The following is a 56,039-nucleotide window of genomic DNA, read 5'->3' as shown; positions in this document are numbered from 1 at the left end:
GCGCGCTGCGTGCAGCACGAGACCGACCACCTCGACGGGGTGCTGTTCCTGGACCGGCTGGACCCGGAGGGGCGCAAGGACGCCATGAAGGCGATCCGCCAGGCCGAGTGGTACGACGCGGCGGCCCCGCCCACGGTCAAGCTCAGCCCGCACGTCGGCAACCCCTTCGGTCTGGGGCGCTGACCCGGATGCGCGTGATCTTCGCCGGCACGCCGGCCGTCGCCGTTCCCGCCCTGGCCGCCGTCGCCGCCTCCCGACACGAGCTGGTGGCCGTTGTCACCCGGCCCGACGCGCCCGCCGGGCGTGGCCGGGGCCTGTCCCGCTCACCGGTGGGCGCGTGGGCCGACGAGCACGGGGTCGAGGTGCTCACCCCGGCCCGTCCCCGTGACCCGGAGTTCCTCGACCGCCTTCGCGAGCTGGAGCCAGCCTGCGTTCCGGTGGTCGCCTACGGCGCGCTGGTGCCCCCGGCGGCCCTGGAGATCCCCCGGCACGGCTGGATCAACCTGCACTTCTCCCTGTTGCCCGCCTGGCGTGGCGCCGCGCCCGTGCAGCACGCCGTGCTGCACGGTGACGAGCTGACCGGGGCCAGCGTCTTCCAGCTGGAGGAGGGCCTGGACACCGGCCCGGTCTACGGCACGCTGACCGACGAGATCCGCGCCACCGACACCTCCGGTGACCTGCTGGGACGGCTCGCCGACTCCGGCGCCGGGCTGCTGGTGGCGGTGCTCGACGCGATCGACGACGGCACCGCCCGCGCCGAGCCGCAGCCGGCCGACGGGGTGTCGCTGGCGCCGAAGCTGACAGTGGACGACGCGCGGGTGCGCTGGGGCGACCCGGCCTTCGCCGTGGACCGGCGAATCCGGGCCTGCACACCCGCGCCGGGCGGCTGGACCACGTTCCGCGACGAGCGGGTGAAGCTCGGCCCGGTCGTCCCGGTGCCCGACGGCCCCGAGCTCAGGCCGGGGGAGTTGCTGGTGGAGAAGTCCCGGGTGCTGGCCGGCACGGCGACGGTGCCGGTACGTCTCGGTGAGGTCCGTGCCGCGGGAAAGCGGGCGATGAACGCGACCGACTGGGCGCGCGGCGTCCGGGTCGGCACTGGAGAGGACTTCGCGTGACGGCACCGGAGGGAACCCGACCGACGCGCTCCGGCCCGCCGACCGGCCGTGGCGGCGACCGCCGCCCGGTCCGGCCACCGATGGACCGACCGCGCCGCGCCGCGTACGAGGCGGTGGCGGCGGTGCACCGGGACGACGCGTTCGCCAACCTGGTGCTGCCCATCATCCTGCGGGAGGAGGGGCTGTTCGGTCGGGACGCGGCCTTCGCCACCGAGCTGACCTACGGCACCCTGCGCCACCTGGGCACGTTGGACGCGATCCTCACCGACGCGGCCGGCCGGGACGTGGCCCGGATCGACCCGCCGGTACGCGACGCGCTGCGGCTCGGGGCGTACCAGCTCCTGCACACCCGGGTGCCGCCGCACGCCGCGGTCTCGTCGACGGTGGACCTGGTCCGTTCGGTCGCGCCGGGCGCCACCGGTTTCGCCAACGCGGTGCTGCGCGAGGTGTCCAGTCGTGACGCGGACGCCTGGGTGGCGAAGCTCGCACCGTCGATGGAGACCGACCCGGTCGGGCACCTCGCGTTGGCGTACAGCCACCCGCAGTGGATCGTGCGGGCCTTCTCCGAGGCGCTCGGTGGCGATCTGGGTGAGACGGAGCGCCTCCTGATCGAGGACAATGAGCGCCCGCCGGTGCACCTGGCTGCCCGGCCCGGACTGATCGACCCGATCGAGCTGGCCGACCAGGTCGACGGTGCGCCCGGTGCGTTCTCGCCGTACGCCGTCTACCTTCCCGGTGGCTCGCCGGGCGACATTCCGGCGGTGGTCGACGGCCGGGCCCACGTCCAGGACGAGGGCTCCCAGTTGGTGGCCGCCGCGCTCGCCGCCGCACCGCTCGACGGCCCGGACGGACGGTGGCTGGACCTGTGCGCCGGCCCGGGTGGCAAGGCCGGGTTGCTCGGCGCGCTGGCCGCGCAGCGGGGTGCCCGGGTGACGGCTGTGGAGGTGGCCGAGCACCGCGCTCGGCTGGTCTCCCTGGCGACCCGGGACCTGCCGGTGGCCGTGCTGACCATGGACGGCCGTGACGTCGGCGGCGACCCGAAACTGCCGGAGCAGCACTTCGACCGGGTGCTGGTCGACGCACCGTGCACCGGGCTGGGGTCGCTGCGTCGTCGGCCGGAGTCGCGCTGGCGTCGGCAACCGTCCGACCTGCCGCCGCTGACCCGGCTGCAACGGGAACTGCTCGGCGCGGCGCTGCGGGCGGTCCGCCCGGGTGGCCTGGTCGCCTATGTGACCTGCTCGCCGCACACGGTCGAGACGCACGTGACGGTGACCGAGGCGGCCCGCCGTAGCGGGGTTCCGGTGGACTTCGTGGACGCCCGCCCGTTGCTGCCGGCCGGCATGCCCGGTCTCGGTGACGGGCCGACAGTGCAGCTCTGGCCACACCGCCACGGCACCGACGCGATGTTCCTCGCCGTCCTGCGCCGGGGCTGATCCGTTCCTCGCGTCCGGCCGGTCAACCGACCGGCCGGACGCGGGCGCTCACGCCCGGCGCGACCGGCGTTACGAAACGGGCCTCAGGTGACCGGGAGGCCCTTGGTGCCGGCGTTCTTCATCGAGCGGGTCAGGTTCCGGTCGGAGATCCAGAGGAAGCACTGCACGCCCCGGTTGCCGTTGCGCCACTCCTCCTCGTACGGCTGGTAGTAGATCGTGCCGGCGCGGAAGTCGAGCTGGGAGTTGTCCGGGACCTTGGCGTACTTGGCGATCATCGTCTGACAGGCCCGGTGGGTCCGCTTGGTGCCGCGGGTGAACTCGGCGTAGCTGGTGTCCGGCGCCTGCCACACCCCGACGAACTCGGCGTGGTGCTTGGCCGTGCAGGAGACCGGCACCATCTCGTCGATGTCGTCCTTGACCAGTTTCGGGTTGAAGCAGCGGTAGGCCAGCGGGGCCGCTCCGGACAGCGCGCCCCGGAGGCTGCCGGTGCGCAGGTCGACGGCGGTGTCGTCGATGCTGGCGATCTCGGTGACGTCGCAGCGGTACCAGCGGGCCCCGCCCGACCAGGCCTGCGGGGACGGCAGGACGACGGTCAGGCCGAGCCGCCCGGAACGCCAGTCGGCCCCCACCGCCTTGTTGACCGCCGTGTCGCACCCGGTCTGCGCGGCCCGCATGCCGGCCGAGCCGGGCTGCGGGGGCGTGCCGGCCTCGGCGCCCGGACCGGTGAGGGTGCCCACGTGCATGGTCTCCACCCGGTGCGCCTCGGTGCACGCCGTCGGGTTGTAGCCGGTCAGGAAGCCGACCTGCTGGGAGCTCTGGTGGCAGACGTCGGCGGCGGGGACGAACTGCTGCGCCGCGACGGGCGCGGGCCAGTCGTCGGTGAGGTCACGGTCGACTCCGGCGGGTGCGCCGCACCCGGCCAGCGCCAGGGCCAGCGCCCCACCGGCGAACGCCGCCAACCACCGTCGCATCCCGACCTCCCGCCGCTGCTGGCCCCCGACCGGACCCAGCCGGTCGATTGCGCCACGGCGCAGCAGCATACGGCACCGATGCTCAGATGGCGGGCAGTCCCTCCGGGCCGACGCCGCGCATCGAGCGGGTGAGTTTGCGGTCGTCGCTCCACAGGAAACAGCGCACCCCACGGTCGCCCTCCTCCCACTCCCGCTGAGACGGCGGGTAGTAGATGGACCCGGCCCGGTACGGCAGCTCGCTGTTGTTCGGTACCGCCGCGTACTCGGCGATCAGCGCCATGCAGCGCCGGTGCGCCTGCTCGGCGGACTTCGCGAACTCTGCCCAGCTGATGTCCCGCTCCTCGTAGACGCCCACGAACTCGGCGCGGTGCGGCTCGGTGCAGAGCACCGGCGCCATGTAGTTGAGGTTGTCGCCGATCAGTTTGGGGTCGAAGCAGCGGTGCGTCAGGGGCGTGTCGCCGATCAACGCGCCGCGCAGGCTGCCGGTGCGGTTGACCGCGCGGGTGTTGTCGATGCTGCCGGTCTCGCTGAGGTCGCAGCGGAACCAGCGGGCGCCGCCGGCCCAGGCGGGCGCGGACGGCAACGCGAGGGACAGCGCGAGTCGGGCCGTGTGCCAGTCGCCGCCGAGCACCTCCCGGGCCCGCTGGTCACACTCGGCGCGAGCCGTGCGCAGCGCCGACGATCCGGGTTCGGGTCGGGCCTCGGTCAGCGCGTCGGGCCCGACGAAGGTGCCGACGTGGATGGTCTCGGCCAGGTGGTTGCGCGCGCAGTCCACAGTCTCGTACGTGCTGGCCTGCACCACTGTGGCGATCCGCGGCAGGCAGGTGTCGGTGGCGGGGGTGAAGGGCTTCGGAACCCGCAGCGTCGGCCAGTCGTCGGTGAGATCACCGTCCGCGCCTCGCGCCGGCGCGCAGCCGGCCAGCAGCATCGTCGTGACGCTGGCCAGCGCCAGCGCTGGAAGCCACCGTCGCATCGTCCGCCCTCCCGTGAGCTGGCGGCCGGTCGCCGCGCCCCGCGGCGAGACCCCGGCGGGCGTGCAGCTTACGGCACCGTCCCGGTTGGAGTGTCGTCGCGTTTCCGTCGATCGGCCAGTGGCTGATGTCTGTTCGTCCGAATTCGGGGGTCCAGCGCGGCCAATTCTGCACCAATGGTCACTGCTGGGTCACAGGGCGTCCCCAAAGGTGCCGCGATGCGGGTGGCGGGTGGCCACGTTCGTACACTGGCCCCGTGACCGTACCGCCGCCGATCGTCGCGCCGAGCATCCTGGCCGCCGATTTCGCCCGTCTCGCCGAAGAGGTCCGTGCCGTCGAGGACGCCGCGGACTGGTTGCACGTCGACGTGATGGACAACCATTTCGTGCCGAACCTGACCATTGGCCTGCCCGTGGTACAGAGCCTGCGGGCTGTCACGGCGATGCCCTTCGACGTGCACCTGATGATCGAGGACCCGCGCCGGTGGGCCCCCGGGTACGCCGATGCCGGGGCGTATAACGTCACCTTCCACGCGGAGGCGTCCGACGACCCGGTGGCGCTCGCCAAGGACCTGCGCTCGGCGGGCGCGAAGGCGGGCCTGGCCATCGACCGGGACACCCCGATCGAGCCCTACCTGGACCTGCTGCCCAGCTTCGACACCCTGCTGATCATGACGATCAAGGCGGGCTTCGGTGGGCAGCGGTTCATTCCGCAACTGCTGGAGAAGGTGCGGACGGCCCGGCGGCACGCGTCGGCCGGGCACCTGGAGCTGCGCATCGAGGTGGACGGCGGCATCGCGGCCGACACCATCGAGCAGGCGGCGGCGGCCGGCGCCGACGCGTTCGTGGCCGGCACCGCCGTGTACGGGGCCGCCGACCCGGCGGAGGCGGTACGGCACCTGCGGGCACTGGCGGAACGCGCGGCGCCCGGGGCCTGAGGTGGAGCCCGACGCCGACCGCAAGGACATCATTCTCGTCGTGGACGACGACGAGGACATCGCTCGGTTCGTCGAGTTCAACCTGCGGCTGCACGGCTTCGAGGTGATCCACGCCAGCGACGGCCAGGAGGCCCTGGAGGTCATCGAGCGCCAACGGCCGGACCTGGCGGTGGTCGACCTCATGATGCCCCGGATCGACGGGTTGGAGCTGACCCGCCGGTTGCGCGCCGACCCGATGACGTCCGCCCTTCCGGTGATCATGCTGACCGCCAAGGGGATGACCGTCGACAAGGTGCACGGGCTCAGCGCCGGCGCTGACGACTACCTGGTCAAGCCGTTCGACACCGCCGAGTTGGTGGCCCGGGTCTCGTCCACGCTGCGTCGCAACAAGGAGTTCCGGGAGGTTTCCCCGCTGACCGGGCTGCCCGGCAACAGCCGGATCCGTCGGGAGATCAGCGATCGGGTCCGCAACGGGGTCGACTACGCCGTCGGTTACGTCGACATCGACCGGTTCAAGAGCGTGAACGACAGGTACGGCTTCGTGCGCGGCGACGACTTCATCTCCGCGCTGGCCCGCAGCCTGCACCGGGCGGTGGTGGGCGTCGGCCTGCCACCGGCCTTCCTCGGTCACGTCGGCGGCGACGACTTCGTGATCGTCTGCGCGCCGGACCAGGTGCGCCCACTGACGTCCCGGGCGGTTGTCGACTTCGAGAACGCCGCCGACACGCTCTACGACCAGACCGACCGGGAGCGCGGCTTCGTCGAGTTGAAGGATCGACGCGGCAACATCCGGCGGGCGGCCCTGGTCACGCTCTCCATCGGGGTCTCGCTCTCCGACGCCGGCAAGCGGTTCACCGACCCGCTCGAGGCGATCGCGGTGGCCTCGGAGATGAAGACGGTGGCCAAGAGTCAACCGGGCTCGTACGTGGCGGTGGACCGGCGTCGCGGCGTCACCTGAGCGTGATACCGCTGTGAAGTAGCTCGCCTAGGAGGCGACGGAAGCGGATCGGCGTGTAAGACTTTCCGGGTACCCACCACGCGCTGGCGGGACTCGGTGAAATTCCGAACCGGCGGTGATCCACGGTCCAACCGTGGTCAGCCCGCGACCCGGACGGCTCTGCCGTCCGGTGGACCTGGTGAAAATCCGGGGCCGACGGTTGGGGGCGGTTCGTCCGCGCCCAGAAAGTCCGGATGGGAGACAGCGCGCGGGACGGACGGGTCCGAGCCGGCCGCTGGCTTCAGCGTGCCGTGCCGACCCCCCGGGGGCGGCTGTGCCGTTCCCGGAATCCGCCACCGCCTGCCCGTGGCCCCATGGCCACCGCCTCCCTGACCGCCAGCGCGCGGACGGCGAGTGAGAGGGCAGGGGCAGCGCGATGGCCAGCGTCTCCGTTGATGAGGCGATGCGGCGTGCGATCGAGTTGGCAGCGCGCGGGCTCGGCACCACCAGCCCCAACCCGGTGGTCGGGTGCGTACTTCTCGACGAGGCCGGCGAGGTCGTGGGCGAGGGCTTCCACGCGTACGCCGGGGGGCCGCACGCCGAGATCGTCGCCCTGGCGCAGGCCGGGCGGCGGGCCAAGGGCGGCACCGCGATCGTCACACTGGAGCCCTGCGACCACACCGGCCGCACCGGCCCCTGTAGTTCCGCGCTCGTCCAGGCCGGCGTGAGCCGGGTGGTCATCGCCGTGCCCGACCCGAACCCGGTCGCTTCCGGGGGCGCCGCCACGTTGCGCGCCGCCGGGGTCCGGGTCGATCTGGGGGTACGCGGCGAGGAGGCCGAGGCCGGCAACGTCGCGTGGTTGACCTCGATGCGTCGAGGCTGGCCGTACGTCATCTGGAAGTACGCCGCCACGCTCGACGGTCGCTCCGCCGCGGCGGACGGCACCAGCATGTGGATCACCTCGGAGGCGGCCCGGATCGACGTGCACGCGCTGCGCGGCACCGTCGACGCGGTCATCGCCGGGGTGGGCACCGTGCTCGCCGACGACCCCCGGTTGACCGCCCGCAACCTGCGCGACGGCAGCCTGGCCATCCGGCAGCCGCTGCGGGTGGTCGTGGACAGCTCGGGGCGTACCCCGGCTGACGCCAAGGTCCGCGACGGCGCCGCCCGCACCTGGATCGCGACCGCCGACGAGGTCGGCGCCGACCCGGACGGCCGGGTCGACCTGTCGGCGCTGCTGGCGGCGCTGCACCAGCGCGGGGTCCGCGCGGTGCTCCTGGAGGGCGGCCCCCGGCTGGCTGGCGCGTTCCTGGAGGCCGGCCTGGTCGACAAGATCGTCGGGTACGTCGCGCCGCGGTTGCTCGGCGCCGGCCCGACGGCTCTGGTCGACGCGGGAGTGACCACCATCGCTGAGGCCATCGATCTGGAGTTCGTCGACGTTACGCAGATCGGTCCGGATCTCCGGATCACTGCTTTGCCCCGGAAAAGGGAGGGCTGAGATGTTCACCGGCATTATTGAGGAATTGGGCGAGATCGTCCGGGTGGCGCCGACGGCAGGCGATTCGGCGCTGCTGGGCGTACGCGGCCCACTGGTCACGTCCGACGCCCGCCACGGCGACTCGATCGCCGTCAACGGTGTCTGCCTGACCGTCGTGGACGTGGCCGGCGGTGTCTTCACCGCCGACGTCATGGGGGAGACGCTGCGTCGCTCCGCCCTGGGCGCGCTGCGCCCCGGCGACCCGGTCAACCTGGAGCGGGCCGCCGCCCTCGGTAGCCGGCTCGGCGGGCACCTCGTGCAGGGCCACGTCGACGGCGTCGGTGAACTGATCTCCCGGGAACCGGCCGAGCAGTGGGAGACGCTCCGGTTCCGGCTGCCCGCCGCCCTGTCCCGGTACGTGGTGGAGAAGGGCTCGATCACCATCGACGGTGTCTCGTTGACGGTCGCCGCCGTCGGCGCGGACGAGTTCGCCGTCGGGCTGATCCCGACCACGCTCAAGCTGACCACGCTCGGCGCGAAGGGCGTCGGCGACCCGGTCAACCTGGAGGTCGACGTGGTGGCCAAGTACGTCGAGCGGCTGCTCGGCGACCGGCTCACCCACGCCGACGCTCGCGGGCTGGCCTCGTACCCGGGCGGGGTGGCCTGATGGGCCCGCTCAGCTGGCTGCTGGACGCCCAGGTGCACGTCGCCGGGTCGCCGGTGCTGGCCAGGGAGATCGTCGGCAACGCGTTCGGGCTGGTCTCGGCGTTGCTCGGGTTGCGCCGGCTGGTCTGGGCGTGGCCGGTCGGCATGGTCGGCAACGCGCTCCTGCTCACCGTCTTCCTCGGCGGGGTGTTCGCCACCCCGCAGGAGCACGACCTGTACGGGCAGGCCGGCCGGCAGGTGTTCTTCTTCGCGGTCAGCGTCTACGGCTGGTGGCGCTGGCAGCGCAACCGCCGCGCCGACTCCGGGCAGGCCGCCGTCGTTCCGCGCTGGGCCACCGGACGGGAGCGACTGATGCTGCTGGTGGCCGCCGTGGTCGGCACCGCCGCGGCGTACCCGCTGCTCAAGGCCCTCGGCTCGTGGGGCCCGCTGCCCGACGCCTGGATCCTCACCGGCAGCCTGCTGGCCACGTACGGCATGGCCCGCGGCTGGGTCGAGTTCTGGCTGCTCTGGATCGCCGTGGACGCGGTCGGGGTGCCGCTGCTGCTGCGCGGCGGATTCTACCCCTCGGCCGTCATGTACCTGATCTACGGCGCTCTCTGCGTCTGGGGCTTCGCCGCCTGGTGGCGCACCTCCCGCGCCACCCGACCGGCCGCCGCCCGCACGCCCGTCTACACGGAGGCCGTCGCATGAGCGAGCGCGGCGAGCGAATCGGCAGGTTCAGGGCGAAGGTGCCTCGTGGCGTCATGGAGCGAAGCGGAGTGGCGGCATGAGCGAGCGCGGCGAGCGAATCAGCAGGTTCAGCACCGTGGTGGGTCATGACGCCATGGAACGAAGTGGAGTGGCGGCATGACCAGCTTTGGGGATATTGGGCAGGCTATCGCGGACATCGCGGCCGGCCGGCCGGTCGTCGTGGTCGACGACGCCGACCGGGAGAACGAGGGCGACCTGATCTTCGCGGCCGAGTTGGCCACGCCGGAGCTGATGGCGTTCATGGTGCGCTACACCTCCGGCTACGTCTGCGTCGCGCTGACCGAGAGCGAAGCCGACCGGCTCGACCTGCCGCCGATGCACCACACCAACCAGGATCGGCGCGGCACCGCGTACACGGTGACGGTGGACGCCCGCGAGGGCGTCAGCACCGGTATCTCGGCGGCCGATCGCGCCCACACCACCCGGCTGCTGGCCGACGCGGCGACCGACCCGACCGACCTGGCCCGCCCCGGACACGTGGTGCCGCTGCGCGCTCGCGAGGGCGGGGTGCTGCGCCGGCCGGGGCACACCGAGGCGGGGATCGACCTGACCCGGCTGGCCGGGCTGCGTCCGGCCGGCGTGCTCTGCGAGCTGGTCAACGACGACGGCACCATGATGCGCCTGCCGGACCTGGAGAAGTTCTCCGCCGAGCACGGCCTCACGCTCGTCACCATCGCCGACCTGGTCGCCTACCGTCGGCGTACCGAGAAGCAGGTCGAGCTGGTCGCCGACGCCCGGATGCCGACGAAGCACGGGGTGTTCCGGGCGCTGGGCTACCGCGCCGAGCACGACCCGGCCGAACATGTCGCGATGGTGCTGGGTGACCTCGGTGACGGCCAGGACGTGCTGGTCCGGGTCCACTCCGAGTGCCTGACCGGGGACGTGTTCGGCTCGCTGCGCTGCGACTGTGGGCCGCAGCTGGACGCCGCGCTGGCTCGGGTCGGGCGGGAGGGCCGGGGCGTGGTGCTCTACGTCCGTGGGCACGAGGGGCGCGGCATCGGGTTGCTGCACAAGCTGCAGGCGTACCAGTTGCAGGACCAGGGCCGCGACACCGTCGACGCCAACCTCGACCTGGGCCTGCCGGCCGACGCCCGCGACTACGGCACCGGCGCGCAGATCCTCTACGACCTGGGCGTGCGGTCGATGCGGCTGCTGACCAACAACCCGGCCAAGCGGGCCGGCCTGGAGGGGTACGGGTTGACCATCACCGGCCGCGAGGGACTGCCGGCCGGCGCGCACCCGGAGAACATGCGCTACCTGCGCACCAAGCGGGACCGGATGGGTCACCTGCTGGACGAGTTGGACGAGGTCTCCGAGGCGCCGCTGGGGCGTCCGGTCGCCGACGACGAGATCGGAGCATGACGATGGCGGGTTTCGGTGAGCCGGGAGTCGAGGCGGTCGACGCCGCGGGGCTGACCGTCGGGGTCGTTGCCGCCCGTTGGCACGGCGAGCTGACCGACCACATGTTGGAGCGTGCGGTGGCCGCCGCCGAGGCGTGCGGCGCGCGTTCCGTGGTCGCCCGGGTCGCCGGCTCGGTCGAGTTGCCGGTGGTCGCGCAGGCCCTCGCGCGCCGCTGTGACGTGGTGGTCGCCCTCGGCGTGGTGGTCCGTGGGGCAACCGCCCACTTCGACTACGTCTGCCGTTCGGTCACCGACGGGCTGACCCGGGTGGCGCTGGACGAGGGCAAGCCGGTGGCGCACGGCGTGCTGACGGTGGAGACCATCGAGCAGGCCCGCGACCGTGCCGGTCTGCCCGGCTCGGCCGAGGACAAGGGCTGGGCCGCCACGGTGGCGGCGCTCGACGCGGCGCTGGCCGTGCGGACGGTGGCGGCGGGCAACGCCCAACGGGTCGGCTTCGGCGGCTGACGCCCCGGGCCGTCTCCGAAGGCCCGCCGTCAGAGACGGCCGGCCTCGATGATCCGGCGCAGGAACTGCCGGGTACGCGGCTGCGTCGGCTCGCCGAGCACCTGCTCGGGCGGGCCGCTCTCGACCACCCGGCCGGCGTCGAGGAAGCACACCTCGTCGGCGACCTCCCGGGCGAAGCCCATCTCGTGGGTGGCCAGCACCATCGTCATGCCGTCGGCCTTCAGGTCGCGGATCATGGTCAGCACCTCACCGACCAGTTCCGGGTCGAGCGCGGAGGTGACCTCGTCGAGCAGCATCAGTCGAGGTGCGTTGGCCAGCGCCCGGACGATCGCCACCCGCTGTTGCTGCCCGCCGGAGAGCCGGTCCGGGTAGGCGTCCGCCTTGGCGGCGAGCCCCACCCGGTCGAGCAGCTCCCGGGCCTGCGCCTCGGCCTCCGCCCGGCTCCGCCCGTGTACGCGACGCGGCGCGAGGGTGATGTTGTCCAACACGCTCAGGTGCGGAAAGAGGTTGTACGCCTGGAACACCATGCCGATCCGCCGCCGGACCCGGTCCGGGTCCACCCGGGGATCGGAGATGTCCTCCCCGTCCAACTCGATGGTGCCGTCGTCGAGTTCGTCGAGCAGGTTGACGCAGCGCAGCAGGGTCGACTTGCCGGACCCGGACGCGCCGATCAGGGCCACCACCTGATGCTCGGCGACGGTCAGGTCGAGGTGGTCGAGCACGGCGTGCCCGCCGAACTCCTTGCGCAGGCCCCGACAGCGCAGCAACGCCATGGATCAGCCTCCCGACTGTCGGCGGGCCGCGCGCAGCGTCACCCAGTCGGTGACGGCGATCAGTGGGATCGCCAGCAGCACGAAGAGCACCCCCGCCACGATGTACGGCGTGTAGTTGAAGGTCTGGGCGGTGGCGATCTGCGCGGCGCGGACCGCGTCGATCGGCCCGGCCAGCGAGACCAGCCCGACGTCCTTCTGCAACGCCACCACGTCGTTGAGCAGTGGTGGCGCCACCCGGCGGACGGCCTGCGGCAGGACCACGTGCCGCATCGTCTGCCGGTGAGTCAGGCCCAACGAGCGGGCCGCGGCGAGTTGGCTGGAGTGCACCGACTCGATGCCGGCCCGGAACACCTCGGCGAGGTATCCGCCGTAGGTGAGGACCAACGCGATCCCGCCCAGCACCAACACCGGCGGCATTCCCTGCAACCGCAGCCCCGGCACGCCGAGGGTGAGCAGGTACAGCACGATGATCAGCGGTAGGCCGCGGAAGGTGTAGGTGTAGCCGGCGGCCAGCGCGCGGACCGGGAAGAAGACCGGCCCGCGCAGCGTCCGCAGCACGGCGAGCACCAGCCCGAGCAGCAGCGCGCCGACCGCACAGCAGACCAGCAGCCGTACGTTGAGCCAGAGCCCGCTCAGCACCGTCGGCAGCGCGTCGCGGGCGATCTCCGGATCCAGGAACGAGCGCCGGACCCGGTCCCAGCCCGGCGCCCCGGTCACCGCGAGCACCAGCAGCGTGCCGAGCGCCGCCGTCGAGGACGCCGCGACGAGCACGCTGTAGACGGTCTGTCGACGCCGGTACGCCGACCGCCGCAGCTGCGCCTCCGAGGGCACCCGATCCAGGAGGGTCACCGCAGCTCGGCCGCCCCCGCCACCTGGGCGAGCCACTTCTGTTCCAGCTCCTTCAACGTGCCCGCGGTGGTGAGTTGACCGACCGCCCCGCTCACGCAGGAGGTCAGCGGGGAGTTCTTGTCCAGCAGCAACCCGAACGCCTCGGGCGTACCGACCTGCGGCACCTGTCCGACGATCACGGCGTCGGTGATCTCCGCGCCGGTGATGTAGAAGGCGGTCGGAAGATCGACCACGAGACCGTCCAGCTGCCCGTTCTGAAGGGCCTTCTTGGCGTCGTCGTTGCTGTTGAAGACCTGCGGCTTGGCGGCCGGCTTGATCACGTCGGTGATCGCCTGGTAGCTGGTGGTGCCGACCTGCGCGCCGAGCCGAGCGTCCCGCAGTTCGGCCAGCGACGTCCGGCCGGCGATCTTCGAGGACTTCAACGCGATGACGGTCTGCCGCACCAGGTAGTACGGCGCGGAGAAGTCGACAGCCTGCTTGCGTTCGTCGGTGATGGAGAACTGGTTGATGTCGAAGTCGAAGTCCTTCGGCCCCGGCGCGATGGCGGTGTCGAACTTGACCCGGGTCCAGGTGACGTCGGCGCGGGCGTAGCCGAGCTTCTCGGCCACCGCGTACGCGACGGCGGATTCGAAGCCCTCGCCGCTGTCCGGCTTGTCCTTGGCGAACCACGGCTCGTACGCGGGCTGGTCGGTGGCGATGGTCAGCTTGCCCGGCGTACGCGTGGGCAGGCTGTCCTTCGCGCAGGACGGCGCTGCGGTGACAGTGGGGGTGGGTTCTTCGTCCTGTGGCGCGCATCCGGCGGTGGCTACGACGACGGCACCGGCGAGGGTGAGCGCGATAAGACGTGAGCGGCTGGCCATGGCGGACAGCGTAGAGCTCCATGGGCATCGATCGACAATTGTCCCACCATGTTGGTAGGGAATTGTCCGCTGGCTGGATTCCGGCAGACCCGGACGCGGGGTGCCGCCGGGGTGGCTGGAAGAATCGTCTCCCGTGAAGACGTTCGAGGAGTTGTTCGCCGAGCTGCAGGCCAAGGCCGCCGCCGGCACCCCGGGCTCGGGCACCGTCGCCGCGCTGGACAAGGGCGTGCACTTCATCGGCAAGAAGGTCGTCGAGGAGGCGGCCGAGTCGTGGATGGCCGCCGAGCACGAGGGGCCGGAGCGTACCGCCGAGGAGATCTCCCAGCTGCTCTACCAGGTCCAGGTGCTGATGCTTGCCAGTGGTCTCGAGCTCAAGGACGTCTACCGACATCTGTGAGTGCCCCCACCCCTGTTGATCGCCAACCGGATCGAAGGAGCACTCCGTCATGCTGCGTGTCGCCATTCCCAACAAGGGCACCCTGGCCGAACCGGCCGCCCAGATGCTGCGCGAGGCGGGCTACCGCCAGCGCACCGACCCCAAGGACCTCGTCTGCCGGGACGAGGCCAACGACGTCGAATTCTTCTACCTGCGCCCGAAGGACATCGCCACCTACGTCGGCTCCGGTGACCTCGACCTCGGGATCACCGGGCGCGACCTGCTGATCGACTCGGCCGCGCCGGCCGAGGAGGTCGTCGATCTCGCCTTCGGCCGGGCCACCTTCCGCTTCGCCGCCCGCCCCGACGACATCGCCTCCGTGCAGGAGCTGGGCGGTCACCGCATCGCCACCGCGTACCCGGGGCTGGTCGAGCGGCACCTCGGCGAGGTGGGCGTCAAGGCCGACGTGATCCGCCTCGACGGCGCGGTGGAGAACGCCGTACGCCTCGGCGTCGCCGACGTGATCGCGGACGTGGTGGAGACCGGCGCGACCCTGCGTCAGGCGGGCCTGGTGGTCTTCGGCGAGCCGCTGCTGCGCTCGTCGGCGGTGCTGGTCCGGCGTGCCGGCGCGCCCGCGCAACCGCAGGCCGAGCAGTTGCTGCGCCGCCTGCACGGTGTGCTGGTGGCCCGCCGCTACGTGATGCTCGCCTACGACGTGCCGGCCGGTCTGCTGGACCGGGCCAGCGGGCTCACCCCGGGCATCGAGTCGCCCACCGTGTCGCCGCTGCACCGCGAGGGCTGGGTGGCGGTGCAGGCGATGGTGCTCCGCGACGACGTGCACCGCATCATGGACGAGCTGTACGAGTTGGGCGCCCGCGCCATCCTCGTCACCAACATCCACGCCTGCCGCCTCTAACCTCCAACCCCACCCCACCCACCCCACCCCCGCCCCGCCACTTCAGGCCCCCGCCCGCGTCGATCATGGAGTTGTGGTGGCCGATTCAGCCGCATTTGCTCCTTTCGTCCACCACGACAACTCCATGATCGACGGGGCGGCGGGTGGCCTGGTGGCTGCTGGGAGCGGAAGATCGTGCTCGATCATTGACGTAGTGGCCTCGATCTCGACTCAGGCCACTGGATCCTGGATCCAGCACGATCTTGAGCGTGCTGGTCACCCTCGGGTCGGGGTGGTGGCTCGGCGGGTGGTGCGTTCGATGACCGAGCGCGGATGGCAGACTGGTGGGGTGAGTGAAACCGAACTGGTCCGCCTGAAGCCCCGCCGCATCCGCGTGGTCTGCTGGTCTGCGGCGGTCGCCCTGGTGGTGGTGTTCGGTCTGGTCGCTACCTCGCTGAGTGGCCCGACCGGCGATGGTTACGGCAGCTTCCAGCGCGGTGACCAGATCGCCATGATCGGCCTGGGCGTCTTCGGGGCGCTCGGCTTCCTGCTGTTCACCCGTCCCCGGGTGGAGGCCGATGCCCGCAGCATCCGGGTCCGTAACGTCGTCAGCTCCTACGAGCTGCCCTGGGAGGTTGTCCGGGGCGTCCGCTTCGATCGGGGCGCGCCGTGGGCCAGCCTGGAGCTGCACGACGATGACCTGCTGCCGATGGTCGCGTTGCAGGCCGCCGACAAGGAGCTGGCCGTCGACGGGGTCCGTGCGCTGCGCCGGCTGCACGAGGCCCACCAGGTCCGTCTCGCCGAACGCGCCGTCGGCCGCTGACCCGGCGGCGGCACCGCCTACGCCGACCCGGCGGCGGCACCGCCCACGCCGGTTCGCGGCGGCACCGCCTACGTCGGTTCGCGGCCGAACCGCCTACCGTCGGTTCGCGGCCGGATCCGTGCAGCGGCCGGGCCCGCCGTGCGCCCGGAACCCGCCCACCGTCGGCTCGCGGCCAGAACCGCCCAGCGGCCGGGCCCGCCGTGCGCCCCTCGCCAAGATCTAAACAAATTCCCTGAAACTGCTCCCTCCCGGCGGCCCTGAGGCAGCAGTTTCAGGGAGAGTGCGCGGATCTTGAAGCGGAGTGCCAGGGCGCACCCAAGCGGCGCGGCGCGGAACGTACGGGCCGGTCCCCGGTTGTGCCTGGCCGCAGGTCGTGCCCGGTTTGGGGGTCGTCGGGGCGCCGGTGTAGTGTTGTCGAGTCGACCAGGCTGTCTCCGCGTGCGAGCAGACAGCCTTTTGAAGCGGAGCGCCTGCTCCCACCCGAGTCGCCGCTACGGTGGCCGGGTCCGGTCACCGGTTCCGGGCATGTCCTGGTGCTGGATGCGCGATCCTTGTGGTCGTGCTGACCGGTCGAGCGGGCCCTGGCATATGCCGGGGCCTTCTGCTTTTCGGGTCGGTTCCCTCCCGGGAGCCGCAGGGGTCGGCGACAGAGCAGAAACGACTCGAGGAGGCCCCATCAGCGTCGAACCACGCGTGAACGAGCAGATCCGGGCACGTGAGGTCCGACTGGTCGGCCCAGAGGGTGAGCAGGTGGGCATCGTCCCGCTGGAGCGCGCTCTTCAGCTGGCCGCGGACGTCGATCTGGACCTGGTCGAGGTTGCGCCGATGGCGCGCCCGCCGGTGTGCAAGCTCATGGACTTCGGCAAGTTCAAGTACGAGAGCGCACTCAAGGCGCGCGAAGCGCGGCGTAATCAGCAGCAGACCGTCATCAAGGAAATGAAGCTTCGGCCGAAGATCGACCCGCACGACTACGAGACCAAGAAGGGTCACGTGGTGCGGTTCCTCAAGGCGGGCGACAAGGTCAAGGTGACGATCATGTTCCGCGGTCGCGAGCAGAGCCGCCCGGAGCTGGGTTACCGGCTCCTGCGCCGGCTCGAATCCGAGATCACGGAACTGGGATACGTCGAGGCCGCTCCGAAGCAGGACGGCCGAAACATGATCATGGTTCTCGCTCCGCACCGGGCCGTCAAGGCTTCCGCGGTCGCCGCCACGGCGTCTCGCGGTGGCCCTCGGGACCGGGCCGCGGACGAGTCCGCCGCTCCGGCAGCCGATGACACCGCGGCGGTCGGCGAGACCGCAGCAGCCGGTGACACCGGCACCGCCGCCACCAGCGGCGAGTAACAGGGGAGAAGACGTTCCACATGCCGAAGATGAAGAGCCACACGGGTATGGGTAAGCGGGTCAGGGTGACCGGCAAGGGCAAGATCGTTGCCCAGCAGGCCGGCCTTCGCCACAACCTGGAGAAGAAGCCCTCCACCCAGACCCGCCGGCTGACCGGCACGGTCGTGCTGGCCAAGGCCGACGTCAAGCGCATCAAGAAGCTGCTCGGCCGCTGACGCGCGCCACCTAACGTAATTAGGAGTTGAGATGGCACGCGTCAAGCGGGCTGTAAACGCCCAGAAGAAGCGTCGTACCCTGCTGGAGACCGCGAGTGGTTACCGCGGTCAGCGCTCCCGCCTGTACCGCAAGGCCAAGGAGCAGGTGCTGCACTCGATGCAGTACGCCTACCGGGACCGTCGCGACCGCAAGGGCGACTTCCGGCAGCTGTGGATTCAGCGGATCAACGCGGGCGCCCGGGCCAACGGGATGACCTACAACCGTCTGATCCAGGGCCTGCGTCTGGCCGGCATCGAGGTCGACCGCAAGATCCTGGCCGACATGGCTGTCAACGACGCCGCCTCCTTCGCGGCGATCGTCGAGCTGGCCCGGGCCGCGGTCACGGCCGAGGGCACCGGCGGCGCGGCGGCTCAGGCCGCCTGATCCCCACGCACCAGAGCGAGGCGTCTCCCGTTTCGGCACCGCCGTTCGGGGGGCGCCTCAATCGTGCCCGAGGAGCGCACACCATGGCTTTCACCCCGCGTACCCCGAGGGTTGTCGCCGCCCGCCGCCTGCAACGCCGCCGGGACCGCGACGCCACCGGCCGTTTCCTGGCCGAGGGCCCGCAGGCGGTCCGCGAGGCCCTCGCGCGGCCGGAGGTGGTCACCGAACTGTTCGGTACGACCACCGCGCTCGACCGGTACCCGGAGTTGGCCGCCACGGCGGCCCGCGCCGACGTGCCGGTCTCCGAGGTGACCGACGACGCCCTCGCGGCGCTCACCGAGACCGTCGCCCCGCAGGGGCTGGTGGCCGTCTGCCGGCACCTGGACGTCTCACTGGAACAGGCCCTCGCGGGTGCGCCCCGGCTGGTGGCGGTGCTGGCCGATGTCCGTGACCCGGGCAACGCCGGCACGGTGCTGCGCACCGCCGACGCCGCCGGTGCGGGTGTGGTGGTCTTCGCCGGGGACGCCGTCGACCCGTACAACGGCAAGTGTGTGCGGGCCTCGGCCGGCAGCCTCTTCCACGTCGACGTGGTGCGCGCCCCCGACCCGGTCGCGGTGGTCGACGCGCTGCGTGCCGCCGGGCTGTCGATCTTCGCCACCACCGGGTACGGCGACAACGACCTGGATGATCTGACCGATTACGGTCGGCTCGTCGGGCCCACCGCCTGGCTGTTCGGTTCCGAGGCGCACGGGCTGCCCGAGGAGTTGACCACCGCTGCCGACACCACGGTGCGGGTGCCGCTGTACGGGCGCGCGGAGAGCCTCAACCTGGCTGCGGCCGCCGCGGTGTGCCTGTACGCTTCAGCGAGAGCACAGCGCTGAGGGTGAACGCCTCGGCGTGACTGACAGCAGGGGAGAGCGTCCGTCCATGAACGCGCCACGGCGTTCGTTTAGCCAGCCCGCCGGTGTCGGCGGGCGGCGGGCCTGACCTGCTCCCTGCGCAACTCCTACCGGCGGGCTGCGGCACAGCCGCGCGTCCGTAGACTCGCCTAGCCGCCCCGGTGAGGGCTGGCGCCGCCGTGAGGGAGTGCCCGTACGCCATGAGCTACCGCAACGATCCGTACGACCCGAAGCAGGTCGCCCTGCTCGACCCCGCCGCCCTGGACGAGGCCGTGGCGGACGCCACGAAGGCGTTCACGGCGGCGACCGACCCGGACGCGCTGACCGCGCTGCGCTCGGCGCACCTGGGTGACCGGTCACCGGTCTCCCTGGCCCGCCGGGAGATCGGCGCGTTGCCGCCGGCCGCGAAGTCCGACGCCGGCAAGCGGGTCAACGAGGCCCGCCGGGCGATCGAGACCGCCTACGCCGACCGTGCCGAGGTGGTGGAGCGCGAGCAGGCCGAGCGGGTGCTGGTCGAGGAGCGGGTGGACGTCACCCTGCCCTACGACCGGCGTCCGCGGGGTGCCCGGCACCCGTTGAGCACCCTGATGGAGTCGATCAGCGATCTCTTCGTCGGGATGGGCTACGAGGTGGCCGAGGGGCCCGAGGTCGACCTGGAGTGGGTCAACTTCGACGCGTTGAACATCCCCGCCGACCATCCGGCGCGCGGGTTGATGGACACCTTCCACATCGCACCGGAGGGCTCCGGCCTGGTGCTGCGTACGCACACCTCGACGGTGCAGACCCGCACGATGCTCAGTCGCAAGCCGCCGATCTACGTGATCGTGCCGGGTCGCGTCTACCGCACGGACGAGATCGACGCCACCCACAGCCCGGTGTTCCACCAGGCCGAGGGTCTGGTGGTCGACAAGGGCATCACGATGGCCCACCTGCGGGGCACGCTGGACCACTTCGCCCGGGCGATGTTCGGCCCGGAGGCGAAGACCCGGTGGCGGCCGCACTACTTCCCGTTCACGGAGCCGTCGGCGGAGTTCGACGTGTGGTTCCCGGAGCACCGTGACGGCCCGCAGTGGGTCGAGTGGGGTGGCTGCGGCATGGTCAACCCGCGGGTGCTGCGTGCCTGCGGCGTCGACCCGGAGGTCTACTCCGGATTCGCCTTCGGCATGGGCATCGACCGGACCCTGATGGTCCGGCACGGGGTCAGCGACATCCGCCATCTCTTCGAGGGCGACGTGCGGTTCAGCCGCGCGCTCGGGACCGGGGCGTAGGCGATGCGGGTACGAGACACGGGAACGGTGGTCTGAAGTCATGCGAGTTTCTGTCAGTTGGCTACGGGAGTATGTCGATCTCCCCGCCGACCTGCCCACCGGTGATCTGGAGCAGGCCCTTGTCGACCTCGGTATCGAGGTCGAGTCCGTGGTGGACCTGCGCGAGAGCGTCACCGGGCAGCTCGTCGTCGGCGAGGTGCGCGAGATCGAGGAGCTGACCGGCTTCAAGAAGCCGATCCGGTTCTGCCGGGTGGACGTGGGTGCCGCCAACGGCACCGGCGAGCCGCAGGAGATCGTCTGCGGGGCGCGGAACTTCGCCGTCGGTGACCGGGTGGTGGTGATCCTGCCCGGTGGTGTGCTGCCCGGCGGGTTCGCGATCGGCGCCCGTAAGACGTACGGGCACAACTCGGCCGGCATGATCTGCTCGGCGAAGGAGCTGGGCCTGGGCGACGACCACTCGGGCATCATCGTGCTGCCGCCGGACGGCGCGGCCAAGCCGGGTGACGACGCGCGGCCCGTCGTCGGCCTCGACGACGTCGTGTTCGAGCTGGAGATCACCCCGGACCGGGGGTACGCGCTGAGCCTGCGCGGCCTGGCCCGGGAGCTGTCGCACGCGTTCGACGTGCCGCTGCGCGATCCCGCCCTGGTGCCCGCCCCGACCGGCACCGAGGCGCCGGCGTATCCGGTGGAGGTCCGCGACACGGTCGGCTGCGACCGGTTCACGGCCCGCCTGGTGCGGGGCGTCGACCCGGGCGCGCCCACGCCGTCGTGGATGGCCCAGCGGCTCGTGACGGCCGGCATCCGCAGCATCTCGCTGCCGGTCGACATCACCAACTACGTGATGTTGGAGCTGGGCCAGCCGATGCACGCCTTCGACGCCGACCGGATCGCCGGGCCGCTGGTGGTCCGTCGCGCCGAGGCGGGGGAGAAGCTGACCACCCTGGACGGCGTCAACCGGGTGCTCACCGCCGACGACATGGTCATCTGTGACGACACCGGCCCGATCTCGCTCGCCGCGGTGATGGGCGGCGAGAGCAGTGAGGTCGACACCGGAACGACCACCAATGTGCTCTTCGAGGCCGCCCACTGGGATCCGGCGATGGTCGGGCGCACCGCCCGTCGGCACAAGCTGTTCAGCGAGGCCGCGAAGCGCTGGGAGCGGGGCGTCGACCCGGCCGTGCCGCTGGTCGCGATGGAGCGTGCCGTGCGGCTGCTCACCGAGCACGGCGGTGGCACCCCGAGCGCGGAGATCCTCGACATCAACCACGTCCGGCCGCGTAGCCCGATCAGTCTGCCGGCGGACCTGCCGACCCGGCGGGTCGGTGTCGAGTACCCGCCGGCGCGGGTGGTGGCCCTGCTCGAGCAGGTGGGCTGCACCGTCGCGCAGGGCGCGGACCGGTTGTCCGAGGACCCGGGCGCGGTCGGCGTGGCCAGCGGCGTCGGGACGGTGCTGAGCGTCACCCCGCCGACCTGGCGGCCCGACCTGACCGACCCGGCCGACCTGGTCGAGGAGGTGGTCCGCCTCGACGGGTACGACCGGGTGCCGTCGGTGCTGCCGACCGCGCCCCCGGGGCGCGGATTGACCCCGCGGCAGCGTCGCCGCCGGGCGGTCGCCGGGTCGCTGGCCGAGCGGGGGTACGTGGAGGTGCTCGCGCACCCGTTCGTGTCGCCGGAGCTGGCCGACCAGCTCGGCCTGCCGGCCGACGACAGTCGTCGGCCCGCGGTGCGGTTGGCCAACCCGCTGTCCGAGGAGGAGCCGCTGCTGCGTACCACGCTGCTCGGCCCGCTGCTCGGCATCCTCAAGCGCAACCTCGGCCGGGGTAACCGCGACCTGGCCCTCTACGAGATCGGTGCGGTCTTCCACCCGCGCGTCGGCGCCGGCAGCCCGCCGGCGATGGGCGTGGACCGTCGCCCCACCGACGAGGAGTTCGCCGCCGCCGACGCGGTGGTGCCGGCGCAACCGGTGCACGTCGCGGTGGTGCTCTCCGGTGACCTGGACCCGGCCGGCTGGTGGGGGGCGGGTCGACCGGCCGGCTGGGCGGACGCGATCGAGGCGGCCCGGGACGTGCTGGCCGCCGCCGGGATCCCCGACGAGCGGGTCGAGGTGCGTGCCGCCGAGTACGCGCCGTGGCACCCGGGTCGCTGCGCCGAGCTGCGGGTCGACGGCTCGGTGGTCGGACACGCCGGTGAGTTGCACCCGGTGGTGGTGGCGACGCTGGAGCTGCCCCGCCGCACCAGCGCGATGGAGCTGAACCTCGACACGCTGCCGCCGACGCCGGTGACGCCGGCGCCGACGGTTTCCGGGTTCCCGCCGGCGTTGATCGACGTGGCTCTGGTGGTGGACGAGTCGGTGCCGGCGGAGCAGGTGCGCCGGGCGCTGGAGGCGGGTGCCGGTGAGCTGCTGGAGGACGTGCGGCTGTTCGACGTGTACTCGGGCGCGCAGCTCGGCGAGGGTCGCCGGTCGCTGGCGTACAAGCTGACGTTCCGGGCACCGGACCGGACGCTCACCGTCGAGGAGGCGGTCGCGGCACGGGACGCGGCGGTCGCCGTCGCGGCGGAGCGGCTCGGCGCCACCCTGCGCGGCGCCTGACGCGACCACGACGGCCCCGGTACCCCGCAGCGGGTACCGGGGCCGTCGTCGTGTCGCCGTCGGCTCCGGCGTGTCGGGCTTCCGACAGGCAACGCCGACCTTCGTCGCCCGCGGCGGCGTCCCCCGGCAGGTCGCGATGGCCGGGCACCAGGCATCCGTCCTCGCTGGCATGCGTCGGCGTCGATCCGAGGTGGCGTTCGGGTGGCCGGGCGAGGCCTGGGCGTCGACGTCGCCGACCGTCTCACGAGCCTTTCCGAGATCGACACGAATCGGTAGCCTTGCCTGGCGAAGGGGTGAGCGCCGACGCCTGTCGCAGGCCTTCAGGTCAAGGAGCAGCGCATGATCGAGGCAATCGTCGCCGGAGCGCTCGTCAAGATCGCCGAGGGGTCCGGGGCTGCTCTCGTCGACATGATCCGGCGGCGGTTCGTCGGCAGGGACGAGCCGGCGGGAATGCTCGAATCCCTGGACCGGGTCGCGCGGGGCGACGCCTCGGCGGACGACGTGGCTCAACTCCGTGCGCTTCTGGCCCGTCTCGCGGCGGAGGATCCCGAGTTCCTGCGGGAGCTCCGGCATCCGGCGACGCCGGCTGGCAGCACGAACGTGGTTGCCTCCAGCAACGTGGGCAAGCTGGTGCAGGCCCAGCGCGTCGGCGACATCACGATGTAGCCGGAAGGTGACCGACATGGAGCCCGCCTCCGGAAGCTCGTCGCGCAACGTCGCCGAGGGCCTGGTGGCGCACCAGGTCGTCCAGGTGGGCACCTCCGGCGCGATCTACGTCGAACAGCCGCGCACGGCCCCGCGCGCGCCCGAGCCACCGCACATGCTCCCGGGCGGCATCGGGAGGATCGTCGGCAGGCACCACCTGCTGCACGAGATGGACGAGGCGATGACCGCGCCGGGCTCGCGCTGCTGCATGCTCTGGGGGTTGGCCGGCTCGGGGAAGACCACCCTCGCGGTGGCCTGGGCCAGCTCGCGCATCGCCGAGTATCCCGACGGGCAGTTCTTCGTCGACATGCGCGCGTACTCCGGCACACCGCGCATTGAGGCCCGGGACGCCCTGCGGAGCTTCCTGGCCACGCTGGGGATCAACCGGTCCGACCTGCCGGACGACGAGGCGGAGTGGGGCGGCGTCTTCCGGGCCGTCACCGCCGGCCGGCGGTGCCTCGTCGTCGTGGACAACGTGGGTTCCTACGAGCAGGTTCGGGACCTGGTGCCGGGCTTCGGGTCGGTGTTGGTCGTGACCAGCCGCCGGGCGATCCCCGAGATGAGCGTTCGGCACGACGCCCGGGTCATCAAACTTCCGTTGCTGACCCTTGACGAGGGGGTGGAGCTCATCGCCGAACGTGTCGGGTTTGTCCGCGTCGAACGGGAGCAGGCCGCCGCCCGGCGCATCGTGCGGCTTCTGGAGGGGCATCCGTTGGCGCTGGCCATCGTCTCGGCGAAGCTCGCCATCCAGACCACCTGGACGATCGACGACGCCGCGAGGGGGATCGAGGAGGAGCAGAGCCCACTTCGGTTCCTCGATGACGCTGGTCTGGGCATCGAGGTCGGACGCGTCATCTCCTGGTCGCTGGACGATCTCGACGCGGCGACGACGAAGGTTCTGTACGTCGCGTCCATGCTGCCCAGCAACGAATGCTCGGTCGCGGTGCTGTGCCTCGTCCTCGACCAGCCCCGGCGGGTGTGCGACCGCAGTCTCCAAGCCCTGTGCCTGGCCTCCCTCATCGACGAGATCAGCCCTGGCCGATACCGCTTCCACGACCTGATGAAGGCATATCTCGCGGAGACCCTCGGGCAGGCGCTGGACCCCGCCGAGCAGGAGCTGACCGCGCGCCGCATCCGCACCGTGTACCTGGCGTTGAGCTACGTCGCCGATCGCGCCATCGACCCACACCGGGATTCCCTGCCGGTGGACCGCGAGCTGCTGGCGGTCGTCGGGTCGGTCAGCTTCACCGTGGCGCAGGCCCTCTCCTGGTTCGAGTCGATCACCGCGTCCATGACCTACCTCATCAAGGCGGCGCGCGCCGATGAGGACCTCGCCTTCATCACCCGGTTCGCGCGGGCGGTCAACACGTTCCTCTACTGGCGACAGGACGTCACCAGAACGGTGTCCGTCCAGCGGGAGGCGGTCGCCGCGGCGGCCGCCGGTGACCCGGCGATGGAGGCGTTGTCCCGACGCGCCCTGGGACGGGCCCTCGCGGACATCGGCGAGCTTGAGCCGGCGAAGGAGCAGTTGCGCGCCTCCATGGCGCTGGACGCGGCGTCCGGCGACGATTCGGGTCGGGCGTCGTCACACCACGCCATGGCCGAGCTCTGCCTCCGATCGGGTGACCACCGGGAGGCGCTGCGCTGGGGGTTGCGGGCGGCCCGGGAATCCAGGAGCGGCAACAACGTCGTCCGTGAGGCCCGGGGTCTGTACGACGCGGCCCGAGCCCTGAACGAGACGGGTCACCATTCGTGGGCCCGGGGGCTCGGCCTGCGCAGTCTCGCCATGTGCGAGGAGCGCGGCAACGACTACGGCCGGGCTCTGGCCCTGCGTCTGCTCGGCGCGACCGGCCTGCGGTCGGGCGAGGTCGAGGAGGGCTGCACCTGGTTGGAGCGGGCCTGGCGGGTGGAGGAGTCCCTCGGCAACTTCCGTTCCGTGCGGACGATCCTGGGCCAGCTCGAGCAGGCGTACGGTCAGTGCGGGAACGTGAGCGCCGTGGAAGAGGTCCGACGGGCACTGGCCCGTCTGGAGCACTACCCGGATCTCACCCAGTCGACGTTGGTGGTCGGGAGTCCGGCGACATGAGCCCTCGGTACGCGCCGCTCGTCCCGGCTGATGAGCTGGCCAGCCCTGCGTCCTATCGGCAACTGCGGCGGGAGCGGGAGGTCGCGAGGTTCCGCCGCGAGATCGAAGCGATGGTCGACGGTGCCTGCCGGGCGGAGGCGGACGGCCCGCTCCTGCGGAACACCTTCACGTCGCTGAGCGGGAACCTCGCGGACGAGGGTGCTCTCAGCTTCGCCGGGCTCGTCCCACCGGAGCGTTTCGACAGCGCGCGGCGGGCGTACGACTCGGCGATCGACACCAGGGGCAGTCGTGGCTCGCTGCACAGCTACCTGAACGTCGCCGACGCGGGCTCCCTGGTCGCGCACCCCGACTTCCGGGAGGCGTTCTCTCATCCCCTGCTGGTCGCGCTCGTCGCGCACGCCCTCGGCGGGCCCGTCAAGATCATCGACTTGCGGGCCAAGGACACGCAGCCACTGGACGTCGTGGCGCGGGACAACACCCTGCACGTCGACAACAGCCCCTTCATGGACGAGTTCAAGGTGATCGTCACCTGGACGACGGGCACCGGTCGAGGGCCCTCGGGGCAGGGGCTCACCTACCTGCCCCGCACCAATCGGCTCCTGCGGCAGTGCTTCGTGGACGACGACGGCACCGTGTGGAGCGACGAGGACAGCTGCATCTTTCCCTCTCAGGCCCGGGTGGACGAGGCGCTCGCCGCCCAGGCCCGTTTCTTCGACGACGGCCTTCCGCGGGTCGTCCATCTTCAGGACATCGCGGCACCGTGTCACACGATCTTCGCCGCGAGTCGGCTGGTCCACCACCGGTACCGTACGTCCGCCGGCGGGCCGCGCAGCGCGATCATGGCGGCGTTCCACCGGACCGACGAGGGCACCGGCTTCCTCGGCGCCGAAGACCTTGCGGGGTCGGCTCTCGACCGGTTCCTGTTGGCGACCGGGGACGGGCGCCCCTTTCTGGAGCTTCTCGCCGACGAGATGCCGCGGATCGTCGCGGCGCTCGCGGCCGCCGCGTCCCGGCCCGGTTTCGTCGTCGAACCGGACCGGCATCTCCTGCGCGACGAGGGCTTCCGCGCCTGGTACGAGCGGCAGAGCGCCGGTGTCTCCCTCGACCGGCTGCGCCGCGCCACGCTCGCCTCGGCCGCCGCCGCCGACACGCCCATCGTGCAGCGCCTCGTTCTGCGCATGCAGTACGACCTGCAGGGCGCCCTCAACATGCCGCTCTACACCGACCTGCGGGAGGAGGTGCGGAAGCGGGCGCGGATCGTGATCCGGGAGATGACGCCGGAGCACATCCGCGACATCGTCATGCGGCACGACCTCGGTGCGGTCCTGCGCACGGAGTCCGTGGCGCCGCCCCGGCCGGTCAGCGAACTCGCCGAGGAGCTGCGCGGCGCGCTGGTCGCTCTGCGTCGGCTCCTGCCGACGGACCTCGCGTCCCGGCCCGCCGGCCCGGTCTGGGGTTCGACCGACGGGAGCGCGGCCGCGCTGTCCCTGCGGCGCTTCATCGTCGACCTGTGCGTCGCGGCCGCCGACATCGCCGACGACGCGTCGCTGGCCACCGGGTGTGTGTTCGGTGCCCTCGGCTCCGTGCTGGCCGACGACCTCTTCGACCTGGGCGCTGCGGGCCGCGAGGTCACCGCCGAGTTGTTCGGGATCTACCTTCGGTTGGCGGCCCCCTCACTGGGCGAACGGTGCCCGGCGCACCCGGAGAAGGACAAGCTGGACACCTATCTCAAATCCGTGAACGAGGAGAGGCAGACCGCCAAGCTGGCGTCCGAGGTCTGGTTTCAGGCCGCCTCCGCCGAGGTGACCGCGCGTAACGACGACTTCGTTCGCACGCTGCTGCGGCGTGTGCTGCCGCCGGGGCGACCGTCGCCGGAGTCCGGCGATCTCGGCGCGCTGCTGGCGGATCCCGCCGCGCTGGGCGCGTACTACTGGGAGCGGGTCCTAACCGGGAAGTCGGTGGCCGTGCGCTTCGGTGCTGCCGATCTCGACACCCTCGACGGCTACTTCGGGCCGACGGCCGGCCGGAGCCTGCCGGAGACTGTCGCTCGGCTACGCGAGGAGACCACCCCGGGCTCGCCGGCCGCGCACCTGCTCCGCGGCATCGAGCGGCTCGCGTCACGACGGGGCCAGTCGCATGCCGAGGCGTGCCGGGACGTCATGGGCCGATTGTCGGCGCACTGGCCGGACCTCGCCCGACGGTGTCGGGGCGGCCCGGATGCCGCACCGCTGCCGGCCGATCGCATCCTCGCGGCGCTTGACGGTGCGATCGGCGTCGCCGGCAACGAGGGCCGGCGCCCGCGCCACTCGTCGCCGGGCGTCGGCGGGCCCGGGGCGGGTTCGGCCGAGGTGTTGTTGACGACCGCCGAGGCGCGGGAGTTGGCCCGCGTCTACATGCTCGCCCGGCTCTGCTTCAGCGCTGAGGAGTTCCGGGTCGCACAGCTGCTGGCCGGTGATCCACGAGTCCGGTACGCCGTCCTCGCCACCCATCTGTACCTGGTCTCCGAGGTGTCACGGTCGGCGGCGGAACTCGTCCACGGCTGGGGCACCGCGAAGATCCTGCTGCCCTTCACCGAGGCCTTCGTCAACGTCTCCGGCTACTCGTCGTCCGTCGTCGATCTCGCGCCGAACCCGAAACTGATCACCGTCATCAGCAACAACCTGTTACCGGCCGTGGCCGGCGAGTTGCTGCGGCGGGACGCCACCGTCGACGAGGTGGATGCGGACATTCTGGCCGCAGGTGTCCAGGCAGCCGTACAACGAGGCGTCTTCGACGTCACCATCGGCCTGTTCCACCAGGCCGACCAGGGGGACGTGGTGTCCCTGTCCGGCCTGAGTCGGCGGGTCTGTCCGGCGGTCCGGCCGTTCGGCGCGTTCTGCCGGCGTTGGTTGCCGTACTTCTTCGACCGTCATCCCAGCGCTTCGAAGCGAGCCGGTACGCCGGGGGCGAACTGCTGGGCCTGATGGCCGTGCACCCGGAGTGTGACTTGTCGCCGCGACCGGACAGCCAGGCCGGGCATCGGACCGGGCGCTCACCGCCGAGGAGACGGTCGCGGTACGGAAACGCGTCGTTCGCTGTCGCGGCTGATCGCCTCGGCGTCACCGGGTGCGACGCCTGACGGATCTCGACGGGTCTCCTCATACGGGACGCCGGAGGAGACCCTCAACCGTCGCTGGATTCCAGGTTGCCGAGCTTGCGCAGGTTCGACAGATCGCGGACGGTGATCCGTCGGTAGTCGGTGTCGACCAACCCGTCGTTTCGCAGCTCGCGAAGTGCCTTCTGGATCGCCGTCTCGGACGCGCCACAGATGGTGGCGAGGTCGGGCTGGGTGAGTCGTACGTCGATGACGATGCCGTCCAGCCCCTGCCGGCCGTGGGTGCGGCACAGCTCGGCGATCACCCGGGCGACACGCAGCTTCACCGGGTAGGAGGTGAAGTCGATCCGGCGTCGGTTGGACCAGCGCAGCCGGTCGGACACCATCGCGGCGAGTTCGAGAGCGGCGTCGGGATGTTCGGTGAGGAACCGCTTGAACCGGTCCGGCTGGATCACGCTGTACCGTGCTGGCCCACATGTCGTGACGGTCGCGGAGCGCGGTGCGTCGTTGAGCGCGGACATCTCACCAACGAGATCACCCCCGACCCGGAGCGACAGCAGGGCCGGCCGACCGTCCGGCAACGTCGCGGTGACCTTGGTAAGGCCCTCTTCGAGGAGCACCAGGTGTGATTCGCGGGTGCCCTCGTGGATCACGATCTGCCCGGCGGGCACCTGACGGCGGACGCCCAACCCCAGGAGCGCCGTCCGCACCTGCGGTGTGAGCCGTTGCAGAAACGTGCCGTAGGGCCACTCGCCGCCGGATATCGCGCGTGGTCGTCGCATGTGTGGCATCAACCCCCTCGTCCACCGACAGGTGCCGTAGCGTAGCCGTTCCTGCGCGCAGCGCGATGCCCCCGTTTCGGTGGCGATGTCGACCAGGAGGCGGACGGCAATCAGCGCAAGCACGGCCAGCGGTGACCATTGGAGGGTAAGCAGCAGCTCGACAACATCTGTCCTCATGCGACAAGGACACCGCCGCGGTGCACAGCCGACACCCGCACAGGATGGGATGACCGTTTTTCGACAGTCCCAGGCGATGCCGTACTTCTACGGGATCCCGACCGGTCCCCGACGGTTCGATGGCTCCTGCGGTGCTCGCCGCTGGGCGAGCCGGGTGACGAAGGGCGGGACGTTCGATGCGACATCCTGAGCGACGACTGTTGATTTCCGTCGATATGGAGCGCTACAGCCGACGCAGCAACCTGCAGCAGTACGAGGCGCAGCGGCACTTTCGGGAACTGCTGCACGAGGCGGCTGACGCGGTCGGCCTGGACCGCGTGGCCTGGGTCACGCAGCAGGCGGGCGACGGCGAGTTGGCGGTCGTGCCACGCGAGGTGTCCGAGTCCCGGGTCATCGGCCGGTTCGTGCCGGAGCTGAACCGGCGGCTGCGTAACCACAACAGCAGCCGCGTCCCGGCCGCCCGCATCCGGTTGCGGGTGGCTGTGCACCAGGGGCTCGTGCACCTCGACGGCGCGAACGGCTTCCCCGGCAACGCCGTCGTCTTCGTGTGTCGGCTGTGCGAGGCCGACCCCGTCAAGAAGGCCCTGGCGGCCTTTCCCGGGGCCGGGGTGGCGCTTGTCGTCTCGACCGAGATCTTCCGGGACGTGGTCAGCGAGTATCCGGAGGAGATGCGACCCGAGCGTTTCGTGCGGATCGAGGTGGACCATCCGGACAAGGAGTTCCGTGAGTACGCCTGGCTCTGTGTGGTGGACGAGGATCTCACCGCCGCAGCGGTCCCCGGCGTTGCGGCCGCCGCGGGGGAGCGTGCCGAGCCGGCCACGGAACGGCAGGTGGAGCCCGCCGAGGAGAAGACCGGCGACGGCGCGACGGAGCGCGGGCCCCGGTCAGCCGGCCCGGCCGACGCATCTGGACAGAGCATTCGTACCGGGGACGTCCACGTGCGGGGGCAGAACGCGATAGGCCAGGGTGCGACGGCGATCGGCTCGATTGGCCGCGACGTGAACTCCGCCCCGAGGCGGGGCGGGTCCCGATGATCGGGCGACACCCCTCCACGGCCCCCGGCACCGATCGGGACCTGGACGACCTCTGGCACGACGGGCCGGAGGAGCCGCCCGGCGGCGACCCGCTCGGTGACGCCGTGGCCGACGGGACGCCGGACGGATCGACAGTCCCGGCATCGTCTGATGGTGTGGAGGAGCCGGGCTCGGCCGAGACGCAGCCGGAGGAGCCACCAGAGGGGGAGGAGGCGGACGAGCCCGAGGACATTCCTGACCCCAGGGACGTGCTGCGTCGGCTCGCCGGTCTGCTGGGCGCACCAAGCATCGATGTCGGCGACGTCCGAGTCCAGGGGCAGAACGCCACAGGCCAGGGCGCCGTCGCCATCGGCACGGTGAACGTCACCACCGCGCGGTCCGACGGCGCCGGGCGCGTCTGGTTCGAACCGATCGCCGGCGCCACCGTGCGCGAGATCGCCAACGGGTACGCCCACGCAGCGAGTGACCAGCGACTCGACCACCACCTCCAGCGCCACCACCTGGTCTGCCTGTCCGGCACGGTCGGGAGTGGACTGTCCACCTCGGCGACCCTGGCCGTTGCCCGCAAGCACGGATCCGACCGGGTGTGCGCCCTCGGTGTCGAGCAGTTGTCCGACCTCCTCGGGGCGGGGGAGTCGTTGCCCGGCGGGCACGGCTACGTGCTCCGCCTGAGCGAGGTGGTTCTCCGCGAGGTCGACGGTTTCACACTCGTCGCACTCGCCGCCAAGGCCGCGACGGCGGGCATGACGGTGGTCCTGGTCGGGGACTTCTCCCAGCGGAGGCACGACTTCGTGGGCCACGTCGTGGAGCACCGGCCGGCCTCGTCCGTCGAGGTGTTCCGGGCGCAACTCCGCCACCAACTCCGCGGGCGGTGTGTCGGGTGGTGCGAGGCCGCCTGCGACGGGAGTTGTCTGGAGCGGTACGTGGATGTGGACTGCGTCGGACATCCACTGCTGTCGGCGTACCTGGCCGGTGAGCCTCGACCCGGCGAGGTCCTGAAGATCGTCGAGATGATCGCTCGCACCGTTCCCAGGGCTGTCACCCTGACCGAGCGGTTGGAGCAGTTGTTGCCACTCCAGCTTCGCGAGCGGGCCGTCGAGATCCTCGACGTGCAGTCCAACGGCGAGGAGGTCGACGGCTTCACGCACGAGGAGGTGCGCGCGTTCCGCCTCTCGTGTGCCGTACTCGCCGGACAGCCCGTGGCAGAGATGCACCAGGCTGCCCAACGTCTGGCCCGCCTGGGCTTCGACGACGTGACGTCCACTGATGCACCACTTCGTGGGTCGGCGATCGACGCCCTTCTGGGGTCGACACTGAGCCAGGCCGTCACCCGGCTGCACGAGGTACGCGTGCCGGGTGGGTGCCGGATCGAGTTCCCGGCGGGCACCGAGCCCCTCAGGTCCGCGTTGCTGGAGGTCGCCTGGACCGATTGGTGGACTCCCGAACAACTCCTCGACTGGCTGGCGGATCTGATCCGCGGTGACGTTCCGGCGGTCCGACAGGCCGCCGCCGGGGCGATCGGGTGGTCGGCGACCCGCGACGTGCAGGCAGCCCTCGACACGGTGGGAGTGCTGGCCCGGGAACGGCGGGCCGGGGTCCGGCAGGCCGCCGCGATCGTGCTCGTGGCCATGGCGATGCAGCCGACGCTGCACCATCGGGTCCGCACCGAGGTCGACCGGTGGGCCGCCGGTCCGGCAGCTCACCTACGCGACACCGTGGCACGCGCGTACAGCCTCGGGCTGGCCCAGCTCTGGCCGGACGCGGCGCTGGTGCAGTTGCGCCAGGTGGCGCACGCGCGGATGCAGCGATGGAACAACTCGGTCGTCCGCGGGCTCGTCGAGGTGTACCGCAACGGGCACGCGGCGAGCGTCGTACCGGCGCTCGTGGACTGGACCGCGTCCGCCGACCCCGAGGTGCGGCTGCACGCCGCGCGGACCCTACGGGTGCTCGCGGACCGCTGGACGGAGCCGCCGAGAGAGCACTGGCCCGAACTGCTGCACCTGGTCGACCAGGGCACGATCCGGCTGGCCGACCTGGCCGTGCTCTGGGCGACCGCCCTGAGCCTGCCGTGGACCGCGTACCGCTCGTGGCGGACCCTCGGATTCTGGCTGGACCGGGCGGACCGGCAGCCGGCCGTCGCCGTGCACTGCCTCGAACTGGTGCGTCACGTGATCGCTGGGCAGCCCGCCTTGCGTCATCGCCTGGACCATCAGCTCCGCCACGTGTGGCGTCCCGTGCTGCCCCACAACGACCTGCTCGACGAGGTACGACGACTTATCGATGAGGAGATCCGATGACGATGAATCCGCCTGGCGGCCCGGGCACGAGGCCACCCATTCCGACGCAGGTGCAGGGTCGCCGGTGGTGGCACGCGTTCTTTCCGCCAGCCGAGCTTCCGGTGCCGCCGCCTCCGCTGCCGCCGGTCGTGCCCACCACCGCGACGTTTCGGCAGGACGTCCCGGGGCCGATCCTGGTACCGGCGAAGGGGGACGCGTTCGACTTCCGGCTGCACGTGGTCTACACCTGGACCGCGCAGAACATGGCGTCCGAGGAGCTTCGGCTCCGCGCCGAGCGTTACCTGGGTTGGGCCGCCGGGATCGTCCGGGAACAGGCGGTCGATCTGGCGCGTGCACACGAGCCGCACCGTTCGCATGATCTGGAACGCGCCCTGAACGGCCATTTCGCCGGTCAGCGCTGGCCGCGTGAGGGTGTGACGCCGCACTTCGGCGTGCTCGTCCGCGTCAGCCCGGACGAGCGGGTCCGGGAACGCCTTCGGCCGTACTGGGAGGATCGGATCAGGCTCGAGTGTGATCATGAGTTGCAGAAGATCAGGGCGACCCAGGCGGACGAGCTGACTCGTCGCTGGTGTGCGGTGTTGCAAAATCTCGAGGGCGATCCGGTGACCTCGCATGCGGCGCGGTTGACCGGGGAGCAGTTCGCCGAGGTGTTCCGCCGATATGTGGAGGAACGTCGAGAGACTGTTCCCGACCTCGTCAAACTGCTCCGTGAGGCGGTGCGTGGACATGGTGATCTCGGCATGGGACCGAGCGAGTACACGGAAGCATGGGATGCGGCCCTGAGGACGTACGAGCGTCAGCACGGGCTGTCCGAGCGGGTGAACTGACACGCGGTGTCCTCTGCCAGGATCGTCTGGCAGAGGACGCCCAGGGCGTTGATCGGCGTGATTCATCTGTTCATTACCATGCACTGCACTGCATGAACTTGCACTCGTGAGTCGTCCTTGTTAATCTTCGCTGCATAGTCATGCGGAGGTGGGTATGGGGATTCGAGTCGCGGTTGCCGGAGCGAGCGGGTACGCCGGGGGCGAACTGCTGCGCCTGATCGCCGGGCACCCGGAGTTCGACCTGGTCGCCGCCACCGCGCACAGCCAGGCCGGGCACCGCGTCGACGTGGTGCACCCGCAGCTCACCGGGCTCGACCTGGTGCTCGGCGAGACCGAGCCGGCGGTCCTGGCCGATGCGGACCTGGTCTTCCTGGCCCTGCCGCACGGCCAGTCGGCGGCTCTCGCGGCCCAGCTCCCGGCCGAGGTGCGGATCGTCGACCTGGGTGCCGACCACCGGCTGGCCGACCCCTACGCCTGGGCGCAGTACTACGGTGGCACGCACGCCGGGCAGTGGACCTACGGCCTGCCCGAGTTGCCCGGTCAGCGGGAGCTGATCGCCGGCTCCACCCGGGTGGCCAACACCGGCTGCTACGCCGCCGCGATCACCCTGGCGCTCGCGCCGCTGATCGCCGACGGCGCGGCCAACCCCGCCGACGTGGTGGTGGTCGCCGCCTCCGGCACCTCCGGCGCCGGCCGGGCGGCCAAGGCGCACCTGTTGGCCAGTGAGGTGATGGGCGACCTGTCGCCGTACCGGGTGGGCACCCACCAGCACGTCCCGGAGATCAAGCAGGCCACCGGCGCGACCGGGCTGTCGTTCACCCCGGTTCTGGCGCCGATGCCGCGCGGCATCCTGGCCACCGTCACCGCGGTGCCGGCGCGGGGCGTCGACCCGCAGGAGGTGCTGGCCCGGGCGTACGCGGACGCGTCGTTCGTGCACGTGCTGCCGGAGGGCCGCTGGCCGCACACCGCCGCGACCCTCGGCTCCAACTCGTGTCACCTGCAGGCCACCGTCGACGTCGACTCGGGTCGTCTGATCGTGCTCAGCGCGTTGGACAACCTGGGCAAGGGCGCGGCCGGTCAGGCCGTGCAGAACGCCAACCTGATGCTCGGCCTGCCGGAGACGACGGGCCTGTCGATCTGGGGGGTCACCCCTTGAGCGTCACCGCCCCCCGGGGGTTCCGGGCGGCCGGTGTGGCCGCCGGGCTCAAGACCGGCGGTGGCGCGGACGTGGCCCTGGTGGTCAACGACGGTCCGGACGCCGGTGTCGCCGGCGTCTTCACCACCAACCGGGTCAGGGCCGCGCCGGTGCGCTGGACCCAGCAGGTCGTGCAGGGCGGTGTGGTCCGCGCCGTGGTGCTCAACTCCGGTGGCGCCAACGCCTGCACCGGTCCGGCCGGCTTCCAGGACACGCACGCCACCGCCGAGCACACCGCCGCCGCGCTGACCTCGGTCAGCCCCCGGTTGATTCTCGGCGCGGGTGATGTCGCGGTCTGCTCGACCGGCCTCATCGGTGAGCGGCTGCCGATGTCGAAGCTGCTGCCGGGTGTGCGCTCGGCGATCCGAGGGCTGTCCCGCGACGGTGGCCCGGCCGCCGCCGAGGCGATCATGACCACGGACACCCGGCCGAAGACCACTGTGGCGCGGGGGAGCGGCTGGACGGTCGGCGGCATGGCCAAGGGCGCCGGGATGCTCGCGCCCGGGATGGCCACCATGCTCTGCGTGTTGACCACCGACGCGGTGGCCGGGCCGGCGACGCTGGACACCGCGTTGCGGGCGGCCACCCGGGTCAGCTTCGACCGGGTCGACTCCGACGGCTGCATGTCCACGAACGACACGGTGCTGTTGCTGGCCAGCGGCGCCAGCGGCATCGAGCCGACGCCGGCCGAGCTGGCCGCCGCCGTCACCGCGGCCTGTCACGACCTGGCCCAGCAGTTGGTGGCCGACGCCGAGGGCGCTACCAAGCAGGTCGCCATCGACGTGGTCGGCGCGGCGGACGAGGACGAGGCGGTCGAGGTGGGCCGTGCGGTGGCCCGCAACAACCTGGTCAAGACGGCGCTGTTCGGCAACGACCCGAACTGGGGCCGGATCCTCGCCGCCGTCGGCACCACCACTGCCGCGTTCGAGCCGGACGAGGTGGATGTGGCGGTCAACGGGGTGTGGGTGTGCCGGGGCGGCGCCGCCGCCGAGGACCGCTCGAAGGTCGACCTGACCGGGCGGGACGTGACCATCCGGATCGACCTGCACGCGGGTACGTCGGCCGCGACGATCTGGACGAACGACCTGTCCCACGCGTACGTGCACGAGAACTCGGCGTACTCGACGTGAGCGCGAGGAACGCAGCGCAGCGGAGTCCCGCAGTCGCGAACGGAAGGCGGGCGCGGTGAGCGCGAGGAACGTAGCGCAGCGGAGTCCCGCAGTCGCGAACGGAGGGCCGGTGCGGTGAGTCTCAGCAGCGATTTGGCTCGTGCCCAGGTCAAGGCCGAGACGTTGATCGAGGCGTTGCCCTGGTTGGCGCGCTTCACCGGCTCGACGGTCGTGGTCAAGTACGGCGGCAACGCGATGACGGAGCCGGAGTTGCAGCGGGCGTTCGCGGCCGACATGGTCTTCCTGCGCTACGCCGGCCTGAAGCCCGTGGTGGTGCACGGCGGCGGTCCGCAGATCTCCGCCATGCTGGGTCGCCTCGGCATCGCCAGCGAGTTCCGGGGTGGTCTGCGGGTGACCACCGCCGAGGCGATGGACGTGGTCCGGATGGTGCTGGTCGGTCAGGTGGGCCGGGAGCTGGTAGGTCTGATCAACTCGCACGGCCCGTACGCCGTCGGACTCTCCGGCGAGGACGCCCGGCTGTTCACCGCGGTGCGGCGTCCGGCGTACGTGGACGGGGTGCCGGTCGACGTCGGTCAGGTCGGGGACGTCGAGTCGGTCGACGTGTCCGCGGTGACCGACCTGATCGAGGCGGGTCGGATTCCGGTGATCTCCACGGTGGCGCCGGACGTGGAGGGGGTGCTGCACAACCTCAACGCGGACACCGCCGCCGCCGCGCTGGCCATCGCGTTGCGGGCCCGCAAGCTGGTCGTGCTCACCGACGTGGCCGGCCTGTACGCGGACTGGCCGGACACCAGCAGCCTGGTCTCCGAGATCGCCGCGGACGATCTGGCGAAGCTGCTGCCCAGCCTGGAGTCGGGCATGGTGCCGAAGATGGAGGCGTGCCTGCGGGCGGTGCGCGGGGGAGTACCCGCCGCGCACGTCGTCGACGGCCGGGTGGCGCACTCGACGTTGCTTGAGGTGTTCACCTCGGAAGGGTTCGGAACGATGGTGGTGCCGGGAGACGGGACGGACGCGACATGAGCACGTTGGCGCAGCGGTGGAAGCAGTCCATGATGGACAACTACGGCACGCCGCCGATGGCGTTGGTCTCCGGTCACGGCGCGGTCGTGGTCGACGACGCCGGCCGGGAGTACCTGGACCTGGTGGGTGGCATAGCGGTCAACGCCCTCGGTCACGCCCATCCGGCGGTGGTGGCGGCGGTGTCGAAGCAGGTCGCGACCCTCGGACATGTCTCCAACCTCTATGTGGCCGAGCCGCCGGTGGCCCTCGCCGAACTGCTGTTGGCGCTCGCCGGCCGACCGGGTCGGGTGTTCTTCGCCAACTCGGGCGCGGAGGCGAACGAGGCGGCGTTCAAGCTCTCCCGGCGCACCGGCCGCACCCAGGTGGTGGCCACCAGGGGCGGCTTCCACGGCCGCACGATGGGCGCCCTCGCGCTGACCGGTCAACCGGCCAAGGCCGACCCGTTCCGGCCGCTGCCGGGCGAGGTGACGCACGTCGACTACGGCGATGTCGCCGCTCTCGAAGCCGCCGTCTCCGAGGCGACCGCCATGGTGATCCTGGAACCCGTCCAGGGGGAGAACGGCGTGCTGGTCCCGCCGGCCGGTTACCTCGCCGAGGCCCGGCGGATCACCGCCCGGCACGGCGCGTTGCTGGTCCTCGACGAGGTGCAGACCGGTGTCGGGCGTACCGGGCACTGGTTCGCGCACCAGGCCGAGGGCGTGGAGCCGGACGTGGTCACCCTGGCCAAGGGGCTGGGTGGCGGTCTGCCCATCGGAGCGACGCTGGCCTTCGGCCCCGCCGCGGACCTGCTCACGCCCGGCTCGCACGGCACCACGTTCGGCGGCAACCCGGTCAGTTGCGCGGCGGCGCTCGCCGTGGTGGCGACCATCGCCAACGAGGGCCTGCTCGACAACGTCAAGCGGGTCGGCGAGCGGTTGCGGCGCGGCATCGAGGCGCTGGGCCACCCGCTGATCGGCGAGGTACGCGGCTCGGGGCTGCTGCTCGGTGTGGCGCTCACCGCGCCGGTGTCGTCGGTGCTGGCCGAGGCGCTGCGGGAAGCCGGCTTCCTGGTCAACCCGGTGCAGCCGGGTGTGATCCGGCTGGCCCCACCGCTGATCCTCACCGCCGCCCAGGTGGACACCTTCCTCGCGGCGCTGCCCGCCGCCCTGGACGCGACCGCCCCGGCCGCTGCCGGCGCGCAGACCGCACCAGCCACGCTGACCACCACGACGGGGACGACTCGATGACCCGGCACTTCCTGCGCGACGACGACCTCTCGCCGGCCGAACAGTCCGCTGTCCTCGACCTGGCGGCCGGCATGAAGACGGACCGGTTCGGCCACCGGCCGCTGGTCGGCCCCCGCTCGGTGGCGGTGCTCTTCGACAAGCAGAGCCTGCGGACCAGGATCTCGTTCGACGCCGGAATCGCCGAGCTGGGCGGGCACCCCCTGGTGGTGGACACCCAGGTCACCCACTTCGGTCGCGGTGAGTCGCTCGCCGACGCCGGGCGGGTGCTGTCCCGCTACGTCGCGGCGATCGTGCTGCGGACCCATGGTGACGAGCGGATCGCCGAGGTGGCGGCGGGCGCGACGGTGCCGGTGGTCAACGCGCTCACCGACGGTTTCCACCCGTGCCAGCTGCTGGCCGACCTGCTCACCATCCGGGAGCGGTGCGGTGGCACGGCCGGGCGCACCCTGGCGTACGTGGGGGACGGGGCGAACAACATGGCGCAGTCGTACCTGCTGGCCGGTGCGACGGCGGGGATGCACGTGCGGATCGCGGGCCCGGTCGGGTTCGCGCCGGACGAGGCGGTGGTGCGACGGGCCGCGGAGATCGCCGCGGAGACCGGCGGGTCGGTGCGGGTGTTGACCGACCCGGCCCAGGCGGTACGCGACGCCGACGTGCTGGCCACCGACACCTGGACGTCGATGGGGCAGGAGTCCGACGGGTTGGACCGGATCACCCCGTTCCTGCCGTACCAGGTGAACAAGGAGTTGCTCGGTCAGGCCGCACCGGACGCGATCGTGCTGCACTGCCTGCCCGCGCACCGCGGTGAGGAGATCACCGACGAGGTGCTCGACGGCCCGCAGAGCGCGGTCTTCGACCAGGCGGAGAACCGGTTGCACGCCCAGAAGGCGCTGCTGACGTTCCTGCTGGAAGCCGCGACCGGCGATGCCGCCGTCGGAGGGCCGCGATGACCGCGCCGCTGACCCGCGCGGCCCGGCACGCCCGGATCGTGGAGCTGATCCGCGATCGGTCGATCCGGTCGCAGACCGAGCTGGCGGATCTGCTGGCCGCCGACGGCGTCGGCGTCACCCAGGCCACCCTCTCGCGGGATCTGGAGGAGTTGGGCGCGGTCAAGGTGCGCGGGGGCGACGGTCCGGCCGTCTACCTGATCCCGGAGGACGGGCAGCGGCCGCTGCGCGACGCCGAGGCCGCGCCGGCCCGGTTGGTACGGCTGCTGCGCGAACTGCTCAACGGGGTCGACTCCAGCGGCAACATCGCCGTGCTGCGGACACCGCCGGGCGCAGCCCAGTACCTGGCCAGCGCGTTGGACCGGGCGGGGCTGCCCGAGATCGTGGGCACCATCGCCGGGGACGACACCATCCTCGTCGTGGCCCGGGAGGCCGTCGGCGGGGCCGCGCTCGGCGAGAAGCTCGCCGGTTGGGCCCGCCGGGACGACACCGTGGAAGGGACCAGCACGTCATGACCGAGCGGGTCGTGCTCGCGTACTCCGGTGGGTTGGACACCTCCGTGGCCATTCCGTACCTGTCGGAGCAGACCGGCGCCGAGGTGATCGCGGTCGCGGTCGACGTCGGGCAGGGCGGCGAGGATCTCGACGCCATCCGGCAGCGTGCCCTGGACTGCGGCGCCGTCGAATCCGAGGTGGTGGACGCGCGCGACGAGTTCGCCGCCGACTACTGTCTGCCGGCGATCCGGGCCAACGCGCTCTACATGGACCGTTACCCCCTGGTGTCGGCGCTGTCCCGGCCGCTGATCGTCCGGCACCTGGTGGCGGCGGCGCGCGCGCACGGCGGCACGATCGTGTCGCACGGCTGCACCGGCAAGGGCAACGACCAGGTCCGGTTCGAGGTGGGCCTGAACGCGCTCGCCCCCGACCTGAAGATCATCGCGCCGGCCCGGGACTTCGCCTGGACCCGGGACAAGGCGATCGCCTTCGCCGAGGAGAAGGGGCTGCCGATCGACGTGTCGGCCAGGTCGCCGTACTCCATCGACCAGAACCTGTGGGGTCGCGCGGTGGAGACCGGCTTCCTGGAGGACATCTGGAACGCCCCCGTCGAGGACCTCTACTCGTACACCTCCGACCCGACGCAGGAGCGCGACCCCGACGAGGTCGTGATCACCTTCGACGGCGGCGTGCCGGTGGCGATCGACGGTGAGACGGTCACCCCGTACCAGGCGATCCTGGAGCTCAACCGGCGCGCCGGCGCTCAGGGCGTGGGCCGCCTCGACATGGTCGAGGATCGCCTGGTCGGCATCAAGAGCCGCGAGGTGTACGAGGCACCCGGCGCGATCGCCCTGATCACCGCTCATCAGGAGCTGGAGGCGGTGACCGTCGAGCGGGACCTGGCCCGGTTCAAGAAGGGCGTCGACCAGCGCTGGGGCGAACTCGTCTACGACGGGCTGTGGTTCTCGCCGCTGAAGGCGTCGCTGGACGCGTTCATCGACGACGCGCAGCGGTACGTGAGCGGCGAGGTGCGGATGGTCCTGCACGGCGGCCGGGCCACGGTGACCGGCCGGCGCTCCGAGGCGAGCCTCTACGACTTCCGGATGGCCACCTACGACACCGGCGACACCTTCGACCAGTCCCTGGCGAAGGGCTTCGTGCAGTTGTGGGGGCTGCCGAGCCGGATGGCCGCGGCGCGCGACGCGCGGTTGGGCGGTGGCGGACAGTGACACGTGTGAGCGCGAAGACTGATCAAGCGCGGCAAGCGGGCCCCGCGGTCGCGAGCGAAAGGCAACCAACGCGATGATGGGCGACGTGGACGACAAGAGCCTGACCGAGAACAGCGCCGCCACCAACCGGACGAGCCTCTGGGGTGGCCGGTTCGCGGGCGGCCCCGCCGAGGCGCTCGCCCGACTGTCGGTGAGCGTGCAGTTCGACTGGCGCCTGGCCCCGTACGACATCGCCGGTTCCCGGGCGCACGCCCGGGTCCTGGCCGGCGCCGGCCTGCTCGATCCGGAGGAGCTGGGCCGGATGCTGGCGGCGCTGGACGACCTGGAGGCCGCCTGCGCCTCCGGAACGTTCCGCCCCACCATCGACGACGAGGACGTGCACACCGCGCTGGAGCGCGGTCTGCTGGAGCGTCTCGGCAGCCTCGGTGGCAAGCTGCGCGCCGGCCGGTCCCGCAACGACCAGGTCGCCACCGACCTGCGGCTCTACCTGCGCGACCACGCCCGGGGCGTGGCCAGCCGCCTGGTCGAGTTGGCGGAGGCGCTGGTCGAGCAGGCCGAGCGGCACATCGACACCGCCGCGCCGGGCATGACCCACCTCCAGCACGCCCAGCCGGTCACCTTCGGGCACTGGCTGCTCGCCCACGTGCAGCCGCTGCTGCGCGACCTCGAACGGTTGCGCGACTGGGACCACCGCGCGGCGATCAGCCCGCTCGGCGCGGGCGCCCTGGCCGGTTCCGGGCTCCCGCTGGACCCGGTGGCGGTGGCCAAGGAGCTGGGTTTCCGGACCTCGTTCGCCAACTCGATGGACGCCGTCGCCGACCGGGACTTCGTGGCCGAGTTCCTCTTCACCACCGCCCTGATCGGGGTGCACCTGTCCCGGCTCGGCGAGGAGGTGGTGCTCTGGACCTCGCACGAGTTCGGCTGGGTGGAGCTGGACGACTCCTTCGCGACCGGCTCGTCGATCATGCCGCAGAAGAAGAACGCGGACATCGCCGAGCTGGCCCGGGGTAAGTCCGGGCGGCTGGTCGGCGGCCTGATGACAGTCCTCACCATGCTCAAGGGCCTGCCGATGACCTACGACCGGGACATGCAGGAGGACAAGGAGCCGGCCTTCGACGCGGTCGACACCCTGGAGCTGCTGCTGCCGGCCCTGGCGGGAATGATCTCCACGATGACGGTCCGGGTGGACCGACTCGTCGCCGCCGCCCCGGTCGGCTTCTCCCTCGCCACCGAGGTTGCCGACTGGCTGGTCCGACGTAATGTGCCGTTCCGCGACGCGCACGAGATCACCGGCCAGTTGGTGGCGCTGTGCGCTGCTCGGGAGTGCGAGCTCAACGACGTCTCCGACGAGGACCTGGCCGCGATCAGCGGGCACCTCGACCCGTCGGTGCGTGACGTGCTCTCGGTCCGGTCGGCGCTCGCGGCCCGGACCACCCCCGGGTCCACCGGCCCCGGCCCGGTCGCCGACCAGCTCGCCGCCGCGGCGGACCGGCTGGCCGGTTGGCGGGAGTGGGCCACCGAGCGGGTCGTTCCGCGCTGAGCCGTGCCGTGGCGTCGGCGCCTGCCGCCGGCGCCGCGGCGGTTCAGGCCGTCGGGCGCTCCCGCTTGGGGAGCTTGGCCACCACCATGTCGTACGACGAGTCGACGGCCTCGGTCAGCTCGTCGTCGTCGATCCCGCCGTCCAGGCGCAGCGTGTTCCACCCGGACCGGCCGATGTAGGCCATCACGGCGGCGTCGTCGGGGTGCCGGTGCAGCCACTCGTCGGCCACCTCACGGGTCGCCCCGCACTTGATGCCGATCGTCGGCTTGCCGCTGTCGCTGCCGAGGAATGCGAAGATCCGGCTGCCCACCTTCACCACCTCGTCGCCCTCCCACGGCTGGTCCAGCCACGCTCCCGGCTTGGCCAGGCAGTACGTGAGCATCTCCGCGCGCTCCATGGGTGCCTCCTCGTCGTGCGCACAGTCTGCCCGCCCGACTGCTGTCACACACGTGCCGTGCCGGTCCGATGCGACCGCGCCCGATCCGGGATCCAGTGGCCTGCGCCGAGGAGGGGTCCACTGTTGCCAGGTCGGCCCACGGTCGTGCGCGTCCGGGCGCGCTCGTCAGGAGGTCTGCTCGGCCGAGCGGGCGGCGACCCGCTCGTAGCGCTGCCGGGCCGCCTGCGCGCTGCCCAGGCCCAGCCCGTACGCGATCGCCTGCCAGGTCAATCCCCGGTCGCGCGCCAGCGTCAGCAGGCCGGCCTCCAGAGCGTCCAGTTCGGCGCGGACGTGGGGGAGCAGGGTCAGCGCGGCGGTCAGGTCGGCGGCGTCGATCGGCTCCTCAGCGGGTTCGCGCTCGGCCCCGCCGGCGGCCAGCGCGGTGACCAGGGCGACCGCCTCCCACGGGTCGAGCACGTACGGGTGCGCCCAGCGGCCGCGCCGCGTGTCGGTGCCGGCGTGCCGCTCGCTGATCCGCTGTAACGCCTCGTGGGTGCGGTGGGCGCGGGCCCGACCCGGGTGCGGCGCGGTGAAGATGTCCTCGGTCGTCATACCCCGAGCACACCGTATGAACGCATGATTGTCAACAGATTGTTGAAGCCGGGCGGCACGCCTGGCGTGCCCGCGCCGCCCGGCGACGCCTCAGCGCACCAGGTTGAACTGGCGCTCGCCGAAGATGGGTGTGCAGTACGGGTCACAGGGGCTCGCGGTCACCACACCGAACGCGACGCCCGCTGCGAACGGACGCTCGACCGGGATCACCGCGACCCGCATCTCCTGGGTGCCCTCCGCGCAGGTGACCCTGCGAACCGTCGTGCCCGCGCGCATCGTCTGGCCGACGGCCTGCGCGACCTTGACCGTGACGTCGAACTCGAAGGACTTCGAGCAGGTCACGGTGACCGGCACGATCGCCGCCGCGCCGTTCGCCTCGATCGTGCCCGTTGCGCCGACCGCGATCGTGGGCAGCGCCGCGTTGTCGGCCTGCGCCGCGGCCCGCAGCGGGACGCTCGCGCTGGCCGACGGGGTGAAGGCCAGGGTCGCGGCTGCCGCGATCAGGCCGGTGGCGATCAGTGGTAGCCGGATGCTCCGTACGGTCATGGTGAATTCCTCCCGTGATGTCGTCGCTCCCTGCGACGACATCGGGAACACTCCCGAGCCGACGGTCCGGTTTCGCTGTTCGGCCGACTGTCTGGTTGGCGACCGGAGTCTTGCGCGGGCCGGCGCGCAGCGGCCCGCGTCCCCGGCGGCGTGCCGGGGAAACCGGGATGGGTACCGTCGCAGACATGGCCCTGTCGTCCGGTGACCGCAGCACCCACACCGACCTGGCGGCGCTGGCGGACCTGCTCGCCGGTCCGGTGCTGCCGGCGGCGCGTGGGTTGCTGGGCTGCCGCCTGCACGCCGGCGGGGTCACCGTCCGGATCACCGAGGTCGAGGCGTACGCGGGCAGTGGCGGCGATCCCGCCTCGCACGCCCATCGGGGCCGCACCCCGCGCAACGCCGTGATGTTCGGCCCCGCCGGGCACGCCTACGTCTACTTCACCTACGGGATGCACTGGTGCGTGAACGTGGTCACCGGGGTCGAGGGGGAGGCCGCCGCCGTGCTGCTGCGCGCCGGCGAGGTGGTCGACGGGCTGGCCACGGCACGGGAGCGCCGACCGGCCGTCCGGCGGGACGTGGACCTGGCCCGCGGACCCGCCCGGCTGTGCTCCGCGCTCGGCATCGACCGCGAGGCGTACGGGACGGACCTGCTCGGCGACGGCCCGGTCCGCCTGCGTCCGCCGACCGAACCGGTGCCGCCGGAGACGGTCGTGGCGGGTCCCCGGGTCGGAGTGACCGGCGCGCACGACCTGCCCTGGCGGTTCTGGCTGGACGGCGACCCGACGGTCAGCGCGTACCGCCGGCACGTGCCGCGCGTCCGACGGTGAGTGACCTGCGGCGTGTGGTCGGCGGGGGTTGTCGGAGGGTGTGGCCATAATCACCGGACCTGCTCACCGACGGTTCGGAGGATGTCATGGCGACACTGCTCGCGATCGGCACAGCCAAGGGATTGTTTCTCGCCACCAGCACCGATGAGCGGCGCCGGTGGGAGATCACCGGTCCGCACTTTCCGATGACGGGTGTCTACGCGGTCGCCGTGGACACCCGTCGATCCACCCCGCGGCTGCTGGCCGGCGTCACCAGCTCCCACTTCGGCCCCAGCGTCGCCACCAGCGACGACCTCGGCGCTTCCTGGGACGAGCCAGACCAGGCGCCGGTCGCGTTTCCGGCCGACACCGGCGTCTCCCTCGGCCGGGTCTGGCAGTTGATGCCGGCCGGCCCCGACGAGCCGGACGTGGTCTGGGCCGGCACCGAGCCCTCGGCGTTGTTCAGGTCCACCGACGGGGGCCGCAGCTTCGAGCTGGTCCGTTCCCTCTGGGACCATCCGCACCGCCCGCAGTGGGAGGGCGGCTTCGGTGGTCAGGCCGTGCACACCGTGCTGCCTCACCCGCGTGACCCGGCTCGGCTGCTGGTCGCCATGTCCACCGGCGGGGTCTACCGCTCGGAGGACGCCGGCGCGAGCTGGGCGCCGGGCAACACCGGCATCCGCGCCTATTTCATGCCCGACGAGTGGCCGGAGTTCGGCCAGTGCGTGCACAAGGTCGCCCGGGACGCGGCCAACCCCGAGCGGCTGTACGCGCAGAACCACCACGGCGTCTACCGTTCCGACGACGACGGGCGCACCTGGTCCTCCATCGCCGACGGGCTGCCCAGCGACTTCGGCTTCCCGATGGTGGCCCACCCGGGGCGCGGCGACACGGTGTGGACCTTCCCGTTGGTGGCCGACCGCGAGCGGTTCCCGACCGACCACCGCTGTCGGGTGTTCCGTTCCGTCGACGCCGGCGGCAAGTGGGAGCCGCTGTCGGTGGGGCTGCCCGAGGGGCCGTTCTATCCGGCGGTGCTGCGCGACGCCATGTGCGCCGACGACGCCAGCCCCGGTGGGGTCTACTTCGGCACCCGCTCCGGCTCGGTCTTCGCCAGCCGCGACGAGGGCGACTCCTGGTCCCTGATCGCGGCGCACCTGCCCGACGTGCTCTGCGTCCGCGCCGCGGAGGTCTGAGCGTGGTCACCGTGCTGCTGCCCGGCCCGCTGCGCGGCGAGGCCGGGGGCGCGAGTCGGCTCACCGTCACCGCCACCGGGACGTTGCGGGCGGTCCTGGACGAGATGGCCGTCGCGCACCCCCGGCTGGCCCGGCGCATCCGCGACGAGCGTGGCGAGCTGCGCCGCTACGTCAACGTCTTCGTCGACGGGGAGGACTGCCGGCACTCCGGTGGCCTGGCCGCCCCGGTCAGCGACGGCGCGGAGGTGCAGGTGCTGCCGTCGGTGGCGGGCGGCTGACCGGGCCGGCACCGGGGGAGGGTCTTCGACCCGATGTCCGGTCACGGGCGTGACCGGCGCCACTGCGGGGTGCACCGCCGACGGAATAGTTGCGTCGTCAAATAAGTTGTGAGCTGCGTCCGGGTACCACGACGGCACCCGGTTGACACGCGAGGAGCTGGTCATGCAGTTCGGAATCTTCACCGTCGGTGACGTCACGGTCGATCCGACCACCGGTCGGGAGCCGACCGAGCGTGAGCGGATCAAGGCGATGGTCGCCATCGCGTTGAAGGCCGAGGAGGTCGGCCTGGACGTCTTCGCCACCGGCGAGCACCACAACCCGCCGTTCGTGCCGTCGTCGCCGACCACCATGCTCGGCTACATCGCGGCGCGTACCGAGCGGCTGCTGCTGTCCACCTCCACCACGCTGATCACCACCAACGACCCGGTGAAGATCGCCGAGGACTACGCGATGCTCCAGCACCTCGCCGACGGCCGGGTGGACCTCATGATGGGCCGCGGCAACACCGGCCCGGTCTACCCCTGGTTCGGCAAGGACATCCGCGCCGGCATCCCCCTGGCCATCGAGAACTACGACCTGCTGCACCGGCTCTGGCGCGAGGACGTGGTCGACTGGAAGGGCAAGTACCGCACCCCGCTGCAGTCGTTCACCTCGACGCCGCGCCCGCTCGACGGCGTGCCCCCGTTCGTCTGGCACGGCTCGATCCGCAGCCCGGAGATCGCCGAGCAGGCCGCCTACTACGGTGACGGCTTCTTCGCCAACCACATCTTCTGGCCCAGGGAGCACACCCAGCGGATGATCGGGCTCTACCGCCAGCGGTACGCGCACTACGGCCACGGCTCCGCCGACCAGGCCGTCGTCGGCCTCGGTGGGCAGGTGTTCATGCGTCGCAACTCGCAGGACGCGGTGCGGGAGTTCCGGCCCTACTTCGACAACGCCCCGGTCTACGGGCACGGGCCGTCGTTGGAGGAGTTCACCCGAGAGACCCCGCTGACCGTGGGCAGCCCGCAGCAGGTCATCGACCGCACGCTCGGCTTCCGGGAGTACGTCGGTGACTACCAGCGGCAGCTGTTCCTGATGGACCACGCGGGGTTGCCGCTGAAGACCGTACTGGAGCAGCTCGACCTGCTCGGCGAGGAGGTCGTGCCGGTGCTGCGCAAGGAGTTCGACGCGCTGCGCCCCGCGCACGTCCCGGCGGCGCCGACGCACGCCTCGCTGGTCGCCGCGGCGGGCGGCGCCAAGGACAGCACCGTGCACGCCGTCGACGACGTGACGGGCAAGGCTCCGGAGGGGGCGACCCGATGACCCGCCGCACCCTGGCCGTGATCTCGGCGGGGCTGAGTCAGCCCTCGTCGACCCGGCTGCTCGCCGACCAGCTCGCCGCGGCCACCCGCGACGAGTTGGTCCGGCGCGGCCACGAGGTGCAGCTGCACGTCGTCGACCTGCGGGAGTACGCGCACGACGTGGTGAACAACATGCTCACCGGGTTCGCGCCGGCAGCACTGCGCGAGGTCGTCGACACGGTGACCGGAGCGGACGGGCTCATCGCCGTCACCCCGATCTTCAGCGCCTCGTACAACGGGCTGTTCAAGTCCTTCTTCGACGTGTTGGATTCCGAGTCGCTGGTCGATCGGCCGGTGCTGATCGGCGCGACCGGCGGCACCGCCCGGCACTCGCTGGCGTTGGAGCACGCCGTCCGCCCGATGTTCGCCTACCTTCGGTCGGTGGTCGTCCCGACGGCGGTCTTCGCGGCCCCGGAGGACTGGTCCGACGGCACCGCCGACGGCGCGTTGCGGGCCCGGATCCGGCGCGCCGCCGGGGAGTTGGCCGACCAGATCGAGCGGCGGCCGCCGGCCACCGGGCCGGCCGACCCGTTCGCCCTCACCACCGACTTCCTGCAGATGCTCGGCCGAGGCGACGGCGCGCCGGTCAGCTGACCGGGTGGGCGACCAGCACCGGGCAGTGCGCGTGCTGGATCGCCGCCTGACTGACCGACCCGAGCAGCAGACCGGTGAAACCGGCCCGGCCCCGGGTGCCCACGACCAGCAGCGACGCCGTGCCGCTGGCCTCGATGAGCCCCCGGGCCGCGCCGGCCGCCCGGACCGGATGCTCGCGCACCACCAGGTCGGGGTGTTCGGCGCGCACCACGGCGGAGGCGTCGGCCAGGAGTCGCACCACGTCGGCCTGGTACGCGGCCTGCGACTCCTCGATCTCCTCCGGCACCGTCCGGTCCCCGTCCGGAGGGCCGACGTGCACCAGCACCAGCGGCACGTCCCGCAGCGCCGCCTCGTCGGCGCCCAGGCCGACCGCGAGCCGGGACGACTCGGACCCGTCCACGCCGACCAGCACCGGGCCGTCCACCGGGATCGGCTGCTCGTCCGGGCGGATCACCAGCACCGGGCAGTGGGCGTGCGCGGTCACCTGCGCGCCGACCGAGCCGAGCAGCAGCCCGGTGAACCCGCCCAGACCTCGGCTGCCCACCACGACCAGGTCCGCCCGGCGGGACTCCTCGATCATGGTGGCCCCCGGGCCGCCGAGGACCTGACGCACCTCGGTGGCGAGGCCGGGCCACCGGTCGGTCAGCTCGGCCGCCGTGCGCTCCAGCATCCGCTGCGCCTGGGCGGAGGGCGCGGGCACCCCGATGTCGTACGGGTTGAGCGGCACGCCGTAGCCGGACGGGTGCAGGTATCCGTGCACCAGGAGCAGCGGTCGAGACCGGAGTACGGCGGCCCGCGCCGCGTGTTCGGCGGCGACGAGGCTGGACGGCGATCCGTCCACGCCCACCACGACAGGTCGGTTCATCGGCGCTCCCTGGGTCGGTCAGGTCATTGTCGACCGCTCGGCCGCGCCGCACGGCACGGACGCGCCGGTTGCGGACTCGCGGCGATCCAAGCTTGCACGTAATTACGTATGTTCGTAGTATCGACGCATGGACTCCGTGGAAGATCGGCTCGCCGCGCTGGAGGCACAGGTTGCGGCGTTGAGCGAGCGACACACCGCCGCACCACCGCCCGCGCCGGAGGGCACCTTCTGGGCGCTCGACGGCCTCAAGCAGCGCCTGCCCCCCGACGGCTCGGGCGCGGTGCTCTACACCGGCACCGTCCGCGTCGCCGGCCAGCACTACGACTGGCAGTACGGCCGCACCGTCGACGACCTGCTCGCCGCCGACTGGACGGAGCTGCCCAGCACCCTCTCCGCGTTGGCCCACCCGGTACGGCTGCGGCTGCTGCGGGAGATCCTCGGCGGCCGGCAGAGCACCAGCGAACTGGCCGAGATCGAGGAGTTGGGCACCACCGGCCAACTGCACCACCACCTGCGCCAGATCACCGCCGCCGGTTGGCTGCGCAGCGCCGGCCGCGGCCGGTACACGGTCCCCGCCGAACGCATGGTGCCGCTGTTGGCCATCCTCACCGCCGCCGGCCGCTGACCAGACGCGGCTCGACCGCCCATCCGACGACCCCCACGGAGGAACCACCATGCGCCGCACGACCGTGACCGTCCTCGCCGTCGCGCTGATCGCCGGCCTGGTCGGGGTGGCGTTGATGCCCCGGGCACCCCGACTCGGCGGGCAGAGCACCGGCGACCGCGACCTGGCCGACGTCGTCCGTTCGGCCACGCCCGACCCGTCGGGGCTGCGCGGGCTCGCCGTCGCCCTGGTGGAGATCGGCCGGATCCGCACCGCCGGCCTCGGTGACCGGGACCGCACCGGTCGACCCGTGGAACCGGGCACCCCGTTCGAGATCGGCTCGGTCACCAAGGCGTTCACCGGCATGCTCCTCGCCGACCAGGTCGCCGCCGGTGTCGTCGGCCCGGACGACCGGCTCGGCGCCACCTGGCCCGAGATCACCGGCCCCGCCCGCGACGCCACGCTCGCCGAACTCGCCAGCCACCGCGCCGGCCTGCCCCGGCTCGCCCCCGGCTCCCCACTGGGATGGGCCCGCACCCTCTGGTCCAACGTCTCCGGCGCGAACCCCTACGCCGGGCAGGACGTCGACGCCGTCCGCGGCGCCACCGACCGGGTCGACCCCGACGACGACGAGCGCGGCGAGGTCCACTACTCCAACCTCGGGCCGTCCGTGCTCGGCCACGCGCTCGCTGCGAGGGCCGGCGTCGCGTACCCGGAACTGCTGCACGACCGGCTGCTGCGGCCGCTCGACATGACGGCCACCACTGTCGCCACCCGCGTCGACGACCTGCCGGCCGATCGCGCCCACGGCGGCCGGGCCGGCGGCCGGCCGCTCGACCCGTGGGCAGGAGCCGGCTACGCCCCGGCCGGCGCCGGCCCCTGGTCGACGGCCGAGGATCTGGGCAGGTTGCTCACCGCGATCCTCGCCGGCACCGCACCCGGTGCCGACGCCACCACCGCCCGTTTCCGCGAGGACGACGACACCCGCATCGGGTACGGCTGGTTCACCACCCGGCACGGCGACCGCGAGATCGTCTGGCACAACGGCGCCACCGGCGGGTTCCGGTCCTACGTCGGCCTCGAACGGGCGACCGGGCGGGCGGTGGTGGTCCTCGGCAACACCGACAAGGGCGTCGAGCCGATCGGGCTGCGACTGCTCGGGGTGCCACCGAAGCAGGCCGACTCGGCGACGTCGATGGTGCTGCCGTGGATCGGCGCCGGCCTCGCGGTCGCCTTCACCTTCCTCGGCGGCCTCTCCCTGCTCGGCACCGCCCGCCGTCGCCAACTGGACCAGGTGACGCTGCTGGCGGCGGCGGTCTGGGCGTTCGCCTATCTCGGCCTGGGGCACCGGATGGGAGACTGGTCGATGGTGCCGGCCTGGCTGTGGCCGCTCGGCGCGGGCCTGTCGGCGGCGGCGGTGGCCCTGGCGGCGACCCGGTGGCGCACACTGCCGGTGGTCGACGCGCGGGTGCCGTGGCGTCGACTGCTGTCGGTGGCGAGTTCCCTGGGCGCCGCCGTGCTGGCGGTCGTGGCCGTCGTCGGCTGACGCCGCGCCGCGGTGCGTCGTCACCGCCGGTGCGTACCCTCGGCCGATGACCTCCGAACTGCTGATCCGCCCGGTCCGTGAGGACGACCTCGTCGAGTTCTTCCTGCACCAGCAGGACCCGGAGGCCAACCGGATGGCCGCGTTCGGCCCGAAGGACCCGTCGGACCGTCGGGAGTTCGCCGCGCACTGGGCCCGGGTGCTCACCAACCCGCAGAACCTGGTCCGCACCGCCGAAGTCGACGGCGAGGTGGTCGGCTACGTCAGCGCCTTCCCGGTCGGCGACCAGACCGAGGTCAGCTACTGGATCGACCCGGCGCGTTGGGGTCGGGGCCACGCCACGTCCGCCCTGGCCGCCCTGCTGCGCGAGCTGCCCCGGCCGGTGCACGCCCGCGCCGCCAAGGACAACGCCGCCTCCCTCGCGGTGCTGCGCAAGTGCGGGTTCGTGGTGGTCGGTGACGACTCGGGGTACGCCAACGGCCGCGGCGAGGACGTCGAGGAGTGGCTGTTGGAGCTGCCCGCCGACGCCTCTGACCTGGGCGGGCACTAGTCTCGCGGCGTGAACTGGTTGGATCTCGTCGGCTGGGCCGGCTCCGCGGTGCTGGTCTGGTCGCTGCTGCAGTCGCGCATCCTGCGGCTGCGGGCGCTCAACCTCGTCGGCTGCTTCGTGCTGATCGGCTACAACGCCGCGATCGAGGTCTGGCCCGGCGTCGGGCTCAACGTCGTACTCGCGGTGATCAACATCTGGTATCTGCGCGGGATGCTCGCCACCCGGCACGACGAGAAGACCTACCAGGTGGTGGAGGTCGGCGTCGGCGACCAGTTCCTCGCGCACACGCTGCGGGTGCACGCCGCCGACATCACCCGGTTCAACCCCGGCTTCCACTGGGACCCGGACGCGTCGGGGCGCTCGGCGTTCCTCGTGGTCACCGCCGACGAGGTGGTCGGCGTGGTGCTGTCGCACGCCGAGACGCCCGGTGTCGCCCAGATCGACCTGGACTACGTGACCCCGAAATTCCGGGACTTCACCCCGGGCGAGTTCGTCTACCGGCGCAGCCACCTCTTCACCGAACGGGGCTTCCACCGGGTGGTCAGCCCGCCCCGGATGGTCGCCCCCTACTACCACCGGCTCGGGTTCCGCCCCGAGGGCGACTCGTACGTCCTCGACCTGCCGACGTCGCCGACGCCCCAGTCGGCCTGACCCACCGATGCCCCAGTCGGCGTAGCGTCACCGCCGTCCGATTCGGCGTAGCCTCGCCGGAGCAGGATTCGGCCGGCACGGGACGGGGCAAAGACACGCCTACGCCGGGCGGGCTCGCCGACCGGCGGGCACCGCCACCGGCCGGTGCCATCACCGTAGAGGGAGCGAACCGGGCGTGCAGAGCTACGGGAGCCAACTGGCCCTGGTCGGAGTCCTGATCGTGATCAACGCGCTCTTCGCCGGCAGCGAGATGGCGTTGGTGTCACTGCGGGACAGCCAGATCCAGCGGCTGGAGCGCACCAGCCGCGCAGGGCGGGTGCTGGCCCGGCTCGCCAAGGACCCGAACCGCTTCCTCGCCACCATCCAGATCGGCATCACCCTCGCCGGCTTCCTGGCCTCCGCCGCCGCGGCGGTCTCGCTGGCCAAGCCCCTGGTGCCGCTGCTCGGGGTGTTCGGCGGCGCCGCCGAGACGGTGGCGATCGTGGCGGTCACCCTCGTGCTGACCTTCGTCACCCTGGTCTTCGGCGAGCTGGCGCCCAAGCGGATCGCCATGCAGTCCGCCGAACGGTGGGCGCTGCTGGTGGCCCGCCCGCTCGACCTGCTGGCCTCCTTCACCCGCCCCGCCGTCTGGGCGCTCGGCGCCACCAGCGACGTGGTGGTCCGGCTCGTCGGGCTCAACCCCAAACACGAGCCGGAGGAGATCGGCCCGGACGAGCTGCGCGACATCGTCGCCGGCAACCACGGCTTCACCAAGGAGCAGCGCACCATCATCGCGGGTGCCGTGGAGATCGCCGACCGGCGGTTGCGGGCTGTCCTCGTACCCCGGTTGCAGGTCTTCACACTCGACAGCGGGACCACGGCGGAGGCCGCGCGGCTCGTGCTGGCCGCCACCGGGCACTCCCGGGCTCCGGTCGTGCGCCACGGCGGCCTGGACGACACGGCCGGCGTGATCCACCTGCGTGACCTGGTGGGGGTGCCCGACGACCGCCCGGTCGACGAGATCGCCCGACCGCCGATGCTGCTGCCCGACTCGCTGCCGGTGGTGGACGCGCTGCGCCAGTTCAAGGCCGAGCGTCAGCACATCGCGCTCGTCGTGGACGAGCGCGGCGCCGTCGACGGCATCGTGACGCTGGAGGACATCCTGGAGGAGATCGTCGGCGAGATCTACGACGAGACCGACCGGGACGTGCGCTCGGTGCGGCGTGACCCCGACGGTGCGCTGCTGCTGCCCGGCACCTTCCCGGTGCACGACCTGCCGGACATCGGCGTGGAGCTGCCGTCGCGCCCGGCCGGTGACTACACGACAGTCGCCGGGCTGGTGCTGGCCCGGCTCGGGCACATCCCCACCGTCGCCGGGGAGGACGTCACGCTGGACGGTTGGGTGCTGGTGGTGGCCGGCATCGACCACCGGGCGATCACCGAGGTACGGCTCAGCCGCGTACCCGATGAAGCCGACGGCGACGCCGACACCGACCAGCCCGCGGAGCCGGTGCTGGACGAGGCCCGTAGTTGACCTGTGCGGTGAAGGCCCTCGCTCAGGCGGGCGAGAGGTTCTGCAGCCGGACCTGACCACGGGCGACCAGCTGCTCGTCGGCGTCGGTGATCTCCACCTGCCAGAGCTGCTGGCTGCGGCCCCGGTGCACCGGGGTGCCGATCGCCCTCAGCTCGCCGTCCCGGACGGCCCGCAGGAAGTCGGTCTGGTTCGACACCCCGACCACGGTGCCCCGGTCGGCCAGCCAGAGGGCGCCACCCACGCTGGCCGCGGTCTCCACGACAGAGCAGTACACCCCGCCATGCTGGATGCCGAACGGCTGGTGCAGCTGCGGGCCGACCTGCCAGCTGATGACCACCCGGTCGGCGCTGGCCTCCTCGAACTTTAGGCCGAGCAGGGCGACGAAACCGCCCGTCAGGTCCGGAATCTCCATGGCAAGGCCCTCCTCGATCAACGGGCGCAAGCCTAGCCGGGGCGGGTCGCGCCAAACCCGGTACGGGTTGGTGCCGGCGATGGGGGAGAATCGGTGACCGTGACCGACAGCAGCCCTCCGCCGCCCGGGCGGGACTCCCTGACCGACGACCTGCTCTGGCGTGGCCTGATACAGGACTCGACCGGCCTCGACGAGCTGCGCGAGCTGCTCGACGGTGGGAGCGCCGCCACGTACTACGTGGGCTTCGACCCCACCGCGCCGAGCCTGCACGTCGGCAACCTCATGCAGGTCCTCATGGCCCGCCGGCTGCAACTCGCCGGCCATCGCCCGTTGCTGCTGGTCGGCGGCGCTACCGGGCAGATCGGTGACCCGAAGGAGAGCGCCGAGCGGGCGCTCAACCCGACCGAGGTGATCGCCGGCTGGGTCGAGCGGATCCGCGACCAGCTCGCGCCGTTCGTGTCGTACTCCGGCGAGAACGCGGCGCAGCTGGTCAACAACCTGGACTGGACCGGCGAGATGTCGATCGTCGAGTTCCTGCGCGACGTGGGCAAGCACTTCCCGGTGAACAAGATGCTGGCGCGGGAGGTGGTGCGGGCCCGGCTGGAGACCGGCATCAGCTACACCGAGTTCAGCTACCAACTGCTCCAGGCCAACGACTTCTTCGAGCTGCACCGCCGGCACGGCTGTCAGCTCCAGTTCGGTGGCTCCGACCAGTGGGGCAACATCACCGCTGGCGTCGACTACGTCCGCCGGCGGGGGGCGGGGCCGGTGCAGGCCTTCACCACACCGCTGGTCACCAAGTCCGACGGCACGAAGTTCGGTAAGAGCGAGGGCGGTGCCGTCTGGCTCGACCCGACGATGACCAGCCCGTACTCCTTCTACCAGTTCTGGCTCAACGTCGAGGACCAGGAGGTCGACCGCTACCTGCGGTACTTCAGCTTCCGTACCCGCGACGAGCTGGAGGAGCTGGCCAAGGCGACCGCCGAGCGGCCGGCGGCCCGCCTGGCGCAGCGGGCGCTCGCCGAGGAGCTGACCACCCTGGTGCACGGTGCCGACGAGACCCGACAGGCGATCGCCGCCAGTCAGGCGCTCTTCGGCCGCGGCTCGTTGGACGAGCTGTCGCCGGAGACCCTGCGCGCGGCCCTGACCGAGGCGGGCCTCGTACGCCTCAGCGGCGAATTGCCGGATGTGGCGGGTCTGCTGCGGGACTCCGGTCTGGTCAGTGGTCTCAAGGAGGCTCGACGGGTGATCGCCGAGGGCGGCGCCTACGTCAACAACAACCGGGTGACCGCCGTGGACGCCGGGGTGTCGCCGGGCGACCTGCTGCATGGGCGATACCTGGTGCTGCGCCGGGGGAAGCGTTCGTTCGCGGGCGTTGAGCTGGGTGAATAGCCACCTGTCGACGGTGTGACGGGGGACGCGTCCGGCGGATTTGACGATCATCCCGCCGGACGCGTAACTTTCTCTCTGCCAGCGCGGAACGGACGAAACAGGCGAAAGCCTGAAGCGGCCGGAGCGCCGGCCAACGGCCTGGGGGTCGGGTGGGCACGCCCACCGGAGCCCCAACCGGGAGGTGCCGCCAGAAACGCCGCGAGGCGGATTTGGCGCTGCGAAACCGACCGGGTATGGTTACCAACCGGCGGGGCACCGGGCGGGTCGCGAGAAATCGCGACGGCCGGCCTGCCGAACCCATGACAAGAGCGGCGCAAGCCGGTCGCGACATGGTGCCCGCGTTATCGGATGAAGCATGTCGAACCGCGAAATATCGGTTTGACAGGGTGGAAACGAGCGGGTAACGTAGTAAAAGTGCCTGGCGCTGAAAGCGCGGGGTGCGGGGTGCGAAAAGCCCCGGTTGGGGTTCCACTGAGGTGGGGCTTCTGGTCGGTGTGTGGTTGTTCTTTGAGAACTCAACAGGGTGCTTGTAAAGCCAGTGC

The 56,039-nt window shown here is 71.9% G+C and carries 55 protein-coding genes and 1 riboswitch (1 of these 56 running past the window's edge); of the genes, 44 read left to right on the top strand and 11 right to left on the bottom strand.

Annotated features, from left to right (window positions below; translation table 11 throughout):
• The 3 genes in view from def to AB0877_RS24325 are tightly spaced (at most 5 nt apart) and all read left to right on the top strand, a layout consistent with a single transcriptional unit that may run on beyond the window.
• A protein-coding gene (def, locus tag AB0877_RS24335; protein ID WP_366611711.1) for a peptide deformylase crosses the window boundary here: on the top strand, positions 1-183 show its 3' portion. Its footprint begins 375 nt before the window's first position; only the last 183 of its 558 coding nucleotides appear in the window; the start codon falls outside the window, past its left edge; its stop codon occupies positions 181-183.
• Between the two features lie 5 nt (positions 184-188).
• The gene (gene fmt, locus AB0877_RS24330) at positions 189-1,115 is read left to right on the top strand and encodes a methionyl-tRNA formyltransferase (RefSeq protein ID WP_366611709.1); all 927 of its coding nucleotides are present in this window, start codon (positions 189-191) and stop codon (positions 1,113-1,115) included.
• Complete coding sequence (locus AB0877_RS24325; RefSeq protein ID WP_366611708.1) at positions 1,112-2,548, top strand: transcription antitermination factor NusB; 1,437 nt, start codon at positions 1,112-1,114, stop codon at positions 2,546-2,548. Before fmt ends, AB0877_RS24325 begins: the two co-directional genes overlap by 4 nt.
• Before the next feature lie 83 nt (positions 2,549-2,631).
• On the opposite strand, the gene AB0877_RS24320 is transcribed toward AB0877_RS24325, so the two are convergent.
• Both AB0877_RS24320 and AB0877_RS24315 read right to left on the bottom strand, forming a co-directional pair.
• Positions 2,632-3,519: a septum formation family protein gene (locus tag AB0877_RS24320; protein ID WP_366611707.1), complete on the bottom strand. Its 888-nt coding sequence runs from the start codon at positions 3,517-3,519 to the stop codon at positions 2,632-2,634.
• 82 nt (positions 3,520-3,601) lie between these two features.
• The gene (locus AB0877_RS24315; protein WP_366611706.1) at positions 3,602-4,492 is read right to left on the bottom strand and encodes a septum formation family protein; all 891 of its coding nucleotides are present in this window, start codon (positions 4,490-4,492) and stop codon (positions 3,602-3,604) included.
• Between the two features lie 254 nt (positions 4,493-4,746).
• Between AB0877_RS24315 and rpe the strand changes: the two genes are divergently transcribed.
• The 7 genes from rpe to ribH all read left to right on the top strand — a co-directional run bounded on the left by rpe (position 4,747) and on the right by ribH (position 11,122).
• Complete coding sequence (gene rpe, locus AB0877_RS24310) at positions 4,747-5,427, top strand: ribulose-phosphate 3-epimerase (protein ID WP_238671589.1); 681 nt, start codon at positions 4,747-4,749, stop codon at positions 5,425-5,427.
• Between the two features lies 1 nt (position 5,428).
• Positions 5,429-6,385: a response regulator gene (locus tag AB0877_RS24305; protein WP_366611705.1), complete on the top strand. Its 957-nt coding sequence runs from the start codon at positions 5,429-5,431 to the stop codon at positions 6,383-6,385.
• 78 nt (positions 6,386-6,463) lie between these two features.
• Positions 6,464-6,634, top strand: a riboswitch (FMN riboswitch).
• A gap of 166 nt (positions 6,635-6,800) precedes the next feature.
• Positions 6,801-7,862 (top strand): bifunctional diaminohydroxyphosphoribosylaminopyrimidine deaminase/5-amino-6-(5-phosphoribosylamino)uracil reductase RibD, encoded by a 1,062-nt coding sequence (gene ribD / locus AB0877_RS24300; RefSeq protein WP_366611704.1) that lies wholly within the window; start codon positions 6,801-6,803, stop codon positions 7,860-7,862.
• 1 nt (position 7,863) lies between these two features.
• Positions 7,864-8,508, top strand: coding sequence for a riboflavin synthase (locus AB0877_RS24295; RefSeq protein WP_366611703.1), 645 nt, complete (start codon positions 7,864-7,866; stop codon positions 8,506-8,508).
• Entirely contained in the window at positions 8,508-9,197 is a 690-nt protein-coding gene (gene pnuC / locus AB0877_RS24290) for a nicotinamide riboside transporter PnuC (RefSeq protein ID WP_366611701.1), read from the top strand. Before AB0877_RS24295 ends, pnuC begins: the two co-directional genes overlap by 1 nt.
• A gap of 156 nt (positions 9,198-9,353) precedes the next feature.
• Positions 9,354-10,619 carry a bifunctional 3,4-dihydroxy-2-butanone-4-phosphate synthase/GTP cyclohydrolase II gene (locus tag AB0877_RS24285; protein WP_366611700.1) on the top strand — a complete coding sequence of 422 codons (1,266 nt, stop codon included), beginning with the start codon at positions 9,354-9,356 and terminating at the stop codon, positions 10,617-10,619.
• Between the two features lie 2 nt (positions 10,620-10,621).
• On the top strand, positions 10,622-11,122 hold the full coding sequence (ribH, locus tag AB0877_RS24280) for a 6,7-dimethyl-8-ribityllumazine synthase (protein ID WP_030335701.1): 501 nt from the start codon (positions 10,622-10,624) through the stop codon (positions 11,120-11,122).
• Positions 11,123-11,151: 29 nt separating this feature from the next.
• Here the strand turns inward: ribH and AB0877_RS24275 are convergent, their stop codons facing one another.
• Genes AB0877_RS24275 through AB0877_RS24265 form a run of 3 tightly spaced genes read right to left on the bottom strand, consistent with a single transcriptional unit; the run spans position 11,152 to position 13,604 of the window.
• Positions 11,152-11,895, bottom strand: a complete 744-nt coding sequence (locus AB0877_RS24275; protein ID WP_366611699.1) for an amino acid ABC transporter ATP-binding protein — start codon at positions 11,893-11,895, stop codon at positions 11,152-11,154.
• A 3-nt stretch (positions 11,896-11,898) separates the two neighbouring features.
• Positions 11,899-12,735 (bottom strand): amino acid ABC transporter permease, encoded by an 837-nt coding sequence (locus AB0877_RS24270; protein ID WP_357233471.1) that lies wholly within the window; start codon positions 12,733-12,735, stop codon positions 11,899-11,901.
• 5 nt (positions 12,736-12,740) lie between these two features.
• Positions 12,741-13,604, bottom strand: a complete 864-nt coding sequence (locus AB0877_RS24265; RefSeq protein WP_366611697.1) for an ABC transporter substrate-binding protein — start codon at positions 13,602-13,604, stop codon at positions 12,741-12,743.
• Positions 13,605-13,737: 133 nt separating this feature from the next.
• Here AB0877_RS24265 and AB0877_RS24260 point away from each other — a divergent pair, with 133 nt between their 5' ends.
• The 12 genes from AB0877_RS24260 to AB0877_RS24205 all read left to right on the top strand — a co-directional run bounded on the left by AB0877_RS24260 (position 13,738) and on the right by AB0877_RS24205 (position 28,189).
• Positions 13,738-14,001 carry a phosphoribosyl-ATP diphosphatase gene (locus AB0877_RS24260; RefSeq protein WP_030335709.1) on the top strand — a complete coding sequence of 88 codons (264 nt, stop codon included), beginning with the start codon at positions 13,738-13,740 and terminating at the stop codon, positions 13,999-14,001.
• Between the two features lie 49 nt (positions 14,002-14,050).
• Positions 14,051-14,896, top strand: a complete 846-nt coding sequence (gene hisG, locus AB0877_RS24255; RefSeq protein WP_030488425.1) for an ATP phosphoribosyltransferase — start codon at positions 14,051-14,053, stop codon at positions 14,894-14,896.
• A gap of 328 nt (positions 14,897-15,224) precedes the next feature.
• Positions 15,225-15,698, top strand: coding sequence for a PH domain-containing protein (locus tag AB0877_RS24250; RefSeq protein ID WP_366611695.1), 474 nt, complete (start codon positions 15,225-15,227; stop codon positions 15,696-15,698).
• 693 nt (positions 15,699-16,391) lie between these two features.
• Positions 16,392-17,039, top strand: coding sequence for a translation initiation factor IF-3 (gene infC, locus AB0877_RS24245; protein WP_357355251.1), 648 nt, complete (start codon positions 16,392-16,394; stop codon positions 17,037-17,039).
• 20 nt (positions 17,040-17,059) lie between these two features.
• On the top strand, positions 17,060-17,254 hold the full coding sequence (gene rpmI / locus AB0877_RS24240) for a 50S ribosomal protein L35 (protein ID WP_030488428.1): 195 nt from the start codon (positions 17,060-17,062) through the stop codon (positions 17,252-17,254).
• Positions 17,255-17,285: 31 nt separating this feature from the next.
• Positions 17,286-17,678, top strand: coding sequence for a 50S ribosomal protein L20 (gene rplT, locus AB0877_RS24235; protein ID WP_007458417.1), 393 nt, complete (start codon positions 17,286-17,288; stop codon positions 17,676-17,678).
• 83 nt (positions 17,679-17,761) lie between these two features.
• On the top strand, positions 17,762-18,559 hold the full coding sequence (locus AB0877_RS24230) for an RNA methyltransferase (protein WP_366611692.1): 798 nt from the start codon (positions 17,762-17,764) through the stop codon (positions 18,557-18,559).
• A gap of 218 nt (positions 18,560-18,777) precedes the next feature.
• Positions 18,778-19,845: a phenylalanine--tRNA ligase subunit alpha gene (pheS, locus tag AB0877_RS24225; protein ID WP_366611691.1), complete on the top strand. Its 1,068-nt coding sequence runs from the start codon at positions 18,778-18,780 to the stop codon at positions 19,843-19,845.
• 40 nt (positions 19,846-19,885) lie between these two features.
• Complete coding sequence (gene pheT / locus AB0877_RS24220; RefSeq protein ID WP_366611690.1) at positions 19,886-22,435, top strand: phenylalanine--tRNA ligase subunit beta; 2,550 nt, start codon at positions 19,886-19,888, stop codon at positions 22,433-22,435.
• A gap of 339 nt (positions 22,436-22,774) precedes the next feature.
• Positions 22,775-23,101, top strand: a complete 327-nt coding sequence (locus AB0877_RS24215) for a hypothetical protein (protein WP_366611688.1) — start codon at positions 22,775-22,777, stop codon at positions 23,099-23,101.
• Positions 23,102-23,117: 16 nt separating this feature from the next.
• The gene (locus AB0877_RS24210; protein WP_366611687.1) at positions 23,118-25,226 is read left to right on the top strand and encodes an NB-ARC domain-containing protein; all 2,109 of its coding nucleotides are present in this window, start codon (positions 23,118-23,120) and stop codon (positions 25,224-25,226) included.
• Entirely contained in the window at positions 25,223-28,189 is a 2,967-nt protein-coding gene (locus AB0877_RS24205) for a hypothetical protein (RefSeq protein WP_366611685.1), read from the top strand. Before AB0877_RS24210 ends, AB0877_RS24205 begins: the two co-directional genes overlap by 4 nt.
• A 199-nt stretch (positions 28,190-28,388) precedes the next feature.
• Here the strand turns inward: AB0877_RS24205 and AB0877_RS24200 are convergent, their stop codons facing one another.
• Positions 28,389-29,102 (bottom strand): Crp/Fnr family transcriptional regulator, encoded by a 714-nt coding sequence (locus tag AB0877_RS24200; protein ID WP_366611684.1) that lies wholly within the window; start codon positions 29,100-29,102, stop codon positions 28,389-28,391.
• 377 nt (positions 29,103-29,479) lie between these two features.
• Between AB0877_RS24200 and AB0877_RS24195 the strand changes: the two genes are divergently transcribed.
• The 11 genes from AB0877_RS24195 to argH all read left to right on the top strand — a co-directional run bounded on the left by AB0877_RS24195 (position 29,480) and on the right by argH (position 42,218).
• Positions 29,480-30,313: a hypothetical protein gene (locus tag AB0877_RS24195; RefSeq protein WP_366611682.1), complete on the top strand. Its 834-nt coding sequence runs from the start codon at positions 29,480-29,482 to the stop codon at positions 30,311-30,313.
• The gene (locus AB0877_RS24190) at positions 30,310-32,610 is read left to right on the top strand and encodes a HEAT repeat domain-containing protein (RefSeq protein WP_366611681.1); all 2,301 of its coding nucleotides are present in this window, start codon (positions 30,310-30,312) and stop codon (positions 32,608-32,610) included. The genes AB0877_RS24195 and AB0877_RS24190 overlap by 4 nt, the downstream gene beginning before the upstream one ends.
• Positions 32,607-33,437, top strand: coding sequence for a hypothetical protein (locus tag AB0877_RS24185; protein ID WP_366611679.1), 831 nt, complete (start codon positions 32,607-32,609; stop codon positions 33,435-33,437). Before AB0877_RS24190 ends, AB0877_RS24185 begins: the two co-directional genes overlap by 4 nt.
• A gap of 154 nt (positions 33,438-33,591) precedes the next feature.
• Complete coding sequence (gene argC / locus AB0877_RS24180; protein ID WP_366611678.1) at positions 33,592-34,593, top strand: N-acetyl-gamma-glutamyl-phosphate reductase; 1,002 nt, start codon at positions 33,592-33,594, stop codon at positions 34,591-34,593.
• Complete coding sequence (gene argJ, locus AB0877_RS24175; protein WP_366611677.1) at positions 34,590-35,762, top strand: bifunctional glutamate N-acetyltransferase/amino-acid acetyltransferase ArgJ; 1,173 nt, start codon at positions 34,590-34,592, stop codon at positions 35,760-35,762. Before argC ends, argJ begins: the two co-directional genes overlap by 4 nt.
• A 114-nt stretch (positions 35,763-35,876) precedes the next feature.
• Entirely contained in the window at positions 35,877-36,782 is a 906-nt protein-coding gene (argB, locus tag AB0877_RS24170; protein WP_366611675.1) for an acetylglutamate kinase, read from the top strand.
• Positions 36,779-38,008 (top strand): acetylornithine transaminase, encoded by a 1,230-nt coding sequence (locus AB0877_RS24165; RefSeq protein WP_366611674.1) that lies wholly within the window; start codon positions 36,779-36,781, stop codon positions 38,006-38,008. Before argB ends, AB0877_RS24165 begins: the two co-directional genes overlap by 4 nt.
• Positions 38,005-38,958: an ornithine carbamoyltransferase gene (gene argF, locus AB0877_RS24160; RefSeq protein WP_366611672.1), complete on the top strand. Its 954-nt coding sequence runs from the start codon at positions 38,005-38,007 to the stop codon at positions 38,956-38,958. Before AB0877_RS24165 ends, argF begins: the two co-directional genes overlap by 4 nt.
• Positions 38,955-39,470, top strand: coding sequence for an arginine repressor (locus tag AB0877_RS24155; protein ID WP_366611670.1), 516 nt, complete (start codon positions 38,955-38,957; stop codon positions 39,468-39,470). The genes argF and AB0877_RS24155 overlap by 4 nt, the downstream gene beginning before the upstream one ends.
• Complete coding sequence (locus AB0877_RS24150; RefSeq protein WP_366611669.1) at positions 39,467-40,678, top strand: argininosuccinate synthase; 1,212 nt, start codon at positions 39,467-39,469, stop codon at positions 40,676-40,678. The genes AB0877_RS24155 and AB0877_RS24150 overlap by 4 nt, the downstream gene beginning before the upstream one ends.
• A 76-nt stretch (positions 40,679-40,754) precedes the next feature.
• Positions 40,755-42,218 carry an argininosuccinate lyase gene (argH, locus tag AB0877_RS24145; RefSeq protein WP_366611667.1) on the top strand — a complete coding sequence of 488 codons (1,464 nt, stop codon included), beginning with the start codon at positions 40,755-40,757 and terminating at the stop codon, positions 42,216-42,218.
• Between the two features lie 43 nt (positions 42,219-42,261).
• Here the strand turns inward: argH and AB0877_RS24140 are convergent, their stop codons facing one another.
• The 3 genes from AB0877_RS24140 to AB0877_RS24130 form a co-directional block, all read right to left on the bottom strand.
• Positions 42,262-42,615 carry an MmcQ/YjbR family DNA-binding protein gene (locus AB0877_RS24140; RefSeq protein ID WP_366611666.1) on the bottom strand — a complete coding sequence of 118 codons (354 nt, stop codon included), beginning with the start codon at positions 42,613-42,615 and terminating at the stop codon, positions 42,262-42,264.
• A gap of 165 nt (positions 42,616-42,780) precedes the next feature.
• Positions 42,781-43,206, bottom strand: coding sequence for a DNA-binding protein (locus AB0877_RS24135; RefSeq protein WP_366611665.1), 426 nt, complete (start codon positions 43,204-43,206; stop codon positions 42,781-42,783).
• Between the two features lie 90 nt (positions 43,207-43,296).
• Positions 43,297-43,752, bottom strand: a complete 456-nt coding sequence (locus AB0877_RS24130) for a hypothetical protein (RefSeq protein WP_366611664.1) — start codon at positions 43,750-43,752, stop codon at positions 43,297-43,299.
• A gap of 185 nt (positions 43,753-43,937) precedes the next feature.
• Here AB0877_RS24130 and AB0877_RS24125 point away from each other — a divergent pair, with 185 nt between their 5' ends.
• The 5 genes from AB0877_RS24125 to AB0877_RS24105 all read left to right on the top strand — a co-directional run bounded on the left by AB0877_RS24125 (position 43,938) and on the right by AB0877_RS24105 (position 47,967).
• Entirely contained in the window at positions 43,938-44,579 is a 642-nt protein-coding gene (locus AB0877_RS24125; RefSeq protein ID WP_366611662.1) for a DNA-3-methyladenine glycosylase, read from the top strand.
• 86 nt (positions 44,580-44,665) lie between these two features.
• Positions 44,666-45,751 (top strand): exo-alpha-sialidase, encoded by a 1,086-nt coding sequence (locus tag AB0877_RS24120; RefSeq protein ID WP_366611660.1) that lies wholly within the window; start codon positions 44,666-44,668, stop codon positions 45,749-45,751.
• Positions 45,752-45,753: 2 nt separating this feature from the next.
• The gene (locus tag AB0877_RS24115) at positions 45,754-46,029 is read left to right on the top strand and encodes a ubiquitin-like small modifier protein 1 (RefSeq protein ID WP_366611658.1); all 276 of its coding nucleotides are present in this window, start codon (positions 45,754-45,756) and stop codon (positions 46,027-46,029) included.
• Positions 46,030-46,192: 163 nt separating this feature from the next.
• Positions 46,193-47,335 carry an LLM class flavin-dependent oxidoreductase gene (locus AB0877_RS24110; protein ID WP_366611656.1) on the top strand — a complete coding sequence of 381 codons (1,143 nt, stop codon included), beginning with the start codon at positions 46,193-46,195 and terminating at the stop codon, positions 47,333-47,335.
• Entirely contained in the window at positions 47,332-47,967 is a 636-nt protein-coding gene (locus AB0877_RS24105; protein ID WP_366611654.1) for an FMN reductase, read from the top strand. Before AB0877_RS24110 ends, AB0877_RS24105 begins: the two co-directional genes overlap by 4 nt.
• Here the strand turns inward: AB0877_RS24105 and AB0877_RS24100 are convergent.
• A complete protein-coding gene (locus AB0877_RS24100; RefSeq protein WP_366611653.1) occupies positions 47,960-48,832 on the bottom strand; it encodes a universal stress protein in 873 nt (290 codons plus the stop codon). The two genes, AB0877_RS24105 and AB0877_RS24100, sit on opposite strands and share 8 nt — an antisense overlap.
• 127 nt (positions 48,833-48,959) lie before the next feature.
• Here AB0877_RS24100 and AB0877_RS24095 point away from each other — a divergent pair, with 127 nt between their 5' ends.
• The 5 genes from AB0877_RS24095 to AB0877_RS24075 all read left to right on the top strand — a co-directional run bounded on the left by AB0877_RS24095 (position 48,960) and on the right by AB0877_RS24075 (position 53,693).
• Positions 48,960-49,457: a helix-turn-helix domain-containing protein gene (locus tag AB0877_RS24095; protein ID WP_366611651.1), complete on the top strand. Its 498-nt coding sequence runs from the start codon at positions 48,960-48,962 to the stop codon at positions 49,455-49,457.
• 49 nt (positions 49,458-49,506) lie between these two features.
• Complete coding sequence (locus AB0877_RS24090) at positions 49,507-50,982, top strand: serine hydrolase domain-containing protein (protein ID WP_366611650.1); 1,476 nt, start codon at positions 49,507-49,509, stop codon at positions 50,980-50,982.
• A gap of 46 nt (positions 50,983-51,028) precedes the next feature.
• Positions 51,029-51,529, top strand: a complete 501-nt coding sequence (locus tag AB0877_RS24085) for a GNAT family N-acetyltransferase (protein ID WP_366611648.1) — start codon at positions 51,029-51,031, stop codon at positions 51,527-51,529.
• Positions 51,530-51,538: 9 nt separating this feature from the next.
• On the top strand, positions 51,539-52,180 hold the full coding sequence (locus AB0877_RS24080) for a hypothetical protein (protein ID WP_366611646.1): 642 nt from the start codon (positions 51,539-51,541) through the stop codon (positions 52,178-52,180).
• A 175-nt stretch (positions 52,181-52,355) separates the two neighbouring features.
• A complete protein-coding gene (locus tag AB0877_RS24075; RefSeq protein ID WP_366611644.1) occupies positions 52,356-53,693 on the top strand; it encodes a hemolysin family protein in 1,338 nt (445 codons plus the stop codon).
• Positions 53,694-53,715: 22 nt separating this feature from the next.
• On the opposite strand, the gene AB0877_RS24070 is transcribed toward AB0877_RS24075, so the two are convergent.
• Positions 53,716-54,105, bottom strand: a complete 390-nt coding sequence (locus tag AB0877_RS24070; RefSeq protein ID WP_366611642.1) for a PaaI family thioesterase — start codon at positions 54,103-54,105, stop codon at positions 53,716-53,718.
• 99 nt (positions 54,106-54,204) lie between these two features.
• On the opposite strand from AB0877_RS24070, the gene tyrS reads away from it, so the two are divergent.
• Positions 54,205-55,497 (top strand): tyrosine--tRNA ligase, encoded by a 1,293-nt coding sequence (gene tyrS, locus AB0877_RS24065; RefSeq protein WP_366611854.1) that lies wholly within the window; start codon positions 54,205-54,207, stop codon positions 55,495-55,497.
• Positions 55,498-56,039 lie beyond the last annotated feature (542 nt).

It is taken from the genome of Micromonospora sp. NPDC047644 (assembly GCF_040704315.1).
Lineage (GTDB): Bacteria > Actinomycetota > Actinomycetes > Mycobacteriales > Micromonosporaceae > Micromonospora.
This window is presented reverse-complemented; position numbering and strand designations above follow the sequence as displayed.

What these genes read in the sequence shown, in the direction of transcription:
- AB0877_RS24165 (WP_366611674.1), top strand. Translation starts at nt 36,779, where the DNA reads ATGAGCACGTTGGCGCAGCGGTGGAAGCAGTCCATGATGGACAACTAC.
- AB0877_RS24125 (WP_366611662.1), top strand. Translation starts at nt 43,938, where the DNA reads ATGGCCCTGTCGTCCGGTGACCGCAGCACCCACACCGACCTGGCGGCG.
- AB0877_RS24070 (WP_366611642.1), bottom strand. Translation starts at nt 54,105, where the DNA reads ATGGAGATTCCGGACCTGACGGGCGGTTTCGTCGCCCTGCTCGGCCTA.
- AB0877_RS24130 (WP_366611664.1), bottom strand. Translation starts at nt 43,752, where the DNA reads ATGACCGTACGGAGCATCCGGCTACCACTGATCGCCACCGGCCTGATC.
- AB0877_RS24090 (WP_366611650.1), top strand. Translation starts at nt 49,507, where the DNA reads ATGCGCCGCACGACCGTGACCGTCCTCGCCGTCGCGCTGATCGCCGGC.
- pheS (WP_366611691.1), top strand. Translation starts at nt 18,778, where the DNA reads ATGAGCTACCGCAACGATCCGTACGACCCGAAGCAGGTCGCCCTGCTC.
- AB0877_RS24275 (WP_366611699.1), bottom strand. Translation starts at nt 11,895, where the DNA reads ATGGCGTTGCTGCGCTGTCGGGGCCTGCGCAAGGAGTTCGGCGGGCAC.
- AB0877_RS24085 (WP_366611648.1), top strand. Translation starts at nt 51,029, where the DNA reads ATGACCTCCGAACTGCTGATCCGCCCGGTCCGTGAGGACGACCTCGTC.
- AB0877_RS24140 (WP_366611666.1), bottom strand. Translation starts at nt 42,615, where the DNA reads ATGGAGCGCGCGGAGATGCTCACGTACTGCCTGGCCAAGCCGGGAGCG.
- AB0877_RS24210 (WP_366611687.1), top strand. Translation starts at nt 23,118, where the DNA reads ATGGAGCCCGCCTCCGGAAGCTCGTCGCGCAACGTCGCCGAGGGCCTG.
- hisG (WP_030488425.1), top strand. Translation starts at nt 14,051, where the DNA reads ATGCTGCGTGTCGCCATTCCCAACAAGGGCACCCTGGCCGAACCGGCC.
- AB0877_RS24205 (WP_366611685.1), top strand. Translation starts at nt 25,223, where the DNA reads ATGAGCCCTCGGTACGCGCCGCTCGTCCCGGCTGATGAGCTGGCCAGC.
- ribD (WP_366611704.1), top strand. Translation starts at nt 6,801, where the DNA reads ATGGCCAGCGTCTCCGTTGATGAGGCGATGCGGCGTGCGATCGAGTTG.
- AB0877_RS24200 (WP_366611684.1), bottom strand. Translation starts at nt 29,102, where the DNA reads ATGCGACGACCACGCGCGATATCCGGCGGCGAGTGGCCCTACGGCACG.
- fmt (WP_366611709.1), top strand. Translation starts at nt 189, where the DNA reads ATGCGCGTGATCTTCGCCGGCACGCCGGCCGTCGCCGTTCCCGCCCTG.
- AB0877_RS24155 (WP_366611670.1), top strand. Translation starts at nt 38,955, where the DNA reads ATGACCGCGCCGCTGACCCGCGCGGCCCGGCACGCCCGGATCGTGGAG.
- AB0877_RS24135 (WP_366611665.1), bottom strand. Translation starts at nt 43,206, where the DNA reads ATGACGACCGAGGACATCTTCACCGCGCCGCACCCGGGTCGGGCCCGC.
- AB0877_RS24295 (WP_366611703.1), top strand. Translation starts at nt 7,864, where the DNA reads ATGTTCACCGGCATTATTGAGGAATTGGGCGAGATCGTCCGGGTGGCG.
- pheT (WP_366611690.1), top strand. Translation starts at nt 19,886, where the DNA reads ATGCGAGTTTCTGTCAGTTGGCTACGGGAGTATGTCGATCTCCCCGCC.
- AB0877_RS24190 (WP_366611681.1), top strand. Translation starts at nt 30,310, where the DNA reads ATGATCGGGCGACACCCCTCCACGGCCCCCGGCACCGATCGGGACCTG.
- AB0877_RS24095 (WP_366611651.1), top strand. Translation starts at nt 48,960, where the DNA reads ATGGACTCCGTGGAAGATCGGCTCGCCGCGCTGGAGGCACAGGTTGCG.
- argH (WP_366611667.1), top strand. Translation starts at nt 40,755, where the DNA reads ATGGGCGACGTGGACGACAAGAGCCTGACCGAGAACAGCGCCGCCACC.
- rplT (WP_007458417.1), top strand. Translation starts at nt 17,286, where the DNA reads ATGGCACGCGTCAAGCGGGCTGTAAACGCCCAGAAGAAGCGTCGTACC.
- AB0877_RS24150 (WP_366611669.1), top strand. Translation starts at nt 39,467, where the DNA reads ATGACCGAGCGGGTCGTGCTCGCGTACTCCGGTGGGTTGGACACCTCC.
- pnuC (WP_366611701.1), top strand. Translation starts at nt 8,508, where the DNA reads ATGGGCCCGCTCAGCTGGCTGCTGGACGCCCAGGTGCACGTCGCCGGG.
- AB0877_RS24215 (WP_366611688.1), top strand. Translation starts at nt 22,775, where the DNA reads ATGATCGAGGCAATCGTCGCCGGAGCGCTCGTCAAGATCGCCGAGGGG.
- AB0877_RS24315 (WP_366611706.1), bottom strand. Translation starts at nt 4,492, where the DNA reads ATGCGACGGTGGCTTCCAGCGCTGGCGCTGGCCAGCGTCACGACGATG.
- AB0877_RS24230 (WP_366611692.1), top strand. Translation starts at nt 17,762, where the DNA reads ATGGCTTTCACCCCGCGTACCCCGAGGGTTGTCGCCGCCCGCCGCCTG.
- AB0877_RS24320 (WP_366611707.1), bottom strand. Translation starts at nt 3,519, where the DNA reads ATGCGACGGTGGTTGGCGGCGTTCGCCGGTGGGGCGCTGGCCCTGGCG.
- argF (WP_366611672.1), top strand. Translation starts at nt 38,005, where the DNA reads ATGACCCGGCACTTCCTGCGCGACGACGACCTCTCGCCGGCCGAACAG.
- AB0877_RS24105 (WP_366611654.1), top strand. Translation starts at nt 47,332, where the DNA reads ATGACCCGCCGCACCCTGGCCGTGATCTCGGCGGGGCTGAGTCAGCCC.
- AB0877_RS24120 (WP_366611660.1), top strand. Translation starts at nt 44,666, where the DNA reads ATGGCGACACTGCTCGCGATCGGCACAGCCAAGGGATTGTTTCTCGCC.
- AB0877_RS24265 (WP_366611697.1), bottom strand. Translation starts at nt 13,604, where the DNA reads ATGGCCAGCCGCTCACGTCTTATCGCGCTCACCCTCGCCGGTGCCGTC.
- rpmI (WP_030488428.1), top strand. Translation starts at nt 17,060, where the DNA reads ATGCCGAAGATGAAGAGCCACACGGGTATGGGTAAGCGGGTCAGGGTG.
- AB0877_RS24185 (WP_366611679.1), top strand. Translation starts at nt 32,607, where the DNA reads ATGACGATGAATCCGCCTGGCGGCCCGGGCACGAGGCCACCCATTCCG.
- argC (WP_366611678.1), top strand. Translation starts at nt 33,592, where the DNA reads ATGGGGATTCGAGTCGCGGTTGCCGGAGCGAGCGGGTACGCCGGGGGC.
- AB0877_RS24100 (WP_366611653.1), bottom strand. Translation starts at nt 48,832, where the DNA reads ATGAACCGACCTGTCGTGGTGGGCGTGGACGGATCGCCGTCCAGCCTC.
- AB0877_RS24285 (WP_366611700.1), top strand. Translation starts at nt 9,354, where the DNA reads ATGACCAGCTTTGGGGATATTGGGCAGGCTATCGCGGACATCGCGGCC.
- AB0877_RS24110 (WP_366611656.1), top strand. Translation starts at nt 46,193, where the DNA reads ATGCAGTTCGGAATCTTCACCGTCGGTGACGTCACGGTCGATCCGACC.
- ribH (WP_030335701.1), top strand. Translation starts at nt 10,622, where the DNA reads ATGGCGGGTTTCGGTGAGCCGGGAGTCGAGGCGGTCGACGCCGCGGGG.